This is a genomic window from Nonomuraea sp. NPDC003560 (assembly GCF_042878785.1).
Classification (GTDB): Bacteria; Actinomycetota; Actinomycetes; order Streptosporangiales; family Streptosporangiaceae; genus Nonomuraea.
Genome location: NZ_JBIAOF010000002.1, coordinates 230,687 through 288,357, shown reverse-complemented (window position 1 = coordinate 288,357; position 57,671 = coordinate 230,687). Strand labels below are relative to the sequence as shown.

Genomic DNA, 57,671 nt, shown 5'->3' with positions numbered 1-57,671 from the left:
TCTTCGATACCGACCAGCCGAGCATTGCAGCGAGTTCCTTTTGCCGCTTCCCTGCCGCTATGCGGTAATCACGAAGATGGGCACCGAATTCAACTCTCGGTGCTTTCAATTCGGGTTCCGGCTCGCTGTTTTCCATGGTAGAGAAGCCCCCTTCCCGAGAACACACGAGAAACGCACAGGCATGTGTAGTAGCACACCTGGTTCGTGCCTGGGAAGTGCTTTGCATTGGGACCATCACGCAGGCGTTTTCTGAGATGGTCTCCTCAGGCCAGCTTGAACCACGCTGACCAGCTACACGAAGCGGCGAGCAGACGTGTTAATCATTTCGCGCATTCTTCACGTAGAAGCAGCGGTGATCGGGAAGTAGCGAGGCAAATTCGGTGATCTATCCCACGACTCCCATCATCCACTTTGAGGAACTCGGATTCGCCCAGCTACCGTGCAGCGATCAGGCACCATATCTGGCACGGCAGACGGTTCGTGCGTGGCTGGGAACCGAGCGTGCCGCCTTCGAGATCGCAATGTTGGTGACCTCGGAGCTGGTCACCAACGCCGTGAAGTACGCCGACGCCACCACTGCTGACGGCTCCCCTGGGCAGATCACGCTCAAGTTGTCTCAGGACGAGTCCGTCCTGCGGCTGGTGGTGACCGATCCCGGTTCACGCTGTTCGGCACCGGCCCGCATCCCGATGCAGGGGCCGAATCTGCATTCCGAGCACGGGCGTGGGCTGGCGATCGTGGACAACCTGTCGCGCGGCCGGTGGGGAAGCCACCGACTGCCCAGTGGTGGACACCGCTGCGTGTGGTGCCACCTCGACCGGGAGCCCACCCCGGCGCAGCTAGAGGAACTCTTCCACGCCCCGATCTAGCCAGCGGCCGAGCCTCTCCCTGGAGTTCTGGCTGACATCAGAGAAGGGAACAGCTTCTGTGCGACGCCATCACCTGATCGTGCTCTTACCGCTGTTCATCACCGCCGGATTCGGCGGCTGGATCACCGCCTCCCCCGGAAGCGTGCCGCTCCCGGTCATCGTGGCGGTGCTCGTGCTGGGGCCGAGCGTCTTCGTCGTTGCCGTGCTCGGGCACCACTGGTGGACCCGCCGCAGACAGACCAACGACCGCTCCCTGTTCAGCCAGTGATCGCCTCGGCCCGCGATCCCCACCTAACGCTTTTTCCCATCTCTCGTACAGGAAGGCTTCCCATGTCCCGTGACAAAGTGCTCTCCGCGCTGGCGCTGCTCCTGACCGGTGGGTTCGTTGCCTTCGTTCTTTTGGCTCCCGCCAGCCTGGCGCGGCCGGTGTCCCAGGCGGTGCTCGGCGTCATCCTCTTCGGCGTCGTTGCAGTGATCGCGCGGAAGGTCTACCTCGCGCGGCGTTCGATCAGCCGCAACCAGCCCCCCGAATCCTGACCGTTCCAGCCCATCCTCGTGGGAGATCGTCATGCCCGAACCCATCCCCGCCGACGTGGCCGAGCAAGCCGCCACCTACCTCGCCGAGCTGCGAGTCTTGCTGGAGGAACGAGGCCTGCACGCCCGCCTTCTTACCCCTGCCGGGCTGATGCCGCGCCTACGGGTCATCAACCCTGACTGCGCCTCGCTGTGTGAGGTGGTCACCGCCGCGCCGCTCGATGGCGAGTGGAGCTTGTGGTGGTCCTGGGCCGAACAGATCACCGGTGTCGATGACATGGCCGCCGCTGTCGTACGGATCGGCCACGTGCTGACCCCGGCCGTACCGGCCGCCCGCCTGACCCCACAGGCGTAGACCGCCCCAGGGCGCGTGGCCCACCCGGGGCGCGAGCCCGGGAGGCGTCCTTCGCCGCCGCCGTACGGCGTCAGGGCACACACCCCGGCCCGACCGGCCGACGCCGGACGGGTCCCGAGCCCTGTCAGCCACAGCAGCTGAGCGGGCGGATCCCTGTGGCTGACAGCGCCCTTACCCGGCCACGTCCGAGAAGCCGGGTGAGGGCACCCCCGACTTCTCGCGAGCATGCCGGACCGGGCCCAGGCGGGCCGGTGCGCTCCCGAGATAGCGGTGACCGCGAACGCCTCACGCGCGAGCGCGGACGCGGTCGCCTCAGGGTGGCCGGCCGGAAGAGGACAACGGCCAGCCACCTCCCGAAGGCGATCACGGCGGGTGCCCCCGTCCGCCTGATCGTCGCCAGGGCGGCCCCTTACGGGGAGGAGAGCGTCGCGGCAGCGGAGGCCGTGACGCGAGGGGCCGCCCACCCCCGCAATCGTCCGGCGGCAAGCACCTCCCTTCCCAAGGATGCTGCCGCCGGACCCGGCCTTCGGGAAGGCGTCCGCCGTGGGTCACGAGCAGCGGCCGGGCGCATCATCCCCGCCCGAAGGACCCGACTTGCGATGAGAAGTGGAAGAGAGCGGAGGCCGCTCCCCCTGTGCGGCTGACCGGCCTCCGCTTACATCTCGTCCTTCCTGCCCTGATGAGGCGATACAGCTAGCTGGTTGGCCTGGTCGGCAGGGGCACTACTGACCCACCGGCCTGTCCCACCTCGGCGTTGGACCGGGTTCGGGTTGTGCTCGGCCGGGGTGGGACCGGCCGGGGCGCGGGCACCGGCGATCCTGTCAGGAACGCGGCGGTCGCCTCGGCCGCGGCTGCGGCGGCTTCGGGGTAGACGCTGGTGTAGGTGTCACGGGTGAAGGACGCGGTCTTGTGCCCCAGAGCCTCCTGCACGAGCTTGATGTCCACCCCGGCCGCCAGCATCGCGGTGGCCGCCAGATGGCGCAGGTCGTGCAACCGGATCGGCGGCAGCCCGGCCTGGTAGCAGATCTGGTAGAAGCGATCGGTCACATGCTGAGGGTGCAGAGGCCGGCCGAGCTCGTCGGTGAAGACGAACCCCGACTCGACCCAATCCTCGCCCGCGGCCAGCCGTTCTTTCGCCTGCCGCGTGTGGTGTTCCTTCAGCAAGGCCATGCTCTCGGCGTCGACGGCGATCTCGCGGTCGCTGGAGTCCGTCTTCGGTGTCCCTTGGATCGGGTCCCAGCCGAGCTGGGTGATCTGCCAGTGAATCCCGATCCGCGATGCCTAGTGCCGCATCAGGCAATGTTTGCCCCGTGTGACGCGTAAGGTATTGCTTGATCATCAGGGTCGTTTCGTGGGGGCTGGGCGTGATCCGCTATACCGATGACATCGCCGAGGTCGGTGAGGGGATGCTGCGCGGGTTCTTCGTCGGCTGGCCGCGGCCAGCCTCGCCTGCGCAGCACTTGGCGGTGCTGCACGGAAGCTTCCGTGCGGTGGTGGCCATCGACAGCACCGCTGGTCGCGTCGTCGGTTTCGTAACCATGATCAGTGATGGCGTGCTCACCGCGGCGATCCCCTGGTTGGAGGTCCTCCCCGGTTACCAGGGCCGGGGGATCGGAACCGAGCTGATGCGCCGCATCCTGGAAGGCACGGAACGGTTCTACTCGGTGGACCTGCTGTGTGACGCACCGCTGCAGCCCTACTACGCCCGCTTCGGGATGGTCCCCCTGCCCGGGGCGGCCCTGCGCCACCCCGCGGCCCTGCGCGGCGGCGCCATTGCAGCGCCGCATGCGCAGGATGCTGGTGCGCCCAATCGGGAAGCGCCAGGCTGTGCGGGTGACGGAACGAGTAGGGGTTCATGCGATCGATGACGACGAGGGCCGGCGGCTGCTGCGGATCATCCGCAGACGCGCCGGCTCGGTCGTGACTTGGCGGCGCGCGCAGATGGTACTGCTGTCCGCACAGGGCATGTCGGTAGCGAAGATCGCCGAGGTGACGTTCACCAGTCCGGACCGGGTCCGCGATGTGATCCACAACTTCAATGACGACGGTTTCGAGGCTCTTTACCCGAAGTACAAGGGCGGACGGCCCAGGACCTTCACCCTCCCCGAACGACGCGAGATCAAGAAGATCACCAAGTCCAAGCCGGCCGAGCATGGCCTGCCGTTTTCGACCTGGAGTCTGGCCAAGCTGGCCGACTTCCTGGTCGCCGAGGGGGTGATCGACGACATCAGCCACGAGGGCCTGCGCATCCTGCTCCGCGAGGAGGGCGTCTCCTTTCAACGCGTAAAGACCTGGAAGACCTCCCGTGACCCGGACTATGCCGCCAAGAAGGCCCGCGTGGAGCACCTCTACGCGATCGCCGACGGCGAGGTCATACCCGAGGACGGCGAGCCCGAAGTCGTCTTGTGCCTGGACGAGTTCGGCCCGCTCAACCTCCAGCCCCATCCTGGGCGGCAGTGGGCCGAGCGCGGCGGGAGGCACAAGGATCCGACCGTGAGCCCCGGCCCCGCCGGCGGGCGACGTACACCCGCCCGCACGGGGTCCGGCACCTGTTCGCCGCCTGCGACCTTGGCAAGGACAAGCTCTACGGGCACGTCAAGCCGAGGAAGAACCGCGCCAGGTTCCTGGAATTCTGCCGCTACCTGCGCAGCCTCTACCCGTCGGAGGTCCGTATCGCGATCGTGCTCGACAACTTCTCTCCACACCTGACCACGAAGAAGGACACTCGGGTCGGCGACTGGGCCGCGGCCCACAACGTCGAGCTCGCCTACACTCCGACCAACAGCTCCTGGCTCAACCGCATCGAGGCTCAGTTCACCGCCCTGCGCTACTTCGCCCTCGACGGCACCGACCATGCCAGCCACAAGGAGCAGGGCAGCATGATCCGCCGCTACATCATCTGGCGGAACAAGCACGCCGCCGACGAACGCCTCCGCGAAGTAGTCGACAGGGCGAACGTTGCCTGATGCGGCACTAGTAGTTGACATCCGGCTTGCGGATTCCTACGCCCTCCCCTCGCCGCAGCCCGCACATCGCATACAGCCGGTAGAGCGCGAACAGGCGGTCGTTGCGTGCGTAGGCGAGAAACTGCTGCAGCTGCTGAGGTGTCCACACCATCACCGGTGAGGGGCGGGGCGCGCCGATGTAGGCGGCGACCGGGTCAACCCGTTTGCCTCCCGTGGCCCGCTTGAGCCGCTCCAGATGGCCGGCATGGTCGGCACGCCGCTGAGTGACACGCTCTTCCGTCCAGACGACCGGCTTGGGCCGGGTCACCGCGGCGAGCTCGACAACAGCGGCGGGGTTGAAGTCCAGCAGCCGATCCTGCCGGATCGCGATTTTGAGCGCGTGCCGCAGCGTCGCCCGGATACGGTGCATCGTCGTCGGGCCGACCGGACGCCGGTATCGCACTGCCTGCACGCGGGCGGGGTCGCCGCTGGCGCGTTCGGTGGCGATGATGTCGTTGAACTCCTCGATCGCATCGAACATGCCCGCGATGTCGGACACCCGCAGCCGGTCCAGCCGGACGTCGCCCAGGTACGGTTTCAGGTAGAGCCGGATGTGGGACTCATAGGCGCGTTTGGTGGTCGGCTCGATGGCGCGCTTGCGCCCCAGGAACTCCTCCAGCCACTCCGCGACCGTGACGTGCCGGTTGAGGTCTTGGCGAGTGCGGACCTTACGCCGCACCTCTTCGGTGTCGGGCAGGCTTTTGGTGTCCTTGAGCATCGACAGCATCAGCGCGGTGATCTGCCTGCGCACCGCTGGGTCGGGGTCGAGGGCGAGCAGGCCGCGGGCGTGATCCAGCTCCGCCTCCGCCTCCTCCAGCGTGGCGAACCCGCGCCGCCGCAGGGGGGTGCGCCGCCTGCCGTCGGCGTGCGCGGGCAGCTCGAGCTGGTAGGCCCACGTGCCGTGCGTTGAGCTCCACCGTCGGCCGCCACTGGCGTGGCCGGTGCGCAACTTCGGGCAGGTCTTGCTGATGTTCTTGCCGGTCTCGGGGTCGACGCAGGCGCAGATCTTGAACGTGGTGCCCTTGGCGACCTTCGCCTCCCTCCCTGCCGTCATGGCTGTCTGAGACGCGATGTCTGAGGTTGCGCCCATCGTGGTCATCCTTCCTTTCCTGCCGGGTGGCTGCTGCTGTCCGGCCCGGTGTGATCGACTTGCTCTGCTGGCGGGTCGAGTAGCGCCCGCAGCCCGCGCACCGGCACGGCGTACCTGCCGCCGATGCGCAGCACCCGGCAGGGGAACTCGCCCGCTTTCGCGAGCCGGTATGCCTTGGTGCGGCCCATGCCGAGCAGCCGCCCGGCCGTCAGCAGGCTCACCACCTCCGGCCGCTCCATCGCCTCGGCGGGCAGGGGCTGGTTCGGGGTTGTGCTGGTCATGTGTCACCTCCATGCGCGTTGATAGACAGGGGCCGATCCGTACCGCGCGGGGATGCGCGGCCCCGTCCGGCAGGTGCGGGCTGTGGTGGGCGCTACGCCGCCGCCCCGCCCGCGTCCCGTCGCGGAGCCGGGGGCGGCCGTCCCGTGGACGACGGGGCGGTCACAGCCCCGGCATGCCGGGGTGCGGGGCGGGGTTGGTGGCGGCGGTATCGACGCCCACCTTCATGGCCCGTGTAGCGAAATCCGCAGGTCAGGGCACGAACCCCTGTTCCTGGCCCGAATCCGGGCCGGGAACAGGGACGACTGACGTGTTACTCCGGCTCGCCGCCGTCTCGCAGGCCCGAGATGTCCCCCGACGAACCCTGGAGTTCCTGCTGAAGATCCTTCGGTCTCCGTGAACCCGCGGGCTCCGCAAGCGCGCGGAAGATGAGCAGGTCTTCATGAGCTATGGCGTGGATCGGCAGGCCGCGCGCCCATGCCTTGCGTGCCTCGTGGAGCTGGAAGAACGACGCTCGGTTGAGGAGGTGGCCGTCGCCAAGCCCGCACAGCAGGCACACGATCCGGTCGGCGAGCACCAGCCCGGCTTCCTGAGCGATCTGGTGGACGTGGCCGGGCAGATCGACCAGCTCGCCCCGCACCCGATACGGCCGCACGGTGATCGCCGCCACCCCGCCGGGGCGCAGCAGTTCCTTACATCCGGCCAGGATGCGGCCGAACCCCTCCAGCAGCGCCGGAAGTTGCTGATGGGCGAGGTTGCCACGATCGGCCGAGTAGTGGTGGTTCCACTTGCGCACGCCCGGCTCGCCGGTATCGCGCGTGGAGCGGATGTGCCCGTGGGTGTGAGCGCCGTAGGGCGGGGAGGTGAGCACCAGGGCCGCCCGCCCGGCCAGGTCCGGCAGCAGCCGGGCGATGTTGCGTGAGTCCCCGGCCACCACCCGGCCGAACCCTTCGGCTCCCTGTTTCCTGGCGTGGGCGAGGTTGGCGACCGCCAGCCGCGCCCACTGCTCCTCGTACTCCACCCCCGCGACGTGCCTGCCCAGATGCGCGGCCTCGACCAGGGTGGTACCGATCCCGCACATCGGATCGACCACCAGCTCCCCCGGCCGGGTGTAGGTGCCGATCACCCGAGCGGCGATCGAGGGAAGCATCTTGCCCGGATGCCCCATCGACTCCGGCAGATACCGGCCGCGCCGCTGCACCCGCGACGGCTGCTGCCCGGTCGTCCACACCGACGTCGTCACCTCGGCCATCAACGACCACCTCCCACCGGGGCAACGCCCCTGGCAGCGACTGGCGAAGCAGTACTGCCCGCCGGAGGTGTCGTCGGTTCTGGCGGCTCGGCGAGCCCTCGTGGGCGGGTGAACAGCAGCACGTCCGAGTGGACGCGGGTGCTGGCAGGCAGTCCGGCACATGCCGGAAGTTCTTGGAGGGTGGCCAGGCCGTGACGCAGGTGGTCCGGTTCGATGTGCTCGCCGCGAGCGGGCTGGTGCAGGGCGATGATGTGCTGCAGATACGCCAGCCCCGCCTCACGCGCTCGGGCGATGATCTCCGGCAGCGGATCGACCACGCGGCCGGCGCGGTGCAGGCCGGTCACCACGGCCAGATGCCCGCCCGGCTTCACCAGCCCCGCCACGTCGGCGAGGTCCAGGACCTGCGCCTCAGCGCTGGAGTCTGGCCGACCACCCGCGGCGAGCGGCTGCGGGCAGGGCCGCTCGGCCACCACCAGGCTGCCGTTCCCCGCCAGGTCGGCCAGCATTGACGGCCCGTCGTCTGCGGGGTCGGTGACGCGCAGGTCGGTGACTTCCAGGTCGTAGCCGGGGTGGGTGCGCGCCAGCCGGGTCCAGATCACCCCCGCCCGGCCCGCGTCGGTGAAGACGGCCACCGGCAGGCAGCCCGCCGTCAGCGCGGCCGAGATGACCTGGTGATCGGTGGCGCCCAGATGGATGACGCTCTCGCCCATGCGGGCGCAGGCGGCGATCAGATGACGGGCCAGCGGACCGGAGACCGGGTGGCAGCAACCCGCCTGGCAGGTGGCGGCCGTTTCGGTGTCGGCTGCGGCCAGCCACACGGTCAGCGGCAGATGCCCTCGTGAACGGTCTTGCACGTCGCGGCTTACGCACAGTTCCCGAAAGAGATCGGTAGCTGGGGCGGAGGTGCTGGACGAAGAGGTTGTGGTCGGTTCGGTCATGTGGGTGTGGCCCGAGTACCGGGTCAGCGATCCCTGTCACTGATCCAAATACCGGCCCGAGAGCCTGTGTTAGGACAGGCCGTCAAGCAAAAGTTCGACAAGTACTTGCCGCTACCATGTGGCTCCGCCATGTGCGCGTGAACACCTCCGGTTGCTCTTCTCTGCGCGCCCGTCCTCTGGCAGGGACGGGCGCAGCCTCCGGTGAACACCAGGGCTTCGAGGACGTACCCCATCGGGAAGAGCGCATCTCCGCATCTCAATTCCGCTGCTCACCTTCCGTATTCGTCCTGTCACGCTGATACTGGTGTGCTTGCGGGTCGGATACCGAGGCGGGTCCGGCCCGTACGGGCGGGCTGGACATTGGAGGGGCCCAGTCCGTTCGGGGATGTGCTGGCCTGGCCGCCTTTCACACCGGGCCAGCACATACGCCCTACCGTCGCCGATGATCCCGCACTCGATCTGACGTTTCCGCAGGTCACAGCGTTCTTGTGCACGTGCCGTACACCCCTCGGGCAGTCTCCGTCGCCCACCTTCATCCCGGTTGGCCGCCACCTGTCGGCGGCATCCGCCTACGCTGAGAAGACACGGCCCAGCCGTGTCAGCGGGAGGTGGGGTCACATGGCAGGCCGGAAGGATGAGCTGGCCGAACGCCGCTTCACCAAGCTCGTCGACCAGCTCAAGGCGATGATGACCGCCGGCCTCAAACCCGAGTACCGCGGCTTCTACGGCCAGCTCATCCTCACCCACGACGCCGTGATCGAGCTGGGAGAGCTCGCCGACCTGCGACGGGCCGCACGAGCAGCCGGACGCCGGCTTGGCTGGCGCGTACGCACTCACGTCGCCGACAACGGGACCCTCTTCATCATCGACGATCGGGACCCGCCCCAGGAGATCCGCCAGCTGGCAGGCCGCCGTGCGGCCGAGGCCGTCTCGGCCGTCATCACCCGCGCCCAGCACGAGGCCCGCATGTTTCGCACCAGCCAGCCCATCACCCGGCCGGACGACCGCGATGAAGGCTCCTGACCAAGCCAGGTGCGGTCCCTCGGTTCGAGCCAGGTCCAACCGGTTGACGCAATCTTGACGCGAGAGTTTCGGTCTCATCCTGTTCCCGCAGGTCAGCCCGTTTCCGCATGCAGAATCACGGGATGCGCCTTCGCTCGGATCGGCGGGCACGGACCGCAGGTTTCTGACGTTTCCGCAGGTCAGCTCTGCTTCTGAGACGTGATCCGAAACTGGCGCGATCTTTGCCATGCCCGATGTCTGATCATTTCTCGTCCGGTTCTTGCCCAGGGCCTTTGGCGGGATGGCGACGTCCGAACCGAACTCGTCCCTCGGGAGCGTCGCCATGTCTCACCCTTCGACCAGCCGGTCTGCACACCTCGCCAGCTCAACCGTCAACAGCACGCCCAGCCACACCTCGGTCCGTCTCTCCACTGACACCACCTCGACCACCGCCATGTCGACCACCTCGGCCGTCACGACCACGAGTTCGCTGCCGCTGGACGTGGCCGGGCACGCGTTCGAGCTGCTCATGCGCGGCCCGCAACCGCTGGCCGTCGATGGAGCCGCGCTCGGGGAAGGGCTCCCCGCCCGGCTCATCCCGCTGGGCGAACTACGGCACCTGCTGCTGCACCCGTCCTGCACGCGCACCACCCGCGACCACGTGTGGCGGCACCTCATCACGCAGGCCCGTACGCACCGGGGCGTGTGGATGGTCGCCGCTGTCGCACTGGCCCGCCCCATGCTGGGCCGCCTCGTCACCGCTCTGACCAACAAGACCCACGCCGAACAGATCGGCCATCCGGACCGGCTCGCCCGCATGGACCAGGAAGACCTGGAAGCCGAAGTCCTGACCGCCTTCATGGAAGCCCTGGTCCGGGTGAACCTTGCCTGGTCTCACCCGCTGCTGCGGCTGTCACGGCTGACACAGTTCGCCGTGCTCCGGACCCTCGCCATCGAGCCGCCGCGTCCACTGGCCGATCCCGACCTGCTCGACCGCGCCGAGAGCGGGCAGCAGCCGCTCACCTACCCGGCCGGCCACCCCGACCTGCTGCTCGCCCAAGCGGTCGCCGAAGGGGTCATCACGCGGGATGAGGCGGAGCTGATCGGCTTGACCCGGCTGGAGGGCGTCTCGCTCAGCTCCTACTGCCGCCGCCGCGGCCTGCTGTATTGCACCGCGCTCAAGCGCCGTCAGCGCGCCGAGAACGCCCTCTACCAGGCGTTCCTCAAGCGCACCCTGTAGCGATCGGACCGGCGCCAGCGCGAGTTTGCCAGCAAACACCACGCAAAATCCACTGGCCACCATGTCCTAACTCGACGCTTCGACCTGGTCTTTGGACAGGTGAAGGCAGCGCGGAAGATCGCCGAGCCCGGCAGCGGGACCCGTACCTGGTCACCGGTCCCTGTCACCCGGCCCAGCCCACGCTCCGCACCTCGAAGGAGGACGCCCACCCGGCCCCGTCGCCGGGCCTGGCACCTCCGCGCCGCCCTCACCCCGCACCATCGGCCCGCACCATCGGCCCGCACCATCGGCCCGCACCATCGGCCCGCGCCGTCGCCCGCCCGCGACCGCGACCGCCGCTCGCTCCGCTCCACCGCTCTGGGAGGCAGCACATGATCCGCCCACGCCGCACCACTTCTCCGCACGCCCACAGCCTCAAGATCTGTCTCATCGTTCTGGTCGTTCTCGGCGGTCTCGTCATGGGCACCCTGCTCGAATACGTGATCGTCCACGCCGTCGCCTTCGCTAACGCCTACGCCGACACCACCAGCCTGAACTCGGTCAGCATGGCAGCGGCTCCGTCCTCGCTGAACGCGGTGATCGACAACCTGCGCAACGTCATCGTCGGCCTCCTCGTAGCACTCGCCACCTTGTTCCTCACCGTCGCAGGAGTGCGCTACATCCTGGCCGGCGGCGACCCCGGTGAAGTCGAGGCCGCCAAGAAGGGCCTGCGCTACGCCGCCCTCGGCTACGGCATCGCCGCCCTGGCCCCACTGCTGGTGACCATCCTCAAAGGCATCGTGGGCGCGTAATGATCTGCCGCCATGAACCGGGCGGAGCAAGAAGGCGGCCGACGGCCTGGCTGGTTCGGGCCTGCGTGAGCTTCCTGCTCGCCGCCACCGTAACCGGGCTCGCCACACCTCTGCCGGCCCGCGCCGAACCCACCCCGACGCCTTCGGCCACCACGAGCCCGAGTCCCGCTCCGTCGCCCCAGGTGACTTGGATTCCGCCCGCCACCACGCCGCCCACTGTCCCGCCCGGCGGGGTGCCGGAGTGCGGGTGGATGGATGTCGGCTGCAAACTCAACCAGGCGATGAACGGCTGGTTCACCAGCCTCGTCACCGACGCGATCAACCCCGCTTTCGTCACGGTCGGCAGCACCCTGCTGGCCGCCCCGCCGCCTCTGATGCTGGAGCGGGTCCGGGAGCTGTCCGGGCACGTCCGGCTCGTCGCCAACGCGCTGCTGGTGCTCATGGTGGTGGCCGGTGGCGTGATCGTGATGGCCCACGGCACCAGCCCCGGCAACTCCACCACGCCCGGCGAGATCATCCCACGCCTGATCGTCGCAGTGATCACGTTGAACGCCTCGCTCACGATCTGCCAGTACGCGATCGAGCTCACCAACGCCATGGTGACTGCGCTGCTCGGCGACGGCGTCGACGGCCAGCGGGCCGGGAATCTAATCGCCGCCAAGGTCGACGCTCTGATCAAGGACCCGACCGGCACCGTGCTGTTCCTCGTCCTGCTGATCGGCACCGCCGTCCTGATGGGGCTGCTCCTGACCTTCATCGGAGTCATCCGCGTCACCCTGCTGCTGTTCCTGATCATCACCGCGCCGCTCGCCTTGTTGTGTCACGCGCTGCCGCAGACCGAAGGGATCGCGCGCCTGTGGTGGCGCAGCTTCTTCGGCCTGCTCGCGATCCAGATCCTGCAAGCCATCGGGCTGATCCTGGCGTTCAAGCTGGTGCTCACCGATTCGGCCGCCGCCTATCCGCTCGCCCCCGCCACCCCCAGCACCGGTGACGCGGTCGAGGCGATGGTCCGGCCTACCGCCAACCGGGCGCTGGACGTCCTCATCTTGATCGGCGTCCTGTTCGTCCTGATCAAGATCCCCGGCTGGGTCGCCAAGACAATCTGGCAGCAGGGCCAGCCCACCATGCTCAGACGCCTCGTTAAAGCCGTGATCGTCTACAAGACCCTCGGCGCCGCCCGGTCCCTCGGCAAGACCGGCCGAGCCGCCACTGCCCGCAAAGACCATACGGCAGCAGCCCACCGGCACGGCCGACCAGGCAACGGCAAGAGCGGCCCTGGCCGAAGCCTGAAGCCCGGCAGTCCAACCGCGCCCAAGCCTCCAACCGGCCCGAAGACGGGAGCCGCCATGCCCAACCGTTCGCCGTCCTGGCAACAACTTGAACTCCCGCTCAACCTGCCAGCACCCGCCTCGCCCGCGCCCACACCCGAAGCGGCTGCCGCCTCGGCGAGGCGGGCCCGGCAAGGCACTCAGCTCGCGCTGCCGTTCCCGGTCACCCGCGTTCCGCGCCCACCCGTACCACCGGGTGTTGCGCCGTCGCGCACGCCTTCGGCATCGGCGTCGGCGGGGGCGGGGGCGGCGTCGGGGCCGTGGATTCGGCCCCGCCCGCCGTGGGTGCAGGACCGGCTTCCCGGCATGCCCACCCGGCCGCCCCGCCCCGGTCAGCTCCGCCTCCGGCTCGACCCGCCACCCCGCCGCACGCCGCGCACTCCACGACGAGGAGGGAACGGATGAAGCACGAGGCGGAGCCGCCGCCGCTGCTGGCCCGCATTCCGGCCGACATCAACCAACCCGACAAGATCGCCTACGGGCTCACCGTCCGCCAGCTCCTCATCGTCGCCCTGACCGGCGGCATCGCCGCCGCGGTCTACTACCTGTTCCACCAGCTCCTGCCCGTCGTCATCCTGGCCGCGATCCTGCTGCCGCTCATCGCCCTCGGCCTCGCCATCGCCCTCGGACGACGGGACGGGCTGAGCCTGGACCGATTCGCCCTGGCTGCCCTGCTCCATTTCCGTGCGAACAAGAGGCTCGTTGCCGCGCCGGACGGAGTCAGCAGACCGCCGAGGTGGTGCCGCCTGCGCGGTAAGCTGCCCGTCCCTTTGAGGCTGCCGGTCAAGGCGATCCGGACCGACGGCGCGCTCGAACTCGCCGACGGCGGCGTCGCCGTCCTGGTCGAGACCGGCACCCTGTCGTTTCACCTGCGTACCACAGGCGAGCAGGCCGCGCTGCTCGGCGGGTTCGGCAGGTGGCTGAACTCCCTCGAAGCACCCGTCCAGCTCCTTGCGCGGGCCAGGCCGGCGGACCTGACCGACCTCGTCCAAGCCGTCGAGGCCCAAGCCGATGCCCTGCCGCATCCGGCGCTGGCCCAGGCAGCACGCGACCACGCCGCCTACCTGGCCGAGCTGAACTCAACGCGTGAGCTGCTGGCCCGGCAGGTCCTCGTCGTCCTGCGCGACCATCCTGCCAGTGGCCGAGGTCGCCGCTCGGTACGGCGGGACGCCTCGGCCGCGGTCGTCTTGCGCCGGGCGGCAGAAGCCGAACGCGCGCTGGCCTCGCTCGGCGTGACCACCCGCGTCCTGACCGCCGATGAGGCCGCCCAAGCGCTCACCGAGTGCCTCGACCCCGGGGCCCGTCATCCCGCCGACCAGGCACTGCCAGACGAACTCATCACCTCGACCAGGAGCACGCCATGAGACTGCGCCGCCGTACCAGAGAGCAGCAGCCGAGCCCACTGACCCATCCCGCCGCTGTTGGCGTAGGTGTTCGCACCCTCACCCTGCCCAGCGCCGTAGCCGCGTCATTCGCCGTGACCGGCTACCCGCGCGAGATCGGCGCAGGCTGGCTCGAACCCCTGCTCACCTACCCCGACCACCTCGACGTGTCCCTGCACATCGAACCCATCCCGCAGCAGGTCGCCGCGATGCGGCTGCGCCGCCAGCTCGCCCGCCTGGAATCGGCCAGCCGCGCCGACGCCCAACACGGCCGCCTCCAAGACTTCGCGACAGAGGCCGCCGCCGACGATGCCACCGACCTGGCCGACAGCCTCGCCCGAGGCCACGGCCGCCTGTTCAAAGTCGGCCTGTACCTCACCATCCACGCCCCAACCGAGCCGGAGCTGGCCACCGAGGTCGAACGCGTGCGGGCGCTCGCCTCCTCGCTCCTGCTCGACGCGCAACCAGCCACGTTCCGCGCCTTGCAGGGGTGGACGACGACCCTGCCACTCGGGGTCGATTCGCTGGGCACGACCCGGACGTTCGACACGATGGCGCTGGCGGCGGCCTTCCCGTTCACCTCACCCGACCTCGCCACCGAGGCGGGTGAGACGAGCGTGCTGTACGGGCTGAGCGCCACCGGTTCCGGCGTCGTGCTGTGGGACCGCTACGCCCAGGACAACCACAACTCCGTCGTCCTGGCCCGCTCCGGCGCGGGCAAGAGCTTTTTCACCAAACTCGAAACCCTCCGCCTGCTCTACCAAGGGGTCGAGGTCGCCGTCGTCGACCCCGAAGACGAATACGCCCGCCTCGCGCGAGCCGTCGGCGGCACCTGTCTGCACCTCGGCGCCGCCGGGGTCCGTTGGAACCCCTTCGACCTGCCCGCCAGCCACGGCCCCCGCGACGACGTACTCTCGCGCCGGGCGATGTTCCTGCAGACCCTGATCGCCACCATGCTCGGAGGCCAGCTCAGCGCGCAGGCCCGCGCGGCGCTGGACTCGGCGATCATCAGCACCTATCAAGCCGCCGGGATCACCCGCGACCCCGCGACCTGGACCCGGCCCGCACCCCTGCTCACCGATCTGGTATCCGCTCTTACCGAAAGCGGTAAGTCAGCCAGTTCTACCGGGGCGGAGCTTGCAGCGCAGCTCGCTCCGTACGTCACAGGCTCCTACCGCGAGCTGTTCGACGGCCCCACCACCACCCATCCGTCCGGGCATCTGACCGTGTTCTCACTGCGGGACCTGCCCGAGGAGATGAAAGCGGTCGGCACCCTGCTCGCCCTGGATGCGATCTGGCGGCGGGTGGCCAACCCCCGCGACCGCAAGAAGCGACTGGTCGTCGTGGACGAAGCCTGGCTGCTGATGAAGGAGCCCGAGGGCGCGCGGTTCTTGTTCCGGATGGCGAAGGCCGCCCGTAAGCACTGGGCCGGGCTCGCCGTCATCACCCAGGACGCAGCCGACCTCCTCGGCAGCGAGCTGGGACAGGCGATCGTCGCCAACGCCGCCAACCAGGTGCTGCTCCGCCAGGCGCCGCAAGCCATCGGCGCGGTGGGGGACGCCTTCGACCTGACCGACGGCGAACGCCAGTTCCTGCTCACCGCCGAGCGAGGCGAGGCGCTCCTCATCGCCGGCCCCGCCAGCCGAGCCGCCTTCCACGTCATCGCCTCGCCCACCGAGACAGGGCTGGTCACCACTGACCCGCAGTTCCTGGCCGGACTCGAGGAGTCCTCATCCATCCAGCCCACACCATCACCTCAGCCCACCAGCGTCACCAAGACCACGAACGGCCACGAGCACCTGGACGACGAGGAGGGCGACCCGCTGTGAACTTCACCATCACTGATCCTGAGAGCCCGTGCCTGCTGTGCGGGATCGACGACCACGACGTCCAGACCGCGCTCGACTTCCTGGCCGAGCTTCCCGCGCGGCTGCCCGAGTTCGCCCTTGCCCACGGGCCCGGTCTGCTCGCCGTCCTGGCCCTCGTGTGGGCGACGGACTCCGCGGTGCGCTACCTGCTCGGCTGGGCTCATCACGCCGACATGGCCCCGCAGGCTCGGCTGATTGAGATCTCTTCGCCGCCGCGTAGTGACCCCGAGGGAGCGCTGGTGCTGTGGCGGCAGTTGGTCGGCTTGCTCCGGCCCGCCTGGGCGCGGGTCTTCGACGGGCAACCGCACCTGGTGTGGGAGTACCACGGCAGCGACGCCGGGGTGCGTATCCAGCTGTGGGTGCCCGGCACCGTACCGCCCGGCATCGTGGAGAAGGCCGTCCAGGCAGCCTGGCCCGGCGCGACCACCACCACCAGCCCCGCCACCTCGCCCCTACCCGAAGGCGCGCAGATGGCGAGCGGCAGGCTCGTCCTGGCTGGGCCCGAGCACTTCCCACTCACCACCGACCACGACCACGACCCCGTCCGATCCCTGCTCGAAGCGATGGGCGGCCTGCGCGAGGGCGAGCACGCGGTCGTGCAGATCCTCGCCCGCCCCACCACCGGCCGACGGCTCCGCCACGCCTACCGGGCCGCCGCCCACCTACGCGGAGGAGGCAGCCGAAACCACGTCGGCCGCTTCTTCGACGCCATCCTCCCCATGCCCGCAGACACGCGCGAGCACCCGCCGGGCGAGTTGGCCCGCGACTATCCCGAACGCGCCGAACAGGTCCGCGCGATCCTCGCCAAGGCAGGCCAGCCCCGCTACGAAGTGGCCATCCGGTATGCCGTCGCCACCAGCCGCACGCCTATCTCCGCAGCCCCCTCGACAGCCGTTGTTCAGAACGCCGAGAACACCTCTGCTCTGCTCTGCGGGTGGCTGCGAGGTCGAGCACACGCCCTGGCCGGCGTCTTCGCCCTGTTCACCGGCAGCCACCAGTACCTGCGCCGAGCACGCCTCTGGCGACCCGGCCGCGCGATCAGCTCGCGCCGCCTTGACCACGGCTACCTGCTGTCGGTCGCCGAGCTGGCCGCGCTCGCCCACCTACCGTGGGACAGCGACGCCCCCAGCATCACCCGCGCCGGAGCCCGCCCCATCGCCCCATCACCCGCCGTCCCCCGCAACGCGTCCGGTGGTACGGCACGCATCCTGGGCGACGCCGATAGCGGCCCACAACGCCCCGTCGCGCTACCAGTTGCCGATGGGCGGCACCACACCCACGTGCTCGGCGGCACCGGCGTCGGCAAATCCACCCTGCTCGCCAACCTCGTCCTCGCCGACGCCCACGCCGGACGAGGCGCCCTGGTCATCGACCCGAAAGGCGACCTGATCACCGACATCCTCAACCGGCTCCCCCAACGATCCATCGGCAAAACCGTCGTGTTCGACCCGCAAGATGACGCCCCGCCACCGTCGATCAACATCCTCGCCGGACACGACCCCGCCTTCGCCGTCGACTCCGTCGTCACCATCTTCCACAGATGCTTCTCCACAGCCTGGGGACCACGCGTGGACGACCTGCTCCGCTCCACCTGCCTCACCCTCACCTCCGTCCTGGGCCGCAAGGCGACCCTGGGCGAGGTACCACGGCTGCTAACCGACCAGGCGTTCCGCGCGCGCATCGTCGCCAAGCTGGATGACGAGCTACTGGGCGGATTCTGGGACTCCTACGAAGCCCTCACCCCAGCCGGGCAAGCCACCGTGATCGGCCCGGTGATGAACAAACTCCGCGCCGTCCTGCTCCGGCCGTTCGTGCGGCAGGCACTGGCCAGCCCCGACACCACCGTCCCCATCGGCAAGCTCCTCGACCAAGGCGGCCTGGTCCTCGCGCGACTACCGAAAGGCACCTTGGGCGATGACGCCGCCCGCATGTTCGGCTCCATCCTGCTGGCACACACCTGGCAAGCCACCACCCGCCGCTCCACCCTCGCCGAGGTCGACCGGCCCGACGCCTCACTGGTGATCGATGAGTGTCACAACTTCTTGAACCTGCCCGGCCACATCAACGACGTGCTCGCCGAAGCACGCGGCTACCGGCTCTCTCTGGTGCTCGCCCATCAGCATCTCGACCAGCTACCAGCGGACCTGCGTGAAGCGCTGTCGGCTGACGCGCGGAACAAGGTGTACTTCAACGCCTCACCCAAGGACGCGAACGACCTCAAGCACCACACCGCCCCGTTGATCAGCCCGCACGACCTCACCCACCTCGGCGCTTATCAAGCCGCCGCACGCCTCATCGTCGACGGCCAGCAAACCTCCGCGTTCACCCTGCGTACCCGGCCCCTGCCCGCACCGATCGAAGGACGGCAAGAGGCCATCAGGCAGGCATCCCGCGTGCGGTTCGCTCAGCCTGGCCGAACCCCCCGACCTCCCGTCCGCAGGGCCCGACAGATCCGCGTTGAGCTGGACCTGCGCCCCAGCATCCACGGCCAGACGACTACGCGAGACGAGCCGCTCAACTGAGTCTTCCTCGGCCAGCCGGTCGCCCCGTCCACCGCAGCTCCACCAGCATCCATCTCAACCTTGGAGAACCGTCATGCCCGTCACCCGCCGCCCGCTCGGCCTGCCCCGCTTCGACGCCGCCGCCATCGCCTACGCCGCCGCCCGCCTCACCCCACGCGACTACGAGATCCTTCAACACCTTCTCCACCACCGAGTGCTGACCACCCACCAACTGGAAAAACTGTTCTTCACCAAGCCCCAGCCCACCCGCCGCCGTCTGGGCATCCTGCGTAGCCTCGGCATGATTACCCCCTACCGGCCATGGACACCCACCGGCTCCTATCCACACCACTGGATTCTCGGCCGGGCCGGAGCCGAACTCCTCGCGCTGCGCGACCAGACCACGATCAAAGAACTGGGCTATCACCCGGACCGATCCATGAGCGTCGCGGTGTCATCGGTGCGGGGTCACCAGGTCGGCGTCAACGACTTCTTCGTCAACCTCGCCCACCTGGCCCGCCACCGCCCCGACACCCACCTGCGGGCCTGGCTGTCCGAGAGGCAGTGCGCCCAGATCTGGGGCGACCTGGCCCGGCCCGACGCCTACGGGTGCTGGGCCGAGAACGGCCGCCAGATCGACTTCTTCCTAGAGCACGACACCGGCAGCATGACCCTGGCCAAGGTCACCGGCAAGCTCGCCTCCTACAGCGACCTCGCCGACGCCACCCGCATCACCACCCCGGTGTTGTTCTGGCTGCCCAGCCGCACCCGCGAATCCAACCTCCGCAAGCTGATCACCACCACTGACCTGCCGCTTGCCACCGCCGTACACACCGACCTGGATGACGGCCCGGCCGGGCCCTGCTGGCTACCCATCACCGCCCACCCCGGCCAGAGCAGGATGCGGCTGGCCGACCTTGTCAACGGGTGGCCCCACCTTGCTCTCGGCCAAGCACCCGATCAACCTGCCACCGACGATGACGACAACGCCTCCCTCGACCGCATCTTCGGCCAGGAGGAGACGAGCAGGTGAAGGCCGCGGCGGCCGGCGCCGCTCTCCTGCTGCTCATCGTCTTGGCCTTCCTCGCAGCCGCCACCAGCATCCTCACCGGCTCCGCAACACCCGGCGGCATGGCCTGCGCGATCTCGCCAGCGATGGCGAGCAGTCAGGAGGATGAGCCGATGGCGGCTGCACCGGCAACTACCGTCGTCGCCTCCACATTGATCTTGGACGGCGAGCAGCAGGCCAACGCCGCGCTCATCGTGCAGATCGCGATGGAACGCGGCCTGCCCGCACGAGCAGCGGTCGTCGCCACCGCGACCGCCTTGCAAGAATCCAAGCTCCGCAACCTGACCTACGGGCACCTCGACTCGCTGGGTCTGTTCCAGCAACGCCCCTCCCAGGGCTGGGGAACCCGCGAGCAGATCCTTGATCCGCGCTACGCCACCAGCACCTTCTACGGCCACCTGATCAAGGTGAAGCGCTGGGAACAGCTCCCGCTCACCCGCGCCGCCCAGGCCGTCCAGCGCTCCAGCTTCCCCAGCGCCTACGCGCCATGGGAGCCCCTTGCCCAACGCGTCGTCGACGTGCTGGCCGGGACCTGCGTCCCCCTCATCCCCGGCGAGCAGGTCGCCGCCGTCATCGCCTACGCCCACGCCCAGCTCGGCAAACCCTACCTTTGGGGAGCCGAAGGCCCCCACAGCTTCGACTGCTCCGGGCTGACCATGCGCGCCTTCCAGGCCGCCGGGATCTCCATCCCACGCGTCGCCGCAGACCAATGGCGGTACGGTCCACCCGTTCCGAACGGGCAGGAGCAGCCCGGTGACCTCGCCTTCTTCCGCATGGAACCAGACGGGCCTGGACACGTCGGCCTGGTCATCGGAGGCGGCCAGATGATCCACGCGCCCAACAAGCGAACCATCGTCAAAATCGACACTTACCAGCGCGGGGACCTGATCGGGTTCACACGCCCCGCCGCCCACACACCCACCGGCCAACCCGACCCGCGCTGACCATGAGCCACCCAGCGCACCGGCCTTGGACACCACGCCACACGGCCCCGGCCCGGGGGGCTGTACGGAACGCCCTTACACGCGTTGTACGGCCCGCACAGCGCGCAAATGGCCCTCAGCGCTCCGACCAACAGGGTGAACCAGGACGCCGCCTCTAGCGCCGCCCATACCGCCTATCCCGGCGGTGAGCTGCTCGTTTTCTCACCAGGACCCGAGGTTACCGAGAGCAACTTGACCGATACTGTTCGGGAAGATCTCGGTGTGGCACCAGGTGAAGGAGACGCCCTCGTGCGCGCGATGCGGCTCGCCCCGTCCCAGCTCGTCGTCAGCCTGCCCGAGGATTTCGACAACCCGATCAAGATCCGAGCCAAGCACAAGGTTGCCGGCATGCTTCTGCTCGACCGAGACCACGCCAGCCGCCTCGACCGAGGCTGGAACGTCCCCGGCGCCTACATCCTGCTCGACCGCCCCGACGCGAAGGGGCGGTGGGGAGCCTACGTCGGCAAGGCCACCAACCCGGGCCTGCGTCACCGGATCCTCCAGCAGGTCAAAGACCGCGACCACTGGTACCGGGCCCTGCTCATCCGCTACGAGTCCAACGACGACGAAACCCTCAACAGCAGCGAAGCCGGATGGCTCGAAGGCGAGCTCTACAACTGCCTCGAAAGCTCCAGAGTGGTCGACCTGCACAACCGAAGCCGTCCCCATGACCCCACCTTGTCGGACGACGATGAGACCAGTCTCTTCGACTACCTGCTTCCCATCGAGTCGGTGCTCCACCTCATCGGCCACGCCCTCCACCGTCGAAACCCCAGCGCCGCTGACGGCGGCCCCCTTATCAAAAGGGTCACGCCCACTCCGGCGCAGGAAGCACCTGCGCCATGTGGGAGTGCACTCGGGCTTGAGCCGAACTCCTACCTGCTTCGAAATCCAACACCAGAAGCCGTGAGAGAGCGGACTGCGCTACTCAAGGCCAGGAAGCATCCCCGAATTGTGGCTGCGGACACATGACATGAGTACTGATCCGGTAGTAAAAGAGGTGTGCCCCGGCCAGCACACTTCACTTGTGCTGGGCGGGGCACACCTCCTACATCACCGGATCAGCTGCCGCCGGACTCCTCCTCTTCGTAGTCGTCGTCCTCGTCGCTGGATTCTCCGCCGAAGATCCGGCAGGCCAGCTCTTCCTCAGTCGTGAGGATCACCGCCGCCAGTTCGGGAACGCCGGTGTCCAGCGCCTTGTAGAGGCGGTGCCAGCCGTCGATGATCAGCATCCCGCTGTCCGGGACGGTGATCACGATCAGCGGCTCGGACATGTCCACCCGGGCGGCGTGCTCGGGGTCGATGGCGACCAGGTGGAGCATGCCCGACCACTCCCTGGGGTCGATCCGGCCCTCCGCTTCCCGGCCCTGGATGAACTTCTTGGCGGCGGTGACGTCCCATCGCCAGGACAGCATCTGGAAGAACTCCCCGCGCTGGCGGCCGTCCCGGCCTGGCGCAGGCTTGTCAGAAGTCGCGGACGAGGGGCCGTCGAGGGCGTGGGCGTCGGGGGTGCGGTGGTTGGTCATGCGGTCATCTCCTGTTCGGTTGAGCTGGCCGGCATCTGCTCGGTGCAGGCCGGCACGAGTGTCTTGACTTGGTTGAGGAAGCTCCTGGCGGCGTTCTGCCGGATGAGCGCCAAGCCTCGGTCGAAGTGGGCCAGGGCGAGTTCCTGCGTGGGGCCCCGCCCGGGCGTCAGGACGCTCGTAGCGGTGTCGAGATCGCCGGGGTCGTCGTCCAGGTAGGAGCGGATCCAGGATGCGAACCGGGCCACCGTCTGCTCCGTGGTCAGGCCCCGCCCATCTCGGGCGTGCCGGAGGTGCCGGTCGATGAGCATCCACCATGTCGCGAGTGTCTGGATATGCAAGAGGTTGTAGAGCTGCCCGGCGGTCAGCCGCTCCCCCCTGCTCAGTCGCCGCGCGATGTCCGCGACGCCGCTTTGCCGTAGGTTGTGGGCCTGCTCGATCACGGCTTCCACCGCCAGCGCCTCATCGGGAGCGGCGCTGGAGGCGCTGCCCGTGTCGGTGCTGGGTTTTGGGGGGTCGGGGTGTTGCGGGTTCTGCATGGGGCTGTCCCTTCTTTCGGTGGGAGTGTCAGTGCCGGGCGGCGCTGACGTGGGCGGTTGGTCGTTCACGTCGCGTCTGCCGTCGTTGACGGCACCAGCGTGGGCGCGGCTGCGCGGTCGGGGTGGCCGTGGTTGACGGGTGCGCACGGAGCCGGGATGTCTGCTCCGGCATCGGGCTCTGCGGCGAGGTGCTGTGCCAGGAGCTGGCCGCTGACGTTGAGGAAGTCGCGGGCAGCCATGCGCGAGGCGTGGGCGACGGCATGCTCGAACAGCGTCCCCGGTCGCCCGGCCGGGGCCTCGTTGGTGAGGTAGTGGCGGGCCCACGAGCGCACCCGCCGCACCGCGTGATCACAGGCCAGCCTGTGGACCGTGATCTGTACGTCCACCAGATCCCACCAAGCGCGCGAGGAGCGCGTGTACTCGGCGGCGAACAACTGCTCGCCTGATAGCCAGCGTCCGTTCTGCAGGGCGGCGACCGCCTCGGCCGCCGCCGCGTAATGCGCGTGACGGGCGGCGGTGATCTGCTGGGAGGTCAGCTCATCCAACGAGCGTTGCGTCTGCCCGGGGACGTTGGTGATGCCCGAGGCCGGGGCGGCGGCGTCCGCCCCGTCTTCTGGGGGCAGAGGGCCTGGCTGATGCAGGTCATTCATCGTGCTTCCTCTCGTCGGGTGACATGAGTAGGTGAGGGGTGAGGGTCATGAGGTGGCCCTCCGTCCAGCGGCCCGCCCCTAATGCATCGAGCGCGGTGCGCGGGCCCAACGTGGGCGGGGTACCAGCCGCACAGTCACGGCCGGTACTGGGTCGCCGCATCCCCCGGTTTCGCGGTGGCGGGCGATGTCGTGTGAGCTGTGGCGTCGTCGTCCGGGCAGGGGTCTCGCCTGGGCGGCAGGGCGAGTGCCTCGGCGAGATTCTGGGTGGCGTCCAGGAAGGCACGCGCGCCGCCTCGGCGGGACTCGGCCATCGCCAGGGCGAACAGCCCGCCGTTGGTCAGCGCGCGGGCGTTGATCAGCAGGTCCTGTGCCCGTTGCCGGACGATCAGCAGCGCGGTCCCGCCGTCGACGGTCTCCTCACGGCCGTGGATGAGGTCGGCGGCCTGCTGCCACCACGACATCCGCTGGTACGCGTAGGCGATGCGGCCCAGGTCCTTGTCGCGCAACGTCCCTTCATCGTCGAGGGAGGCGATGCGGTTGAGGGCCTCGCCGAGCTCATGCCGAGCGAGGCAGGCGTTGTGCAGGACCAGGTCTTCGAGTCGTCCCATGATGAACTCCTTTGCGATCAGGTAACGGGGTCGTTCGGGCGGGCCACCTGGCCGGGCGCGGGGCATTGTCGACCGAGGCATAGGCGGTGGGGGTCGTTCCAGCGCGCATGCCGCGTGTGGGCGTGGGTTCGGCGTGGGCGGCGTGGCTGCGCGCAGGGTTACGGCGTCCGGCCAGGGTCCCGGCACGGCCCCGTGAAGGGGCCGCGCCGGGCTGGCCGGTCAGACAGTGGCGAGCATCCGGAAGGCGCGGGCCTTGATCTTGGCGTTGTCGTGGTCATCGAGCAGGGCGCGCTCTGCGCGTACCGTCGCGACATCGCGGCTGCCGAACACGGGGCTCTTGTGGTCCAGCCGCTCGGTCACCGCGTTGTAGGCCGCCCAGCGCGTGTTACGAATCGGCTCCTGGGTGGGTGCCTCGCTGAACAGGTACTCCAGCTCCCGGATGGTCAGGTCGTGGTTCCGCTTGGCCAGCTCCTTCGCATCCGCCGGAAGCGGGTGGAGGCGGGTGGCGAACTGACGGAACTCCTTGGCATCCATCGGGACCGCGAGCAGCTTCTCGGCCTCGGCCGCGAACGCTTCCCCGTGCTTCCACGTGAGCTTGAGCGCCTCGCGCGCCTCGGCGATGCGCCCGGCTACGTTGCCGGTGTGCCGGACGGTGAACTTGGAGGCGTGATTAGCCAGCGCGGCCCGTTCGGTGTTCGCGCACACCACCCGGACCGGGGTCGCGACGGTCACGAAGGAACCCCACCCGTCATGCCGGGAGAACGCCGCCAGGTACAGATCGATCTGGTCGAACCCGCCGACCATGAGCGGCTCGGGCAGCCGCATGGTGACGAACACGCGCCGCCCGCCGTTCAGCGACCCTCCGGTGTCGAAGATCGCCCCCGACTCGTCTACCAGGGTCTGGAGGAAGTCGGTGACCTCCTCGTTTTGTAGGACCTGGTAGTCCCGCCCCACCCGGCCGAGGCGTTCGGGCAGGCCCGTGACCGGGTTGGTGCGGACGACCAGAAAGTCCTCGTCCGTGACAACCGGCTGGCCGGTGACCGGGTCGGTGACCTGACCGACCGACACCTTGCGCACGTTCCACCCGGCGAGCTGAGCGTTGGACAACAGCTCCTCGGCCGTCATCGGACCGGGCGCGGTGTAGCCGAGCCCGTGCCACCCGGGCTTGCCTGCGGCGGCGAATCCGGCCGAACCGTTGGCGAAGATCTCGATTTCGTGAGCCATGACAGTGCCTTTCTGGGGTGTGGTTCCGGTGTGCGGGCATGCGGAACAGACGCGATGCCGCGCTAGGTGGGCGTTGGTGGTGCAGCCCCGGCCCGTGCGGGCCGGTGTGCCGGTGATCTGCGGGCGAGGGTCTACCCCGTCCGACGCTGGCTGGGTGCGGGTGGGGCGGTAGGGGTGTCCCGCCCCCGCTGTCGTGCCGGGGCGGGCGGGCCGGTAAGGGCGGCCCGCCCAACCTCCGGCTCAGGCGGCGGCGTCGTCCGCTTCGGTGTCCGTGTCGTGGGCGTCAGCGGTGGGCTTGACGGTGGAGGCGAGGCCGAACCGGCGGGGCCGCTCACACGTCAGCACTGCCTCGCCGAGGCTGACCAGCCGGTCCAGGGCATTGGCCACCGCGCCGGACGAACGGTTGATGACCTTCCCGATCTCGTACGGGGTGAAGTCCTTGTCCGGGAACTCGACCAGGTGCGCGAACACCAGGTCCCGCAATGCACCCGGACGAACCGCGTCGCCCGCGCCCGCGCCGCGATCGGCACCCGGACGAGCCGTTGACACCGGACGGGCGGGGGCGGCGGTGCCGGTCAGCGCCGCCCGCGCGGCCCGGTGAGCGGCGGTGGCCTTGGTCATCGCCATTTCGAGGCACCCCAACGCCAGCACTACGTTTCCCTCGTCCTTCGCCGCGACCGCGCCGTTGAACATGTCCGCCAGCTCGATCAGTGCGGCGCGGGCGCGCGCCCACGCCGGATCGTCCGTAAACGCTTCGCACGCGTCGGTGTCGGCGTCGGAGGCTGAGGCGGGACCAGCATCCGTCCCGTCCGACTCCTGACCAGCCGCCTCATCGGCGATCAGGTCGTCCTCGCCGGTCGGCTCCTCAGCCGGGGCAGGGCCAGCCGAATCAACGGCGACCGGAGCCGTGTCCGGCGCAGACACCGCTCCAACGTCCGGTGTGTCCATGTCCAGGGAGGGGACCGCCTCGGGCGCGGCATCCGGCGTCTCAGGGGCCGGGGCGGGTGCGTCGGCGGTGCCGACCGGCTCCTCAGCGTCGGCGTTGGTCGCGGTGGCGGTGGCGTGTTCAGGGGTGATCGGGAACCACCGGTCAGCCGCACGCCCGCGCCCGGACTCACTCACGCCCGGCTCGCGTCGCGCCCGGCCGTTCGCCTCGAAGTCGTTGAGGATCTTTCCGGCCGCCATCCGGCTCAGCCCCGCCGCCGCACCGATCGCCGTGGCCGACCCGCCCCGCTCGGCGTTCAGCGCCGCCCACACCGCCACCACACGCCCGTCAGCGTCCGTCGCGGGGTCAGCGCCCAGCGCGGCGGTGTCGGGGCTGTCAGGGGCCGTGAGGGGCGCGGCGGCGGCCCTTTCGGTAACGGCGATTTCCGCATCAGCAGGGATGGTTTCGGTAGCAGCCATTCCCGGCGTGTTGATAGCCATTGCGTGATGCCCTTTCCGGTCGCATTCCCCAGCCCCATGCGGGCCGGTGTTTTTCGTTTCCACCAGGACCATCCCTCGCCAATAACGCGGACGGCAAGTCGATCCGGCAACAAATATTGTCACCCCGACGGCTGGAGAGGCTGACCTAACAAAATAAGCGCTGATCTGCGAAAACATCCCACGAGAAGGTCGTTGGATCGACTTGACATCCCGGGCCAGCCCGACTCTTCACCTAACAAGAAGACGACGGTGAACGATGCCAGATTGCCCGAATCTCCACACGAATAATCTGCCAGTTGAATGTGAATTCTGGTTGACATCAATACGGAATCGAGCGTCCATGGAATTAGGAGGAAACCGCCGGAACATCGCCTCGGAATAACGCCGGGCCACAGGAAGGGGCACACCACAGACGACGCACACCGACCTCGGAACCGGTACCGCCGCCCGCCGCACCGTCGAACCCGCGCACGCCCGTGCCCTAGCCGCCCAAGGCCCCGGATGGGCGATCACGTGGTACGACCGCCACGATCAGCCCGCCATCTTCCGACGCAGGGACGACGGCGCCGAAGGCACTGCACGGCGCATAGGACGAGGTCACCGTGATGGCCGGCCAGCGGCTGGCCGCTGGCCGGCAACTGCCACTGGAAGCAGGGTAGGTCAGAGACGCAGAGGCGGGATGAGAGAAAGGAAATTGATCGTGTAGGCATGCACGAGTACGCGCGCACACATCTTCAAAGGAGTCGCCTATAGGCGATTCGGGGCGGCCAGCGCAACAGACGGAACCCGCGCGACCTGAGCAGATGGCACGCCAGAGGGTGTCGCGATCTCAGCAGCAACACCGGACGCGACAACAGAACGCGACACCGAATGCGACACCGATCAGCACCCCACCAGCGGGACCCGCAACACCCTGCCAAAGTGACGCGGCAGCCATGCTGCCGGGCTTGCCCTTACACTCAACGGCGGGTTCGCCTCACCCCTTACGCGAGGCGAACCCACCCCAGCCCTTGCGCACAGGACGGGCGGCGGACCGGTATCAACGCCCACCTGCACCCCAGGTGTCAAGCCCCCCGACACCCGCCCGGACACGGCCGCAACCTTATGCCGCGATGCCACCAGCCAACTGCGATGGCCTGGACCGGCCGCGGCGATGACGACGCTGACCATCTTCGCCCGGCTTGGCCCGGCAGTCCGGAGGAGCCGCTTCCCGTGCTCGCGAGCCTGGCCGTGCCCGCTCACGCCGCCGTCCCCACGGCCACCATCCCTCCTTCCACCACGCCACCCGCGCACCATCAGCGCTGGCAACCGCCCACGTGCCCGTCGCCGACCGCTCCGCCGCCATCACTGCCAACGGCGGCACATCGGCCATCAACGGACCGCTCAGCCCCGCAGAGATCCCAGCGATCCCACTGGCCGCATCCGCCTCCGCGCGGGGTGCGGACGTCGAGGCCAATGGCGGCGGCACGCTCGCTCTCGCCCAGCTCACACCGGGCGCCTCGGTGAGCAACTCGGTCCATGTCGCAAGCGTCCCCGGACAAGCCCCAGACACCCCGTACTCGACCAGACTTGAGAGCTGCGATCCAGGCTCCAGAACCGGCTGGGCCGGGATCGGCGCGGACGGGATCGGCGGCAAGGCATGCCGCAGTTCCTGCGGCCCGGTGGAGCTGATCACCACGTGCTTGCCGCGCAGCGCCAGCCACCGGTAGCCCACCACCAGGAAGGCCCAGTCAGGCCATTCCCGGCGTAGCGCGGCGAATGTCTGCCGCGCCCACGGCTCCTGCCCGTACGCGGACACCTGGTCCGCCTTCCATCTCAACTCCTTTCCCGCAGTGCCACGGAAGGGTCCAGCCGGACCCCCTCCTCCTGCCGGCTAGAACCGGGTCTAGCGGGGGGTGGCGGTCCCAGAACACCACTCGGCTCCTCCACCCGGTCACCCGTCACGTCATCCGAGGATGGTCCGGTAACCCCCTCCATCAGGGAGAGCTCCGCCCACACCGCGTGCCCGGTCGCCGCATTACCCGCCACCCCCGTGCGGTCCGCCAACTCGGCCACCGCGGCCAGCCCCCGGCCGTCCTCGGCCAACTCCGGTACCGAGCCAGGCGTCTGAGAGAAGTCCGGGACCGAGCCGCCACCCAGGTCATAAACCACGATTCGCACCGACTCCGCCCCGCGCAGCACCTCGACCAGGAAGAACCCCCGCTCTCGACCCGAGAAGGAGTGCCGCAGCGCGTTGCTGACCAGCTCGGCCGTCACCCAACGAGCATCGTCAGCCCGCCCGGTGTCGGCCAGGAGCTGCCCAACCATCCGGCGGGCGGCAGCCGACTGATCCGCCCTCCCGGCGAAGGCTCGCCGCCAGGCCATCCCGCCCCACACCCGCGCGGAGCGGAACGTCGACATCACCAGGCCCGGCGCCAGATCCGGGAACTCCGCCACCGACGACGGCTGCTGACAGCCTCGCAGGGTAAGGGCGTCGACCGCCTCGCCCGAGATCGCGTACTGCGTGAGTTTGTCCATGCTGGGCTGTCCCCTCCGGTCAGGCCCCCGGCCGATCCAGGAGCGGCCAGCACGATCACCCACCTCGCCGCCCGAATCACACCCCCAACCCACACCCCACCCGCAGCGCACCCCGACCAGCGGCAACCCCAACGCCCGCACCACCGCCACCCGGCGAATGGCTCGGCGATCACCCCACGCCCAGACTGGAGCCTCTCTACCAAGCCCGCCTACCGTCCCCCAATCCGAAACCCAACGGGCTCACCGCACAACCACGCTCACACGCGAAGGGACACCAGGCCATGTCCGGCATGGGATATCAGACACTTCTCGATTGCCGACGCCGCAGCCGCTACCTACGCCGGCACGGCTTCACCACCGACCAGATCGCGGTCATCATCGGCCTGGACCACCCCGCCACCCCGCTGCGCCTCTACCGATACGCCGCCGGGCTCACCGCCGCCCAGGTGGTCGAGTGCTTCCACCGGCTCTCCGGCACCAACGGCGCAGGGCTGCGCGAGTCCCGCCTATACGACTACGAGAACTGGCCACAAGCGGGCCGGCGCCCCTCGGTCTTCACCTTGCGCCTGCTGGCCCGCATCTACGACACCCGCCCTGCACACCTGATCACGAATGACGCTCTTGCCACCTACTCACAGCGCGACCAGCACACCATCCGCCACCTCGGGCGCACCGACGGCTCACCAGGCACGCCTACCGGATGAGCCGTTCGTACATCTGCCGAGCCTGTGCACTCGGCGCCGCGTCGATCTCCGCCATCCGCTCCTTCAACAGCTCGAACGTCCGCCGGACCGCGGGCAGGCGACCCATCTCCCCCTGAATCGACATCAGCAGGCACCACAGCACCTCGCTGTACGGATCGACACGCTCCACTGCCAGCCGTAGTACGTCCACCGCTCGATCCGGGTCCTCCATCCGCGCCAGTTCGGCGAAGCGCTCGGCAGCGTTCACCGCCTGCCGCTGTGCCGCCTGCCGCAGTGGAAGCACCCAAAGATCATCACGCCCAGCGAGCAGCGGCCCCCGATACAGGGCCAGCATCTCCTGCAGGGCAGCCAGTCGGGCGGACCTCCCCTCCACTGTGCCCGTTCGGACGAAGGCGGACTCGAACCGCCACAAGTCCACATCGAAGTAGGCGGCCGCCAGTTGCCTCTGCTGTCTTACCTTCACCACGAACTTCACGCCGACCCCCAGGCCGGACGCCTGCCGCATCACCTGGTTGAGCTGCCGAACCGCCGACTCCAGCAGGCGCCCGCCACGATCATCGTCGCCAGGCCACAGCGTGTCGATGATGCCCTGCGTCGACATGCCTTCCCGCATGGCCGACAGCAACGCGAACAAATCAGAGGCCTCTGCCCGGCCGAAGGAGAGCTCCGAGTCACCGTACGACAGCCGCAGCGCCCCCAGCACTGCGGCCTTCGCCTTTCCAGGGGCCGCAACGAACTGCGATGCCATCAGCGCGGCGGAGGAAGAAGCTGCCGGCGCCTCGGTCGCTGCCATGCCCGTCTCACCTGCGTCTTTCTTGGTCTTGCCCGACCGAGGCGCATCGACATCGGCCTCTTCTTCAGCCTTCTCTTCTGTTTGCCTGATGTGACAGTCGCCTGCGACGAACCCCGTCACGGCCGCGTCGATCTCCGGCGCCGTCACATCGGCAGCAGCCACCATGTCGTGGCCTTGCCCGCTCTCAAGGGGGTGCGCAGTAGGCCCAGCCTGGGAGGCCGGAAGCGCGGTACCCGGTCGAGGGCGTCGACGGACGATCAGCGCGGCTCCCAGCAGCATGACCATCAGCCCGAACGCCAGCGCGGTTCCAAGCGGTCGCCTCACCTCAGATGTGGTGCCGGCACGGTTGGCCGATACATCTTCTGCACCGCCGCCCGCTGCAGGCAAGAGAGGCGATCGTGACACCGAGGGCGATGGGGAGGGCAGCGGCGGAGTAGCTGGCTTCATTCGCGCGTGACGCCGGTGCGAAGGCGTGCTGTTGTCCTGATCGTGCCTGCGATGAACGCGCCTGATGGTGTCGTTTCGGCTCGGAACAGGCGTCGACGGACGACCTGGCCGTGGGACCATCTCCCGCCGCTTGCGCGGCTCGTCTCTGCCCGGCTCGTCTGCTCCTTGTTGCCTGCTCGGCACAGGCGCAGGTACGGGCACAGACGTTGGCCGGGGACGCTTCTTTCTGGAGGGCGAGCTCTTCGGTATGGATTGCGCCTGTGGTCCCGGTGCAGGTGCTGGTGCCGTCAATCCTGGTAGCCGCTGGGTCTCGGCCATCCGCCTTCCGAGATCGACTGGCCGACCCTCCGCCAGATCCCCGCGGACCAACACGCACAGCTTCTCGACGTCGAACATCTGGCGTGCCTGCTCGGAGACATATTCGGTCGGACAAGCGGGATCTGCATAGGCCAAGGCCATGCTTGGTTCACTCAGCAATTCAAACGTCAATGCACCGGCGATAATAATTCGACCCAAAAGCTCGGAAGCTTCGCTCTTTCGGTCATTTGTAAGGCATTCCCGAATCACCAGATTCCTCCAGAGGGGTTTGTCTACGTCAAGGATGTACCACCACACCCTTCGCATGACGACAAGGAAACGGAATGCGCATTACAAAGACTTGAAACCGTGCCGAACCCCGTGCTCGTCGGCTCTCATTCCAGCACCCCGACGCTCAGCCCTACAGCATGACCTGCGAGCCGATGAGCACGCCGCAGGCAAGGTGATCGCACTGCTAATCCGCACCGACCTTCAGGGCACGCCATACGCTTTCGAGGTCACTTATCTGAAGCACCTCGGCAAGCGCATAATAGAAGAGGAGATAGCATGGGGCGCGCATATGCGCTACGCACAACGATGGAAGGGAACACCTCCTTAAGTTGAAGGCGCCGCCTGCGCCACCGGGCAGGACGCCTCAGCGACCGAGCAGCCGGAGTCGTCAAATGCCCTTAGTACACGAGGGCTGTACCGCGTCATCGCCGTTGGGCATGCGCTGCCAGGCGCTAGAACCCCCCACCCTCGCCATCAAGAGAGCGACGTACGCAGGTTGTTGCCCATCTCGGGTTCCATAACCTGGCCACCACGGCCTGGACGTCCTGTAGGGGCTAACCTCTCCCCGTTCTGGCCAGCCGGCGGGAACTGGGAAACCGCCGTAGCATCTGGCACTATCGACCGTTGCGGGGGTGAGCGCACGCGCGATCCCCGACTCAACCGTTCAACAGGTCGGTCCAGGCGTGCAAGCCCTTTCAGAAGAGGAAGATTGCACCCGTCTTAGCGTAAAGCTCACAGACATTGGGAAAGGTCTTCTGCCAGCTGATTGACCGATCTTGCCACATGCCATTCATCGTCGCCGTGACCGAGCCTTGCCCCCCGGGGCACCGACGGGGCGGACGGCTGGGGAGACGGTCGAAGTCTCCGTCGACGGCATCGATGGAGGCACATGCAGCCTCGCCGTACGGGTGCCCCTGCGTCGGATTCGGACATTGCACGTAAACGGCCCTCATCGTGGTGCCTCCATGGGCCGTGATGGAGAGGAAGACCGCGTTCGGCCGGGCAGCACCGTAGGCCGGGATGGTTGCGAGGACGAGACCAGCACAAAGACCGACATTGGCGGCCAGCAGAGGCAGGCGCATCGACGCTCCAAACACTCGGTGACTTAAAGTAGTTGTAAGGCTACATTAAGTGCTTGCATCGAGTCTGGTATCTACCGAGTAAGCCTCACGAGACTGAATCGCTTCTCCTTCGAGGAGGGGCTTCCGCGAAGCCGAACCATCCACCCCACACCTCCCGAATCCGTCGACCAGGGGGTGTCCTGGCGAGACACGGCCGCTCGCGGACACACACAAGAGCAGCCTCGACGATCACTGGCGAAGCGACCCGAGCCGACAGAGACGCAGCGACGCACACGAGATGGCAGCGTCACGAGTTCTCAAGGTACGGCCAAAGCCGAGCGGATGTCCACGGAGTCGCAGCTACGCTACGCCCCGTAACGATCAAGAGCATCGGAGATCAAGGACATGCCTGACATCGGCCCGCGAATGCGTGGCGTTCGCATCCGGACTCTGCTTCTAGGAGGCGGAGCTGCTGCCGTCATAACCGCCGCGATAGCGCTGAGCGGCGCCGGCACAGCCCACCCCAACGACCAGCGAGGCTCTGCACCTCAAGCCGTGGACGCTCGGCCAGCCGTCGCCGGCCAAGATGCCGCCAGGCCGGCTCCGCCAGAGCACAAGGCCAGCGTCTCATCCGCTCTCCCCGCACCGGTGTCACTCGCCCTCCCCCACAAAACTTCCGACCGAGATGAGAGGAGGAGCAGCGCCAATGAGAGGAGCACGGCCAGAAACCGTGCACACTTGCCTGAGCCGCACCGTCGCCACGAGCTTCCGCACTCAACAGCAACAGCCGGTCCCGCAGCCGACCGCCACCCATCGAAGCCGCACAGCCCGGCAAAACGCGGAGCGGACGACCCACGCCCACCCTCATGGGACCTGTCCAGCTGGGGTATCAGCTCATCTATGATCGGCACGAAATGCGACGATTTGTTCCCACCTCGCAAACGCGAGTACCGGCTACGCAATATCGCATGCCACCACGTCTTCAACTGATTCACCGAGGACATTCCGCTTGATCGCCTCAAGCAGTAACCGTTCCTCTATTCCATGAGCGCACGGTCCCAAGCAGCACGCGCCAGGCCTGAGGCGTGGGGCGGGTCGGCCAGCAACGACGGTCCGGCGGTGCGGCAGCCGAGGCGGCTGTCAGCATGCCGGGATCGCGGTGAGGCGTGCGCAACGGCACCGCCGCGGTCAGCTTGCGTCATCAGCAGGCTGTAGGGACCGACCTTGCAGACTCATCTCGGCGACCTTCGCCCCGCGGAAGAGCTGGACGGCCTGCAGCATCTCGGCCCGGAGCCAGCAGGCGCTGATCGAGCTGGTCGGCACGCCTGAGGCGTCGTGCTTGGTCGTGACGGTGTTCTGGGCTGAGTGGGCGTCGGCCAGGGGTGCCTCGGGAGCGAACAGGTGGCAGCGAACTCTCGCGAAGGCCGCTTCTAACTGTGGCAATTTGAGTCGTGCCTCGCTCGATGAGTCTGGTGACCATGGCGGACCGCGGGTGATCCGGAGACTGCTGTAGGGAGACGGCGTCGGCGGTTATCGGACAACGCTACTTTCGCTCATCGACGGGGTCAGGCGGCTGGCGAGTACGGCAGGCGGTCATGGCAGTTCGCTGGGCTGTTCTTGAGGCATGTCGTACTGCTCGTGCATGTGCTGGTCGTACTCGGCGTGCGGACCAAGCCCCATCTGAGCGCGGCGCTGGTCCAGACGCTCGGCGTCCTCAATGGGACGCGGCTGCAGTCGTCCGTCAGGTTCGTGGTACTGCGTGCCGTACAGCTGCGGGCGCCCCTCGGCGACGTAGACCCGGTCGGTCAGATACGCGACATCCGGGAGCGCGGCCTGCCCGGCTGCGGCAGCGGCCTGTAGCAGTTCCAGGCAGCGGCGTTGGAAGACGACGTCGTGGTCGGCGTGCTGCGCGAGTAGCCATGCAGCCTTGCTGGCGTCGTCGCCGACGAGGTCGCGGCCCGGCCAGCCATGTTCAGCGATGACCTCCTTTAGGAAGCGAGTGTTGTCGTGGTCGACCTGCTCCCATTCCCGCCAGGCCTGTTCGGTCATCGGCTGCCCGAGGGGAGTGGCCGTACGGACGGCTTGATCGCGTTCCATGCGCCGCAGCAGCTCGTCGCGGAGCGCAACGTTCATGCGAACCTCCTCCTGGGCAGGGCGGCCGTCAGACATCGAGCGCAACCTGCTCGGCCTCACCCATGCGGGATGCCTTTCCCTGGAGGGGTACCCGGGCGAGGTGGGTCAGTTCCTCCATCGTGGGGGAAGTCGTGCTGGGCAGGTCCTCGATCAGTGAGGGCAGCAACAGGGCTGCCCCGACCGCGTCCCAGAGGGCGCGGTGCGGGCGGCTGGCGGGGACGAGCTGGTGGACTTGGGCGTTGAGGGCGTACTTCTCCAGCAGCCGGACCAGATTCCAGCGTCGGCTCGCAGGGTGACCGTGACGGTATAGCTGGGCGGTATCGATCAAGGTTGAGGGCTGGGCTTCGGGCACGAGACGGCGCAGCAGCCGCCAGTCCACGCCGATGTTGTGCCCGACGATGATCCGCGAGTCGAGACGATCAACGATCTCAGCACGGATGTCGTCCAAGGCGGGCGCGGTGAACAGGATGTTGCCAGTGAGTTCCCCGGCGATCCACAGGCGGGGCGCGACCATGCGGCCGGGGTTGACCGTGGTGTCCCAGGCAGCGGTCATGTCAGGGAAGCCGCCGTCCAGCGGGACGATCGCGATTTCCAGGATCTGCTCGCGGTCACGATCCTGGCCGCCGGTGCCTTCCAGGTCGAGGGCTACGAGCGGCGCGGTGGTCCAAGGCTGACGCGTCACGTCTTCTCCAAAGATGTCGAGCGGGGGTACACGGTTGTGGCGAGCAGGTTCCGCAGGCGCTGCTCGGCGTGCTCCACCGCCTCGGTCAGGGCTTTGAGATGGACGTCCGGGATGCTCCCGGTACCGAGCGCCGCGGCGGCGATCACGGCGACGAGGTCCTCGTGCTGCTGGCCGGTCATGCGGGAGCCCATCACCGGGTGGGCGAGGACATCGCGGGCCACGTAGGCATCGGTCAATGCGACGTCGATGACGGCACCGGCCAGCTGGGCGCCGCTCGGCTGGCCTTGGCTGGCGGCCACGTCGAGAGCGGTCAAGGCGAGGCGGGCCCGGAACGCAGCTGTGGTCGGCTCGTGGGCGGCGACCAGGCTGTACGTCTGGTCGAGCATGTGCTCGACCTCGTCCTGCGAGGTGGCTGTGGTGCCGGGGCGGACGGCGATGCGCAGGAGCGACGCCACGACCGTCTCCCATGGCTCGGCTGGCATCGTCGAGTCGATCAGCGCAATCGCGTCGACCGGGCGTCCCTGCTCCAGCAGGGACATGATCTTGAGCTGGCGGCCGTCGAGCAGCCGGTCACCGATACCACGGTGGGATGCCATAGCGTCGGCAGCCTCACTCCAGCGGCCCTGTTGGGCCAGGGCGCGGGCCCCGTCGATGAGCAGCGCGACCCACAGCTCCGTGCACACCGCACCGTGGTCGTCGTGGGTGCGGGTCAGGGGCGACAGGTCGACGTCATGTCCATGGATCACGGTAGCGGCGCGCTGCTGGGCCGCACGGTAAAGCTGATCAAGCAGCTCGTAAGCGCCTTTGCCGTCGCCTTCGCGAATCAGTAGCCGGCCGAGGTTGATCAGCGGCATCAGCGACATGACGGCGATCTCCCGGTCGAGATTCCCAGCCTCGGCGAATACCTGGTGCTGCCTCCAGCACAGATCGGCAGCCATCTCGGGCAGGGCGGCGTCGGAGGCGATGAGCGCGGAGATGTTGAGGACCCCGCAGGCGCGGGCCACCAGGTCATGGCGGTCGGCGCCTGCGGGTTCGATGCTCAGTGAGGTGAGATCGGCGATGCGCTCCGCCAACGGCTTGCCGGGCGGTTTAGTACGGCAGACCAGCGGGATACGGGCGGCGATCGCCGGGTTCATCACGACGCTGACTCCTCCCTAAGGCCAGTCGACTACGAGGCGGCTGGCCGGCTTGTCGATGATGAAGCGCGGATCGGCGGCCTTGAGCAGGTCACGGTTGTTGCTGGTGGCCATGCGGAAGCCGGGGGCGGGGGCGTGGTTGCCGTAGTCGCGGTCCCATTCCTCGATCGCAGTGGCGACCTGCTCGGCCAGGGCTGTGGCGCGTGGGCCGTGGCCGATGACGCCGATCTGCCAGAAGCGTCCTTCGCCGTCCTCGCCTTCGCGGATGGTCAGGTAGGCCAGGGTGTCTGCGTCGAGCGCGGCCATCGAGCCCCACGCGAAGTGAGGGGTGAATCCCGGTCGGCTGCCGGGCATCCGGGACAGCCCGTTGGGCAGGACGCAGGCCAGCCACAGATACAGCCACTGCCACGGGTCGCCCTGCCGGAACTGCACCCCGGTGTAGGCCGGGTGGGCTGGGGTGTCCAGGATCGTGCGCATCGCCTCCCGGTCGACGAGTTGCTCGCTGAAGGTCTCCAGGTAGACATCGCCTTCGCCGTCGATGGGGACGCGCGTATAGATGTCATCGCCGATGCCCTTGCGTAGCGGCACGAAGGTCGCCATCTCGCAGGAGGCCGTCTTCCAGGTGTCGCCGTCCAGCTCGAAGGCGAAGGATCGGGAAATGCTGCCGCGGATTCGCATCGGGATGACCAGACGACCGTCCGGGCCGAGTTGGTCGAGCACCTGGGTGGGGATGTCGCCAGCGCCCACGGTGAACTGGATGCGATCGAAAGGGGCGTGCTGCGGCAGCCCGGCCGCGCCGTCGCCGAGCAAAGCCGTCACGTTGCCCATCCCGGCCGCTTGCAGGTGCGTCTGGGCCGTGTCGACGAGGTCTTGGTCGACATCGATCGTCCACACGCGTCCACTGGGGCCGACCAGGTGGCCGAGCAGCGCCGCGTTGTATCCGGTGGCCGCCCCGGCCTCCAGGACCTTGTGCCCGGGGCGAGCGCCGACCTGCTCCAGTTGGGTGGCCACGATGGACGGCGCGGAGATGCACGAGATCATCTCTCCGCCTGGGTCATGCTTGATCGCCACAGCGTCGTCGACGTAGGCGGCCTCGATGGGAGCGTCGGGGACGAACGTGTGGCGCTCGACCGCACGGAAAGCCTCGATGATCTCTGGCGTGCGCAGGTGGCCGGAGCCGATGTACTTGGCCACCATGGCCTCGCGCAGCTTGGTGGGATCGACAGCGGTAGTGATGGTGGTCTCCATCCTGGTGAAGGTAGGTGTTACTGGCGAGGAGGGGCTGGTGGACACGGCGGCCGGCCCGTCCTCTCCGAAGGCGACCTGCCAGCCGAGCCAGGCCGCCGCCGCTTGCTCGGCCACGGACGTGCCGGCGCGATTGAACGCGAAGATGGCGTGGTGAGCCAGGACGGCGCGCAGCCCTCGCTTCAGGTGCCCGTCCTTCGCGCACCGGGCGAGGCGGCGGCCTGCGTCCCCAAAGGCGGCCACGCGCTCGGCCCACCCCGGTTCAGGTAGAGGCCGCTGGGCGGCATCGGCGTTCATGAGGCGCCGCATCGCGTTGATCGCCGCCGCCCGGCGCGCTTCGGCGGGCGGGTCAATTGCAGGACGCAGCTCGCCGATCTTCGCCCACACGTCGCCGACCTCGAACGGGTCGAGCCCTGCCGCCCGGAACATCGCCGACAGCAGCAGAATGCATCGCTCCCTGCCGTCGGGACTGCCGGTCTCGGCCAGCGCGGCGGGGCTGTCGGCGCTGAATATCTCGTGGGCGATGGCCATGCCCTGCGGCCCGCCGAACGCCTCGGTTTCGGGTTCGTAGATGCCGCTGACCCATCCGGCCACCACCTGGTCGGCGATGAGCCGGTCGAGTACGACGTCCACAGGCCGATCCGTGCGCAGCCGCAGCCCGCCCTCCTTGCGCAGGAAGTGGAAGCGCCGCCCGACCAGGGCGGCCGACAGCGCGAGCGCCGCCTCAGGGCTCACCCCGATGCGGTCGGGGAAGCTGATCGTGGCCTGCCACCATTCCGGCTCGGCCGGCGGGGCGAGGTTGTCCTCATAGCTGTCCATGGTGTCGAGTCGCTCCTGCTCGCTCCGTGTTCGGGTCGGTGGGACGGTGAGGGTCAGTGAAGGAGTAGGGCGCAGGTCCAGCCGGTGCGGTTGCAGCCCTCCAGCGCCAATTGCGCCCCGGCACGCCCCTCAAGAAACCCGGGCTTGGTCAGGTCGCCGAGTCCGGCGGCCAGGCGTTGGTGCACTCTCCGGATACTTGTGGTGAACCGAGCCGGGGAGGCACTGTCCACGGCGATAGCGGTGGCGACAGTCAAGATCCCGGCCCAGCCGTGACACAGCGACGCATCGCTTACCCGACCGAGCCGATCCGAGTCGAGCAGCGCCGCCATCGCGACATCCTCAGCCTTCTGCCTGCGGGCCGGGTCACACAGGGCGAGCGCAGCCAGTTGCAGGGCGCGGGCGATCCCAAGGTCCCCGTAACACCAAGACGGCCGCAGAGGCGGTACCGGCAGCGGCTTGCCGTCGGTCAGCTCGTCGAGGGTGATCCAGTAGGAGTTGCCGAACTCCTCCAGCCAGGTCGCGAACATCTGGATGGCGTCGCGCTGGCCGTCGACCTGGACGCTTCGGCAACCGGCCAACGACAGCAGTGCCAGCGGCCCGGCGATGCCGTGGGCGATGCCGTTGTTGCCGTGACCGCCGGAGACCTGCGCCTCGTGCGTGGGGTTGTCCGACGACCACCACCCCGGCAGCATCCGCCCATCAACTGTGACCGGGCGCGCCAGCGACACCAGATAGGTCAAGACCTCTTCGAGCAGAGGTGAGGCGCCCGGCCGGCCCAACAGCAGTGCCCCCAACCCCGTTAGTCCCCTGATCAGGTCGAACTCCGCCAGCGACGGCAACAGCCCCTCCTGGTGCCGCTGCCGGGCAGCGGCCAGACGGGCGGCCACGACCCGGTCAACGCCCGCCTGCACATCCCGGTTGACGCGCCCGGCGCGGCTGAGGACGAACTCCAGCGCGGGAGCTCCGTGATACAAGCTCGCGTTGGAGCCGATGCTGACGCCGCCGCAGACCGCTTCCTGTAACAGGGGACGCGCGGCGGCGAGATCGGCGCGCTCGATGTGCAGCAGTGCCTGGCCGAGCGCGCCCTCGGCCAGGGCCTGCGTCGCGAGGGTGTTCATAGTGTCGACTCCACTGAGACGACGATGCTGTGTGCCCGGCCGCCGAGCCACCCGTCAGCGTCCGGTGGCGGCGCCTCGAAGAGCACCGCGATCGGATTGCCGCTCAGGTGCGCGCGTAGCAGGTCCACGTCCATCTCTCGCGCGAGGTCTAGTGGCAGGTGCTGGTCATCAAGGGCCAGGAGTATCCGCTCGGGCACCCTGGCCCGGACGCGCCACGCGTGCAGGCGCTCGGCCCACTCGTCCAGGTGTGCCGTACGGCCGGGCAGTCTTCGGGCGTGGAGCTGCCAGCGGGCGGCGACCAGGATGGTGCGCCGATAGTGCAGCGCCGGAGTGAATGGCAGCGTCCACGCGGCGCCCCAGTCGAACCACGTCACCTGGGTGGTGGCGGCGCGGCTGATCTCGGCCAGGAACCGGACCAGCGGCGGCGTGTAGTTGTTCCACAGGAAATTGATCGCCGTGGGGGCCAACAGCTCCAGGCGTTCCCCGGTCGCGGCCACCGCCAGATACAGATGACCGTCGCAAAAGCCGACCGACAGATCGCGCGGGAACAGCACATCCTCGCCGCCCTGGTATTCGCCGACGCTGACCAGCTTCGGTAGAACGCGCGGTGCCCTGGTGAGCAGGTCTGCCTCGGCCCGTGTGGGGTGGAACGACAACTGCGCCAATGTCGCGCCGGGCGCGACGGTGGGCAGGGCACCGTATCCGGCAGCCAGGCCCGGCAGCAGATGCCAGAAACGCCCGGACATGGAACCGGCCGCGCGGGAGACGGTGTGGACGCGCAACCGGAAGTCGCCCGCGTCGAGCGCGGCCACCGTCCGGGCCTGGACCTGCGCGCACACCTCGAAGTGCGGCGCCGGCGCGATGTTGCCGAACGGCTCGGCCGCGGCGGCCTCCAACTCCTCGACAAGCGCCTCGGACAAGATGACCGCCTGCTTGCCCTCGACGGCAGCGGTCCCGGCCAGATCTAGTAGCAGCCGGTCGCGGCGTGACATCGGCCTGGGCGGCTCCGACAGCAGGCCGAACCCGTCCGGCAGGCCCAACCCCCGGTCGGGGGCGGTGAGCTGTTCGACGGGGACTTCGGTCCCTTCGCCGAACCGGTCGACGAATCGCTCGGCGTATCGCCGCCAGGCCGGAGTACCAGCGGGATGGGTCGCAAGCCGGGCCAGCACGGTCGCCGCAGTCTCCACCTCAGCCGCGACGGTTTCAGGCAGGCGCACCTCGGCGTCCAACCGAAAGTCCACCGCTGTGCGCTCACAGGCGGCCAGCAGCGCGGGCGACACGAGGTTGGCCGGGTTGGTGACGGTGGCCGGCGCACGCAGCCGGGAACGCAGCAGCCGCGTGCGTAGCAGTTCAGCGACCAGTTCGGCCCGGCGGCAAGGCTCGACCTGCGGGAATTCGGCGGCAAGCTTCCCCAGCAAGGCCGCATGCGGGATCGGAGAGCCGGCCGCTTCCAGCACCAGGTCCACCGCTGCCGTCGAGGCCAGGGAGAATTCGTTCGCGCCCTCGGCCGGTACATGGAGGCGGCCGCCGCGCACGCTGGCGAGGTTGTTCACACATACCTCGACGCCGTCCATCCCCTTCTCGTCTGTCTCCCATGTCGTGATCGCCAAGTCCAGTTCTGTGGGGTCGGGCCGGTCGACGGCCTCGTGCGCATCCCCGACGCGCACGAACGGCGTGTTGCCGAACTCGACCAGGGCGACACCCGCGAACAGGCCGAACGGGGTGGAGCGGTGCGCAAAGCGGATGGCGTATCGGGCGATGGAGAGCGCGGCGCGACGCACCCGGCGGACGTTGCTCACCTGCCCATCGAAGATCGCCTGAAGCTGTCGGGCCAAGTCTGGGCTAGCGTTGGTGACCGCCTGCTGGAAGGGCTCATCCGCCCATACCTGTGCCAGCCATGACCGCCATTGCTCGACCGAGGAGCCGGGCTTCGGCCAGCCCGGATGGGCCGGAGGAGCGAGATGCACGGTGGCGCGCAGCAGCCCGACACCGGTGCGCCGATACCGTCTGATCCGCGTCCGCGTCATCCTGATCACTCCCTTTCCTTGTCACCATCCGGGCTGGGCTGGAAGACCCGGGTCCGGTCGAGAGGGGCCTGGGCCAGCGGGGTTACGAAGTGGTGCAGGCGCTCGGGCAGGAGCTGCCGCACGTGTCACCGGTACCGCACCTCAACGAGGTGTTGGCCGCCGGAGTGTTTTCCGTGAGCCTGATGTCGAGGTCGAACGGGTCGAACGGTGCGTGCGTGCCAGCGACCTCGGCCGCTCCTTCGGCGCCCTGTTCGATGGTTGAAGTGCTCATTCGCTTCTGCTCCTGTCCTGTGTTGGTGTTCCTGAGGAAGGGCGGCGGCCGACTCCAGCGGTAGCCCTGGAAGGAGTTCAGCCGGGGCCTCGCTACTCCTCCTGGTGGTCTGGCGCAACCATCCGCGCCTTGAGTGGTACCTCTGCGGGCCTCCTCACCCGAGCTGGCCTTGCTTGGCCTTGCGATGTAAGAGATCTCGAAGTTTGTGTAATGAGCTCGTATCCCTTCGCTCGGCGTTGGCTGGTGAGTTGCTGGCTGATCTGACCGAGATCTCAGCGCAGGCCCCGGTCACGAACTCCCTCTGCGTCTGAGGGCCTTGAAGGCGCCTTCGGTCTCGGCTTTGTCGGCAACGGCCTTCTCAGAGGCGGCCTCGGTCGTCGTCGCTCTCGCGTGTCGCAGCTGAACTCGACGGGGCTCTGGCCGGTCTGCGTGGGCATGGGGACGGCCAGAGCCCCGCTCCCAGCCCCTGGAAGATTCGCTGGGAAGCCAACCCCGACTGCGGTGCGGATCTGTCGAGTCGAGTCGCACCGATGCCTCAGCTCAGGTTGTCTTCTCGTGAAGCCCCTGGCGACAGGTCTCCGACCTGGAGAGTCGAATTCTTCTCCACCGCCGGGCAAGCACGGCCGACAGACGCGCTGTCTTGAGTAACCCAAATGCACCCGACGGGTCCCCCGCCAGACCCGGCCCGAGGGGAGCTCATGCGACCCCGTCCAGAGCCTTGGGCACTGCCTCCTCAACGACACCGTCGGCCCAGATCCACGGACCGAACCCCAGGCCAAACGGTGCCGGCTTCAACCCGTCGAACCGACAATCGACGGCCGCCTTCTGAAACTCGGTGTACGCACGCTTCGTGGTGCACACCAGGTGAGGGCTTTGACCTGCTGCCGGGTCGTGGATCTCGATGAGCAGGTTCTCACCGTCGAGCCTGGGGCGGAGCGTGTCGGTCCGGATGTGGTGCAGGAGATCAAGCCAGTACCTGGGGCCCATCGTCGCAATGTCCTCAGGGTCGATCAGGTCGCACATTTGGACCGTGGTTGACCGGGCTACTCGGCGAACGGCGAGGCGGTTGGTGTTCGTGGCTTCTCTGTCATGCTTTGTCATTGCGGATCTCCGGAGCGGTTGCTTGCCGACGACAATGACGGTAGCCAGCGGTGCGAATCTCTTACACCTCGGAGTAAGTCTGCAATCGCCCTGGTCTCTGGGTGGCTCCCACCTGCCTATTTCCGGTAGCCGCAAGCCATTGCCCATGCGGATGGGTAATCTGATGGCGCTTCCGGGAGGAGGGGAGTCGGATGTCGAGGCAGGGACAGGATTCGAGCCCGCAGGCACGAGGGCGCAGATTGGCACGGATCGGGAATGAGTTGTGGCTGGAGACGGGATCAGTCAAAAAGGCGGCAACGGAACTAATGCGTCGCTATCCGCTCATTTGCAGCCTTCAGGCACTCCGGTATGCCTGCGGTCTTTCCCAGGATCAGGCCGCTGTCCGGTACAACCAGATGACTGGCCACCAGACCAGCCTGGGCGGTACATCCATCAACGCATGGGAGACCTGGGCCCGTGAACGCAGCAGGTCCGGATCGGCTCCCAGCTTCACCAGCCTGCTGATCCTCGCCGCCGCCTACGGAGGCGGCCCCACCGGGGTGGCCGAGGAGGACATCTCTCCCAGCGATCTGGTCGCCGAAGCGTACGAGAGGTTGGCAGTGGAGGACCAACTCGCCCTGAAAAGGTACGCCACCACCCAGTCCACTCCCCCACCACCCGCCACAGCGCCGGCAACAGCAGGGACAGGCAGCACAACTGCCAGAACGACACCGGCCGAATCCAACGCCGTGGGCCAAGACTTCATCATCGCGGCCCCTACCGTCGAATTCGGCACTCCCGACAGGCTTGTCTACTCCCTGCCCAACCCTGCCCCCGGCCAGCTCCTCAACCTCACCTGGGCGTCCTTCGGCTACGGCATCGAGCGCCTCATCCACCAGATCAAAAACCTCGGGCGCCGTACCGATGTAGACGCCTGTTTCGGAATCAACGAGGCCGGCCTGGTCATGGCCACCTTCCTCGCCTCCGCCCAATTCGGACGCTGCCCCATCGGCTACCTCAAATGCAACAAGAGCCGCGAATTCATCAGCCTCGACACAGCATCCATCTTCCCGGAGTTGCCAGACGCTCCAGAGGTCGTGTTGTGCGACTTTGAGGTCAAGCATGCCGATGTGGTCGGATTCATCTCACGCGAGATCCGTGACCGCTATCCCGGCGCGCAGATCTATTTCGCGGTGTTCGGAGCCATGACCAAGGGGAAGCTCGAAGTCAGCGATTTCGACGATCTGACCGGCGCGGGCATCATGCGAGCGGCAAACTTCAAGGCGGTGTTCATCGCCGCGACGATGAGCCCACCAGGAATCGAACCGCCGCTGGAGCTGCGCTAACAGTACGGAGGTCCCGTCGTGACAACCTCTCCCGCCCTCCCCGGCCTCGCCCAGAGCCTCGCCGAACTGGTCGCTCAGGTGATCGGGGAGATCCGGCCACGCCTGATCCAGGCCGCGCTCTCGGGTGAACGATCAGAGGCCGCCAACCTGCGCCACTCCGACAACTTCCTGTCCGCACACGATCTGTGGATGCATGAGCGCTACCGAGAGCTCCTGACCTCAATCATCCCCTCATACATCTACGCCTCCGAAGAGGCCGACCCTCAAGTCATCGGAGCCGACCCAGAGCCGGATCTGTGCGTCCTGGTCGATCCGCTCGACACCAGCGAGCTGGCCGTCCGCGCCCTGTACGGCTACACACACGTGATGGTGTACTCCCGCAGCCTTGCCCGGCCCATCGCCGCTGTGGTGGGCGACATCTTCCACCATCTCCAGATGTATCTCGCGGCCCGCGACGAGGACGGCAACGACCAGGCGTTCGTCTACACGCAAGACGGCAAGGCACACGAGCTGAAGGTGCGGCGCTTCGCAGAACTGCGCGAGGCACTGATAACGAACTACCTGATGAAGCCTGCTGAACGACTCCAGCCGCTCGGACGCCAGACCCGCCTGCTCGACGCGCTCAATCAACCTTCGGCGGACGGCGCCGTTCGCGGCCGCGTCGGAGTCGACTTCGGGTCCATCAGCCTGTGCCACGTCGCGGCGGGCTTCACCGACGCCACCATTGAGTTCGCCAAAGGTTTCGCCGTCTGGGATTTGGCCCCCGGGCACTACATCCTCGATGCTGCGGGCGGCGTGGTTCTCGACCTGGAAGGCGATCCCAGACCCTTGGACTACCAGTTCGGAAGCATCGCCGATATCAACAAGGCCATGGACACACGACAGAAGTTCGTGGCCGCTTCCAGCCTGGCCCTCGCCCGGGAAATCGTTACCGCCATCTACGCCACCTAGCCTGGCAAAATGCGCTCCCGCTGGCGCTCGAACGCACCCTTTGCCTGGAGTCGGGCGAGGCGGGCCTAACTTCTTTCCGCACCTGCTCGGTGTCCCCAAGGTTCGGTCTCTGACTGGCGGCCCTCCAATAACCAACCCCAGGAGCCCAGATCCTCGCCATGATGTCACTCTGCCTTCTCTTGGCTGCGGTCGGTGTCGAAGGACTTGGAGGCATGGCTTTGTTCTTGTTCAAACTCACCAGCTGAGCCCATCGAGGCCTCGGCGCACGGCCCAGTGAGGCTTTTTCATCCCCCTGGCGGCAGGGCGCTGATCACAGCCTGATCGCGAGCTTGGCGATCACCTGACGACGTAAGAAACCCCTGGTAGATGGATTGATCACCACAACCAGATCCGTCACAACCAGGGGCCTCGGATGCTGTTTTATCGTGCCGCCGTCGATTTGTCGCGTTCAACGCTGAACTACGTCGCCGGAGTGATCCGCCGGCATCGTAAGGCGATCAAGTCGGCCTGGCGGCTGCTCAACCCGGGACAGCAGGCCCTGCTGGTGCTGGTTCACCTACGCAAGGGGGAGACATTCACCGAGCTGGGGGCCGGGTTCGGTGTCTCCACCGCGACCGCCTGGCGGTATGTGGAGGAGACCGTGATGCTGCTGTCGGCGCGTTCGCCCAAGATCGGCCAGGCGCTGCGCAAGGCCCGCCGCGATGGGGTGCACTACCTGGTGCTGGACGGCACGCTGATCCGCACCGACCGGGTCGCCGCCGACCGCCCGTACTTCTCCGGCAAGCACCGCGTGCATGGGATGAACATCCAGGTGATCGCCGCACCGGTCGGGGCGATCCTGTGGACCTCCGGCGCGTTGCCGGGCAAGGCGCACGATCTCAGCGCTGCCCGGATCTGGGGCATCCTGAGGGAACTGGAACGGGCCGGGATCGTTGTCTTGGCGGACAAGGGCTACCAGGGTGCCGGTGGTCCGGTCATCACGCCCTACAAGGGCAGAGATAAGCCCGCCTCTCAGAAGCGGGCCAACCGATCACACGCCCGCCTTCGCGGTCCAGGCGAACGCGCCAACGCCCAGCTCAAGACCTGGCGCATCCTGCGGAAGCTCCGCTGCTGCCCACTCAAAGCCGGGCACCTCTGCAAGGCCATCGCTCTTCTGCAGAACTACGAAGTCGCCCGAGGATGAAAAGAGGTCAGTAAGGATGGACTGCTATGGGATGGGAGTCGCTGCTTCCGACGGAGTTCCAGCGGCTACGGTCCAGTCCGAACGCGCACCAACGTGGGCAGCAACTGGAAGAACTTCTGGAGCGACTATTCCAGCAGGCACACTTTCGCGTCCACCGCAACGCTGGCATCGCCCGTCCGCGGCAGACGGACCTGGTAGCCAGCTACGGGGATCGGTGGTACCTGATCGAGGCCAAGTGGGAAAACACCCCTGCCGGCGTGGACGTCTTCGACGCAGTGCGATCTCGGCTGGAGCGGGCAGCCTCGGCCGCCGTCATCGGCGTGATCGTCAGCGTGTCAGGCTTCACCGCCACCGTCCGTGAGCAGGTTACGCAATATCGAGGCAGGGAGCCTGTCCTTCTGCTTGGCGAAGAAGAGCTGATGCAGGTGCTGCAAGCGCCGGAGACGTTGGCCCACCTTCTGTGGACCAAATGGGAGACCCTAGTCACCCACGGTCGGGTTCACCTGCCTGTGGGAAACCGGCGTCGTCGTCGACGCTGGCCGTCCACTGACTTGTTGGCTTCCGACCTCACGCTACTCAGCACGGACCTGACCCCGCTGCCATACGTCACGTCGGGAGGCGGGTACGCCGAACTCGTTTTCGTTCAAGACCTACCCGACGTGGACTGGGTGCCTGCGGACGGCAGCGGCGTCAGTTTAGACCTGCCTATTAGGGCCCTCGACGAGAACGGACTCGCCGACCTTCTGCACGCGTTCAACTCCTTGGGTTGGATGACCTCCCGACCGAGTTGGAGTATCCAGCAGGCCACCTTGAACTGGCACGGCGTAGGCGCCCGCGAATTCCTTAACGCACTCCGCGCGTGGAGAGAGCGCTGCGAAGGCCTACAACACGCCCACCATACAGAACAGGTGACGTACTTCGACGTCTGCCAAGGCGGAGGCTTCTACACCTTGGCCGCTGATATCGCCAATCATGCTTCCCGCATGGTTAGCCACTGCAACGTGTCCTTCCAACTCCCGGGAATACCTGTAGACAATCAGCCACTCCGGCACTTGTTCGAGCAGTTCGATGCCATCGCCACCGGCTACTACCGCCCCCTTACCGCCCGGGCCGTCATCCGGCGCCGTGCAGAGAACAACGTGCCGCTGAAGCCAACCGGCTACCTCGTGTCCGCGGACCCGTTTCCGGGTGATCTGCCCGAGTACGCCTCTCGTCGCGACGAGTCGCCGGAATGCCCACGTACGCCGAGCAAGTGGGTCACCGCCATCGTGGCTGAGAACCCCTTCCGGAAGGACAGCAATGTGTCCGCCCCGCGGGACTGGCCGCGTTCGCTCGAAGACAGCGAGTTGATCGTGTGCTCCCTGCGCTCTCATCATCCGCTGAGCAAGATCCCCGACGCGTACCACCTGGACTCCTGGGAGCACGCCCGAACCACCGACATTCGGGCCTTCAGACCAGTCGCCGACTGGTAGGCACCGCTCCCACCGAAGTTAGAAATCGCAAGCCCACGCGCCTGCAGACCAGACTCCGCGAGATCGATCAGCGATTGCGACCGCATCAGGACGTACGATGCGTGCGCGACTACATCGAGCAATCCCGGGAAACGCTCACCACACCATGACGCACTCCGAAACCCGCGAGCCGAGCGAGCACAGCAATTCGTCGAACCGGAGATCTACTACGCCAAGCTCGCCTCCCTGCACGTGGCCACTGGCGCCCTCATCACCGACCCCCAGGGCCGTATCCTGCTGGTCAAACCCAACTACCGGCCGCATTGGCTCATCCCCGGCGGCATGGCCGACGACGGCGAGCCACCCGAGAGCGCCTGCGCCCGCGAACTAGACGAAGAACTCGGCCTGCGCGCCTCCATCGGACGGCTGCTCGTGGCGGACTGGGCGCCCCGGCCGAGCACCGTCTGCGCCTCATCCTCTACTTGCTGTTCGACGCCGGTACCGTGCACGGCGAGCGCCTCCGACTTCAGCACGCCGTGCTTGACGACGCGGCGTTCCTGCCCGCCGATGAAGCAGCGTCCCGCCTGCTAGGCCTGGTGGCGGCACGATTCCCTGCGGCGTTGGCCGCTCGCGAACAAGGCATCACTGTGTACCGTCCGGCTTTCGATAGATGATGCGACTGTTTAAGCGCTAGAAGTTCTGCACGAGCTCGGGGCGACTTCACTGCGAGGAAGTACCTCAAGATTCTGAGCCAGCCCACCTGCCCCTTGGTGGTTGAGCCTTTGGTGGTCGGCCAGGGCAGCCTGCTGGAGGGGTGCCACAGGGATGGTGGAGGGTCGTCCTCAGCGAGGTAGCGAGTCACGGCACGTGGAACCAGGTAGCGCCCTGCCAACGTGGAATGCTCAATGACCTGCATACTCCATCCATCCCAGCCAGATGGGCACATTGACCGCTATCCTCGACGATTGTGTGGCTGTGGGCGCCGAGCGCAGCACGCTGCTGTGCATGGCGTGCGCCGGCAGCCGAATAGCCAGCGCCCTGAGTGCCGCAACTGTTCGCAAGCGCCCGCACGGCACGCTCACACCACTCGAAGGCGGAAGCGAGGAGAACAAGGTTGAACGCTGGTGTGGGCAGTGTGATCGACCTTTTAACCGCGTCGCTCGATGAGATCGAAAGATGCGTGACCTTCCACTCTGGAGTCGCGGCGTCGACTCATACCATCGTCACTGTCTCAGGGCTGGACGCGTTTGAAGTACCTGTCGCGATGGGCCGGTACCTCGTCGGCACACTGGCCGGTGCCGTGGGGTTGGACGCCCGGCTGTCGGAGGATCTGCTGGCGCGAGGCGTCGATCGCCGTGAGGAGATCCGCAGTACTGTCACATCCCTGATCGGTACGGACAACATCTTCGTCACGGAAGAGCAGAAACTGGTTCGCGACACGCGCCGTAACGCCTGGATCGGCGAAGGGGTTGGGCATGCCCTGCTGTCACTTAGCGCACGCCGGGAGACGTCGTGCGTTGATGGCCGGATCTGCACGTTGTCCGAGATGCATCAAACGGTGACCCGCCAGGGCTTGGACTCGGTAGGCACCTACGTGCAAAACGACGTGCTCGGTGTGTCGATCGGCGAAAGTAAGTCGACCGAGTCGAACGCGAGCGCCAACTTCGGCGATGCGTTGAACCTGTTCAGCGAGGTGGAGAAGGGCATCCACGGCCCGGACCTGCGCGCCCGACTTTCTGCGTTCCGCTACATCTTGGAGCCGGGGCTCAAGGAGCAGGTGAAGGATTCGCTTTGGAGCGACAACGCCTCCTACCTACCGATCGTTGTCTATCAGGATGACTACGACTTCACGACCGCCCGACCGAAGTTTCAGCGGATGAAGACACCGCTCGAGCGGCGTCGAGTCATTGTTGTGCAGTTGCCGGGCTTCCATGCCTTCTTCGACGCCGTCGCGGATGGAATGCGCAAGGCGGTCGACGAGGTGGTCGTCTAATGTTCAACCGGGGAATCAACGCCCTTTTGGCAGCACTACCCACGATCGCCGATCTGAACGTCAATGAGATCCGCAGAATCCTGACCACAGCGTGGCTCGAGACCACCAGGCCGCAACTGGGGGCAGATCAGCGCGCAACGGCCTCCGCAGAGACGCTCCATCGGCTGGCGACGGCGCTGGAAGTACACGCGATCCTCCCTCTGCAAGCGCAACCGTCCATGGTCCGGGCGTGTGCCTTCGTGGCCGCAGAGGCTCTGACCATCGCGCACGACTTGGAAGACACTGACGAGAGCGACCGGCAACCTGCAAGCAGCAACGCCTCTTGGCTGTTCGGGTCTGAACGTACCTTCGAGCGCGTCGAGGCGGCACTGCTGTACCTGATCGCCGGCTACGACGCCAATGCGGCCCTGACGGTCGCCAGCATGGGCGCAGAGGACCTCGACGACAGGAGCATCGAGAATCCGATCGCCAGTTGGGCGGTGCAGCGCATCGTGGGCCTGTGCCGGCTGACGCCCGCAGTTGAGGTCGCTGCCCCGACGCTGGATCAGCAAGGATTGCCAGCGCGCGTCCTCGTGCGGCATGAATTGTGGCGCCGGATTGGCGTGCACGTCGCCGACCATCTCGACTGGCTCATGTTCCGCAGTGGGATCGAGCCGAACGCCGGGAGCGCGCTCCGGGCTCTGGCGGAGCGGCTTGAGAACCGGGATCAGATACCCGTAAGGCCGGCTGCCCACCCCGACCTCCACCACCTGCTACTCTTGCTTGCCACAGCCTGCGACGAGACCGGCTCCCGGGCGCTGCGGACGGTGCCGCCTCCGCCAGAAGACACCGGGGACCGCTTCGAGACCTACCAGCGCGAGCGTGCCGCGAGCCGGCCACTGCTGTGGCCCGCCGCCCAGGAATACGCGCACGAATCGCTGCCCGGTCCCAAGGCCCACGCCGTGGTGGCAGTACCCACCAACTCCGGTAAGTCGTCCGTCGCTGAACTCGCGATCAGCCAGGCCCTGTGCCAGGGCTGGGTCCTCTACCTGGCACCGACCAACGCACTCGTCGGCCAAATCCGCCGACAGATGGCCGATGTCTTCGGTCGGACGACGGTACGCGAGTTCCTTGGTGGCGCCGAATACACACAGCTGATTGGCGAGTCCCTGGAACAAATTGAAGATCAGCAGATCCTCGTCATGACTCCGGAGAAGTGCTCCCTGGCTCTACGGCAGAACCCCGAGGCTTTCACGAAACTGGCCCTGTGCGTCTTCGATGAAGCACACCTTCTCGGAGACCGGGCCGGCCGTGGTGTGATCGCCGAGTTGATCCTCGCAGAGATCATGCACCGTGCCAGGAAGGCGCGCCTCCTGTTGATGTCCGCGCTCATCGCCAACCCCTCCGAACTCGGGTCCTGGCTCAGCCACGCGACTGGAATGGATGCGGCCGTGATCAACGGGCCGTGGCGTCCCACCCGTACACTCCGCGCGATTGCCGGCATTGACAACGACCGCGGTGCGGCTGCCTTCACCGCCGCCTCTCAACGGCTTCGGGCGCTCCCTCCCCATCGTAAGCGGGAGAAGTTCAAGGCCCCGATCGCTCTGCTCGCCGGTCTACAGGGCGCATGGGCCAGCGAAGCGGCTAACGACTACGCGCTGATCCAGACGGACATCGAGGTCCCCCTCGCCGTCACCCGGAAGTACAGATGGGATCCGGCTGGGTACTGCACCCCGGCCACTGCAGCGATCGTGCAACGTCTCGGCCTGCGCGGCGACAAGATCCTCGCCTTCTTGCCCCGAAGCAAACACGACAGCTTCCACGCCGCAGGGATGACACAGTTCGCCGCAGCGCCAGCCGATAGCACCGTCGACGCCTTGCTGTACCTCGCCGACCTGGAACTCGGCGTGCCGTCGGCCCTTCGCGCGCGTCTACAGCAACGCGTCGCCGTGCATACGAGCGCCCTCATCCGCGAGAAGCAGCGCGCCAGTGAGCTCGCCTTCGAGCGCGGCGTTGCCGTCGCCATGTACGCCACCGGAACCATGGCCCAAGGCCTCAACCTGCCCGCCACCGCCGTCGTCATCGGCGGCACTGAGATCGGTTACGACAACACCTCCAGCACACAGCAACGGCGCGACCAGGCCCGTGCGCAGTTGCTGAACGCTATCGGGCGGGCAGGCCGCGCCCACGTTGCCTCCCGCGCCATGGCCCTCGTCGTACCAAATAGGGCTCTGGTGCTCAGCTCCTCCACCGATGCCCGGCAGGCGGTCCGCACCGCGGAGTTCCTGCAGGACGAGGACGCGTCGTCTGAGCTGAGCAGCGCGCTGGACGGACTCATCCATAACATACTCTCCGGCGTGCTGACGCCGGACACCATGACTCCGGCAGAGCACACTGCGTTCAGCTTCCTAGCCTTCGAGAACGAGGATGAGGACGACACCACGCAGGTGATGGGTAACACCTGGGCCGTCCACCGAGCAGGCGCCCAACATCAGGTCCAGGCGATCACCAACGCAATTGCCACCACCGGCAGCACTTTCATCCAGCAGGCCGGCGCACCCGCGTGGGTGGCGTTCGCTGCTCACCAGTCCGGCATCGCGCTCTCCGAGACCGCGGCACTCTACCGGCACTTGCGAGCGCGCCTCCAGACCACCAGAGCACCCGAAGAGATCCTGGGGTGGGCCGATTTGATGCTCGATCTGCTGGAACAACTAGCTCCGGAGGAGCTCCGGCGTATCTTGCGCCCCAAACCCTATGGAGATGCGAGCAAGCTGTCGAAGATCTTCGACTCTGGTCCCGCGCGCGCGGACTCCTGGTCGGCCTATCGGTCTGCACTGTGCGCCTGGATGAGCGGCGAACCGATCACCGCGGTGGCCGAGCATATCCACCGTAAAAGCGTTGCCGGTAACGCCAAGCGCGGCGCGCAGGACCCGCTTCCTCGCGCAATCACCGTCACTAGTGACGCTTTCCGGTTCGAACTTCCACTCATCGCTGGGGCGCTCAACGCCATCATCATGCTTGGCCAGGAGCATGAGTCCGAGGGGCCCTGGGCGCTGTCGGCCGAAGCCGCCAGGACGCTGAATCTGCTCCCACTCGCTGTGCGCTCGGGCGCGAGCACGCCTGAGTCGCTCGCGTGGATCCGCGCAGGTGTCCACACCAGGGTCGCCGCTCACCAACTCAACGCGCTGCTGCCGGCTCCGCCCGGGCAGCCCGATGACGAACTTCAGCGCTGGGCACATGCCCGATTGATGGACCTCTATCAGGACGCGATTCCTGGTCTGCTCACACCTGGGCAAGGCGCCGTGATCTCCGCGTTGCGGACGGTTCGCGAAGCCCGGTAGCCCGTTGCGTGGTCTCTCGGGGCTCCGCAGAGACCGGTCGTCCTGCTTGACGGCCGGGCTGCCGGGCCCGCTGGCTGTTGGACATCACCGCCCAGATGGGCGAGGGGCGGAGTGGCGCCCATCGATCGCCTTCTACGTTCATTACGAACAGGTGATCGCGTTTCTGGCCAAGCACCTCCGCCTACAGTCTGCGTTCTCCCGAAGTTCGAGCGCCGAAAGCGATCAAGCCCCTCGTTCCGCGAATCTGCAGACTCTGTTGCGGAACCACCGTCCCAGGTGTGCAGTGACAGTATGCAGCCTCCGAGCGCGCTTGACGAGCGTGAGCTGTCGATTCTCATCCGCATTGCGTCGAACGTGAAGCCCGTGACATCACGAGAAACACGCTTGACGAGGATCGTCTATGCCCTACAGGCCCAGAAGCTGGTGATCCTCACCCGAACGAAAGGCTTCTGGAGCGCCGCCCTGACGGAATCCGGCCGACTCTACCTGGAGAGCGGGAACTACCTCCCAGCGCCGGACGCCAGCCAGTCGGATGGGGACGAACCGGCCATCGACCCTGGAGACTTTCTCAGTCAGCTCATTGACGCAGGCGGCATGTTGCGGATCAGTGACCCAGACGAGGTAACCCGCCGCCTGTGGCTGGAGGCCGCCCAAGCCGCCCGTCGGGACGCTTTGATCCCTGATGGATACCACCTCACCCTCAAAGGGCGTGACCAAGGCGGTCTGGAGATACGCCTCAAGACAGGTGGATCTCGGCAGCGGCACATGCGCTACCGCACCAAGGACCGGCGACCCATACCTGTCCCCCAGGAATTGAAAGACCCGCATCCCGTGGTAGCCACGCTACGTGACGATCTCCTAGCCTTCACGCTCGACGGCCCCGCCCGCCAGCGCGCCCTCCGGCTGTTCCAGGCGATCGCGGACGAAGCCACTCGCTGCTGCTACGCCGTCCGGAGACCCGGCGACTATAAGGGCGGACACCTTGAGGTGGTCATCGGTGACGAGGGCTGGGCCGTCGCGATCCAGAGACAGGAGCTAGCGACCTGTCTGGCAGCTCAGCCCAGCAGCACCCGGGAGAGTCCCGCTAACGTCGATGTTCCTCCGACCCAGCGGTTGCGCCTGCGGCTCTGGCAGTGGCCCGGCAGCGAAAGCTGGGACTGGTATGACGAAGACAGATCGACGCTGGAGTCCCAGCTATGGCAAGTCATCGTACACATGGAGAAGGCCACCAGGGACATCTGCCACGCAGTAGCGATGATGGACGGCGGCCGATCCCCCGAAGAACGGCAGCATCAGCGGGACGAGCTTCGCCGGGAATGGGAAGCTGCCATGGCCTACGCTCGGGAGCGCATCCTCACCCTAGACCGCCTGCAGGTGCTGGGTACCGAGATGGACGCCTGGCAGCGGGCACGGACGATACGTCAGTACGCCGACGAGCTCATCTCCGTGGTGTCCACGATCACAGACGAGGACCATCGACAGTCACTATCTGACTGGATCGACTGGATGAAGTCCTATGCGGACACAATCGACCCGATTAACAAGCCCCCGCGGTTCCCACAGGACCGAAGCGTCGATCCCGATGAGCTCATCCCCCACCTCGGTCGAGTCAGTCCCTACAATCCGCCGCCGCATTAACCCGGGCGCGACCACTTCCTGTAGCCATTCGCTGGGTACCCCAGACCTCTGACATAACACTTCGACGCCTCGGGGGACCAGCCAGGACCAGAATCAAATAACCTTATACAGTCGATACGAGGCGGGAATCACCCCAAACGGCACAGAACCATGCAGGGAAGCGATATCGACAGTCGGCGAGGAATACTCTCAGTCAGGAGCGAAGCCCACCCTTGCACCGACGCTGAACTGCCGTTCGAGCACGGTAATCAGATGGCGGAAGACGAAGATTTTAGCGTTCTCGACTCAATCGCTCATCGGAAGCAGCTAAAGCGCTGCGGAGCCTTTGTGAAGACGCGAAATGCCAGACCAAACCACAAATGATCATCATGCCGCACTCCGAGTGACTGGTTCGTCTACGTAAGGCGAGCCCCAACACGACTCCGATCTAGACTGATGCCATCATCGGCAGGTGAGGTACCAGCGCAGGGGTGGTTCTCGAAAAGGCGATCAGTGTGCTCTGGGCAGTAGCCGAAGGACGCCCCTTCCTCGCCGGGCTCGCCACAGTACTCGATTCGCCCACGGCCACTCGCAATGACCCAGCAGCATCTTCCTTGGTCGAAGAGAGCCTTCTCATCCTCTGTCCATCGCTCGGGATGGGTGTACGGCGTGATGACGCGACTGAGGTTGTCCATAGATCTACCTTGTTCGCGGCGGAGCCCCGAAGATCCGCCTGACAGTCGAACATGATACCGAATAGAGCCGTGCGGCTAGTCGGGCTGGGCAAGGCAGAACGAACCTCGCTGCCGGGCTGCGGCAGCCTGCAAGATCGCATACAAGCAGACACCGGCTTTTGGGGCCGCCGTTTTCCGTAAATAGGGGCTGGGACGTGTGAAACTGTCAGGCCCAATCACGCGATACGCAAGAGACCGGTCTGGCGCAACAATTTCACATCGAACGGGTGTACATGGCCGCGACTAATCCCCCTAAGCCGCTGCTGGATAAGGCCGCTGAAGCGGTGACGCGCTTCGGCAAATCCGCCGCCATCAAGTTGAACGGCGGTGGGCAACCCGAGGATCAACTCCGTGCGCCGCTAGAGCGGCTGTTCGAGGACATAGCCGCAGCTCTCGGTGTCGACGTGGCCATGATCGGTGAGATGTCTCTCGCCACACTCGGCGTACGGCCAGACTATGCCGTGGACGTCGCCGGTGCCCGGGTGGGCTATGTCGAGCTCAAGGCTCCTGGGCGCGGCGTGCCGACGACCTGGACCCCGAACAAACACGAGAAGGCGCAATGGGAGAAGCTGCGTCTACTGCCAAACGTCCTCTATACCGACGGCGCTCTTTGGGCCCTCTATCGCGATGGCGAGTTGATCGGGCAGGTGGCCCGATTGAACGGCGACGTCCGTACGGCAGGCAGCAAGCTCGTTCCCATCGACGGGGAGTTCGCTCGCGTCGTTTCCGATTTCCTTCTGTGGAAGCCGAATCCTCCTCGCAACATCCGCCAGCTCGTTCGCGCTGTGGCCGGACTGTGCAAGCTACTGCGCACGGAAGTGCTCGAGACCATCGACCGTGAGCTGCGGGGTGAGGAGAAGCAGAAGATCTTCACCGAGCTCACCACGGACTGGCGCAAACTGCTGTTCCCCGGCCTCACCCATGAGGAGTTCGCCGACGCGTACGCGCAGACGGTGACGTTCGCCATGTTGCTGGCGCGGGTGGACGGCATCGCCTTCGAAGGCCGCAGCCTCGGCCAGATCGCCTCACACCTCGGCAAGAACCACTCACTCATGGGCAAGGCGCTAGCCGTACTGACCCATGACGCGGTGGAGGGCCGCAGCGTCGTTGCCGAGACGCTCAAGCGGGTCATCGGAGCGGTGGACTGGGATCGGATCAGCGACGGCTCAGCGGACTCCTACCTTCACCTGTATGAGCACTTCCTTGAGGCCTACGACGCCGACCTCCGTAAGGAAAGCGGCTCGTACTACACGCCGAACGAGGTCGTCTCGTTCATGGTCCGCTTCGTCGATGACATCCTGCGTAATCGGTTCGGGCGGGAAGGCGGCTTCGCAGCAGACGACGTCGTGGCCGTGGACCCGGCGATGGGCACGGGAACCTACCTGCTCAACATCGTCAACAGTGTGGCTCGGACTGTTGAGAAGGAGGAAGGCAAAGGCGCGGTTCCCGCCCAGCTGAAGAAGCTCTTCGGTCGCCTGATCGGACTGGAACGACAGGCCGGCCCCTACGCCGTCGCCGAACTCCGGCTGAATCAGGCCCTCAAAACGGAGCATGGAGCCGAGGTCGCCGAGAAGGACCAGAAGCTCTACGTCGCCGACACCCTGGACAGCCCCTTTGACGACACACACCTTGACCTGGGCTCGATGTATGAGCCAATCGTGCGGTCTCGCCGTGAAGCCAACCGAGTCAAGCGCGAGACACGGGTCCAGGTCGTCATCGGCAATCCGCCGTACCGGGAACGCGCCAAAGGGCTGGGCGGCTGGATCGAGCAGGGTGCCGGAAACTCCGGGTTCAGCACGCCGCTGCTCGACTTCAAGGCCACCGGGCTCGGCAGATACGAGTATGTGCTGTCCAACATGTACGTCTACTTCTGGCGGTGGGCGACATGGAAGGTCTTCGACGCCCACCCGGACCAGCCCGCCGGCATCGTGGCGTTCATCACGACCTCGGGCTACACAACCGGCCCCGGCTTCGCTGGAATGCGCGAGTACCTCCGCCGG

49 protein-coding genes and 1 pseudogene (2 of these 50 running past the window's edge) are annotated in these 57,671 nt (G+C 67.2%); 27 read left to right on the top strand and 23 right to left on the bottom strand.

What is annotated here, in order from left to right; genetic code table 11:
• Positions 1 to 136: the 5' end (the start) of a helix-turn-helix domain-containing protein gene (locus ACFYUV_RS06745; protein WP_387665781.1), read on the bottom strand. The gene continues 695 nt to the left of window position 1, outside the view; the window shows 136 of its 831 coding nt (coding positions 1-136); the start codon lies at positions 134 to 136; the stop codon falls past the left edge of the window.
• Between the two features lie 244 nt (positions 137 to 380).
• On the opposite strand from ACFYUV_RS06745, the gene ACFYUV_RS06740 reads away from it, so the two are divergent.
• The 4 genes from ACFYUV_RS06740 (at position 381) to ACFYUV_RS06725 (ending at position 1,758) form a co-directional block, all read left to right on the top strand.
• The gene (locus tag ACFYUV_RS06740; RefSeq protein WP_387665778.1) at positions 381 to 869 is read left to right on the top strand and encodes an ATP-binding protein; all 489 of its coding nucleotides are present in this window, start codon (positions 381 to 383) and stop codon (positions 867 to 869) included.
• A gap of 58 nt (positions 870 to 927) precedes the next feature.
• Positions 928 to 1,137 (top strand): hypothetical protein, encoded by a 210-nt coding sequence (locus ACFYUV_RS06735; protein WP_387665776.1) that lies wholly within the window; start codon positions 928 to 930, stop codon positions 1,135 to 1,137.
• 62 nt (positions 1,138 to 1,199) lie between these two features.
• Positions 1,200 to 1,406: a hypothetical protein gene (locus ACFYUV_RS06730; protein WP_387665773.1), complete on the top strand. Its 207-nt coding sequence runs from the start codon at positions 1,200 to 1,202 to the stop codon at positions 1,404 to 1,406.
• A 31-nt stretch (positions 1,407 to 1,437) separates the two neighbouring features.
• Complete coding sequence (locus ACFYUV_RS06725) at positions 1,438 to 1,758, top strand: hypothetical protein (protein ID WP_387665771.1); 321 nt, start codon at positions 1,438 to 1,440, stop codon at positions 1,756 to 1,758.
• Between the two features lie 693 nt (positions 1,759 to 2,451).
• Here ACFYUV_RS06725 and ACFYUV_RS06720 read toward each other — a convergent pair.
• The gene (locus tag ACFYUV_RS06720) at positions 2,452 to 2,949 is read right to left on the bottom strand and encodes a tyrosine-type recombinase/integrase (protein ID WP_387667456.1); all 498 of its coding nucleotides are present in this window, start codon (positions 2,947 to 2,949) and stop codon (positions 2,452 to 2,454) included.
• A 140-nt stretch (positions 2,950 to 3,089) separates the two neighbouring features.
• Here ACFYUV_RS06720 and ACFYUV_RS06715 point away from each other — a divergent pair, with 140 nt between their 5' ends.
• The 3 genes and pseudogenes from ACFYUV_RS06715 (at position 3,090) to ACFYUV_RS06705 (ending at position 4,724) form a co-directional block, all read left to right on the top strand.
• A complete protein-coding gene (locus tag ACFYUV_RS06715) occupies positions 3,090 to 3,626 on the top strand; it encodes a GNAT family N-acetyltransferase (RefSeq protein ID WP_387665769.1) in 537 nt (178 codons plus the stop codon).
• Positions 3,544 to 4,182 (top strand): annotated as a pseudogene (locus ACFYUV_RS06710) (helix-turn-helix domain-containing protein); the annotation flags it as partial. The gene ACFYUV_RS06715 and the pseudogene ACFYUV_RS06710, both read left to right, overlap by 83 nt.
• Positions 4,164 to 4,724 carry a transposase gene (locus ACFYUV_RS06705; protein WP_387665767.1) on the top strand — a complete coding sequence of 187 codons (561 nt, stop codon included), beginning with the start codon at positions 4,164 to 4,166 and terminating at the stop codon, positions 4,722 to 4,724. The pseudogene ACFYUV_RS06710 and the gene ACFYUV_RS06705, both read left to right, overlap by 19 nt.
• A 7-nt stretch (positions 4,725 to 4,731) precedes the next feature.
• On the opposite strand, the gene ACFYUV_RS06700 is transcribed toward ACFYUV_RS06705, so the two are convergent.
• The 4 genes from ACFYUV_RS06700 to ACFYUV_RS06685 form a co-directional block, all read right to left on the bottom strand.
• Complete coding sequence (locus ACFYUV_RS06700; RefSeq protein WP_387665764.1) at positions 4,732 to 5,862, bottom strand: hypothetical protein; 1,131 nt, start codon at positions 5,860 to 5,862, stop codon at positions 4,732 to 4,734.
• Positions 5,859 to 6,134 carry a helix-turn-helix transcriptional regulator gene (locus ACFYUV_RS06695; protein ID WP_387665762.1) on the bottom strand — a complete coding sequence of 92 codons (276 nt, stop codon included), beginning with the start codon at positions 6,132 to 6,134 and terminating at the stop codon, positions 5,859 to 5,861. Before ACFYUV_RS06695 ends, ACFYUV_RS06700 begins: the two co-directional genes overlap by 4 nt.
• Positions 6,135 to 6,445: 311 nt before the next feature.
• On the bottom strand, positions 6,446 to 7,384 hold the full coding sequence (locus ACFYUV_RS06690) for a DNA methyltransferase (RefSeq protein WP_344219840.1): 939 nt from the start codon (positions 7,382 to 7,384) through the stop codon (positions 6,446 to 6,448).
• On the bottom strand, positions 7,384 to 8,322 hold the full coding sequence (locus ACFYUV_RS06685; protein WP_387665760.1) for a hypothetical protein: 939 nt from the start codon (positions 8,320 to 8,322) through the stop codon (positions 7,384 to 7,386). The genes ACFYUV_RS06690 and ACFYUV_RS06685 overlap by 1 nt, the downstream gene beginning before the upstream one ends.
• A 618-nt stretch (positions 8,323 to 8,940) precedes the next feature.
• Here ACFYUV_RS06685 and ACFYUV_RS06680 point away from each other — a divergent pair.
• From ACFYUV_RS06680 to ACFYUV_RS06635, 10 genes are all read left to right on the top strand, one after another.
• Complete coding sequence (locus tag ACFYUV_RS06680; protein ID WP_387665758.1) at positions 8,941 to 9,345, top strand: hypothetical protein; 405 nt, start codon at positions 8,941 to 8,943, stop codon at positions 9,343 to 9,345.
• Between the two features lie 433 nt (positions 9,346 to 9,778).
• Positions 9,779 to 10,564 carry a hypothetical protein gene (locus ACFYUV_RS06675; RefSeq protein ID WP_387665756.1) on the top strand — a complete coding sequence of 262 codons (786 nt, stop codon included), beginning with the start codon at positions 9,779 to 9,781 and terminating at the stop codon, positions 10,562 to 10,564.
• Positions 10,565 to 10,935: 371 nt separating this feature from the next.
• Positions 10,936 to 11,355, top strand: coding sequence for a pilin (locus ACFYUV_RS06670; protein ID WP_387665753.1), 420 nt, complete (start codon positions 10,936 to 10,938; stop codon positions 11,353 to 11,355).
• Positions 11,356 to 11,606: 251 nt separating this feature from the next.
• On the top strand, positions 11,607 to 13,088 hold the full coding sequence (locus ACFYUV_RS06665) for a hypothetical protein (RefSeq protein WP_387665751.1): 1,482 nt from the start codon (positions 11,607 to 11,609) through the stop codon (positions 13,086 to 13,088).
• The gene (locus ACFYUV_RS06660) at positions 13,085 to 14,047 is read left to right on the top strand and encodes a PrgI family protein (protein WP_387665748.1); all 963 of its coding nucleotides are present in this window, start codon (positions 13,085 to 13,087) and stop codon (positions 14,045 to 14,047) included. Before ACFYUV_RS06665 ends, ACFYUV_RS06660 begins: the two co-directional genes overlap by 4 nt.
• Complete coding sequence (locus tag ACFYUV_RS06655; RefSeq protein WP_387665746.1) at positions 14,044 to 15,894, top strand: VirB4 family type IV secretion system protein; 1,851 nt, start codon at positions 14,044 to 14,046, stop codon at positions 15,892 to 15,894. Before ACFYUV_RS06660 ends, ACFYUV_RS06655 begins: the two co-directional genes overlap by 4 nt.
• A complete protein-coding gene (locus tag ACFYUV_RS06650; RefSeq protein WP_387665744.1) occupies positions 15,891 to 18,455 on the top strand; it encodes a type IV secretory system conjugative DNA transfer family protein in 2,565 nt (854 codons plus the stop codon). Before ACFYUV_RS06655 ends, ACFYUV_RS06650 begins: the two co-directional genes overlap by 4 nt.
• Before the next feature lie 73 nt (positions 18,456 to 18,528).
• On the top strand, positions 18,529 to 19,467 hold the full coding sequence (locus tag ACFYUV_RS06645; RefSeq protein WP_387665741.1) for a replication-relaxation family protein: 939 nt from the start codon (positions 18,529 to 18,531) through the stop codon (positions 19,465 to 19,467).
• Positions 19,464 to 20,447, top strand: a complete 984-nt coding sequence (locus tag ACFYUV_RS06640; RefSeq protein ID WP_387665738.1) for a C40 family peptidase — start codon at positions 19,464 to 19,466, stop codon at positions 20,445 to 20,447. The genes ACFYUV_RS06645 and ACFYUV_RS06640 overlap by 4 nt, the downstream gene beginning before the upstream one ends.
• Before the next feature lie 288 nt (positions 20,448 to 20,735).
• Complete coding sequence (locus tag ACFYUV_RS06635) at positions 20,736 to 21,458, top strand: hypothetical protein (protein ID WP_387665736.1); 723 nt, start codon at positions 20,736 to 20,738, stop codon at positions 21,456 to 21,458.
• Between the two features lie 89 nt (positions 21,459 to 21,547).
• Here the strand turns inward: ACFYUV_RS06635 and ACFYUV_RS06630 are convergent, their stop codons facing one another.
• From ACFYUV_RS06630 to ACFYUV_RS06600, 7 genes are all read right to left on the bottom strand, one after another.
• Entirely contained in the window at positions 21,548 to 22,012 is a 465-nt protein-coding gene (locus tag ACFYUV_RS06630; RefSeq protein ID WP_387665733.1) for a hypothetical protein, read from the bottom strand.
• Positions 22,009 to 22,548: a hypothetical protein gene (locus ACFYUV_RS06625; protein ID WP_387665731.1), complete on the bottom strand. Its 540-nt coding sequence runs from the start codon at positions 22,546 to 22,548 to the stop codon at positions 22,009 to 22,011. Before ACFYUV_RS06625 ends, ACFYUV_RS06630 begins: the two co-directional genes overlap by 4 nt.
• A gap of 65 nt (positions 22,549 to 22,613) precedes the next feature.
• Positions 22,614 to 23,198, bottom strand: a complete 585-nt coding sequence (locus ACFYUV_RS06620; RefSeq protein WP_387665729.1) for a hypothetical protein — start codon at positions 23,196 to 23,198, stop codon at positions 22,614 to 22,616.
• A 134-nt stretch (positions 23,199 to 23,332) separates the two neighbouring features.
• Positions 23,333 to 23,806 carry a hypothetical protein gene (locus ACFYUV_RS06615; protein ID WP_387665727.1) on the bottom strand — a complete coding sequence of 158 codons (474 nt, stop codon included), beginning with the start codon at positions 23,804 to 23,806 and terminating at the stop codon, positions 23,333 to 23,335.
• A 219-nt stretch (positions 23,807 to 24,025) separates the two neighbouring features.
• The gene (locus ACFYUV_RS06610; protein ID WP_387665724.1) at positions 24,026 to 25,030 is read right to left on the bottom strand and encodes a DUF932 domain-containing protein; all 1,005 of its coding nucleotides are present in this window, start codon (positions 25,028 to 25,030) and stop codon (positions 24,026 to 24,028) included.
• 240 nt (positions 25,031 to 25,270) lie between these two features.
• The gene (locus ACFYUV_RS06605) at positions 25,271 to 26,455 is read right to left on the bottom strand and encodes a hypothetical protein (RefSeq protein WP_387665722.1); all 1,185 of its coding nucleotides are present in this window, start codon (positions 26,453 to 26,455) and stop codon (positions 25,271 to 25,273) included.
• A 1,815-nt stretch (positions 26,456 to 28,270) separates the two neighbouring features.
• Positions 28,271 to 28,972, bottom strand: coding sequence for an ATP-binding protein (locus ACFYUV_RS06600; RefSeq protein ID WP_387665720.1), 702 nt, complete (start codon positions 28,970 to 28,972; stop codon positions 28,271 to 28,273).
• A 290-nt stretch (positions 28,973 to 29,262) separates the two neighbouring features.
• Here ACFYUV_RS06600 and ACFYUV_RS06595 point away from each other — a divergent pair, with 290 nt between their 5' ends.
• Positions 29,263 to 29,676: a helix-turn-helix domain-containing protein gene (locus tag ACFYUV_RS06595; RefSeq protein WP_387665717.1), complete on the top strand. Its 414-nt coding sequence runs from the start codon at positions 29,263 to 29,265 to the stop codon at positions 29,674 to 29,676.
• Here ACFYUV_RS06595 and ACFYUV_RS06590 read toward each other — a convergent pair.
• The 10 genes from ACFYUV_RS06590 to ACFYUV_RS06545 all read right to left on the bottom strand — a co-directional run bounded on the left by ACFYUV_RS06590 (position 29,666) and on the right by ACFYUV_RS06545 (position 43,019).
• Positions 29,666 to 30,634 (bottom strand): BTAD domain-containing putative transcriptional regulator, encoded by a 969-nt coding sequence (locus tag ACFYUV_RS06590; RefSeq protein ID WP_387665715.1) that lies wholly within the window; start codon positions 30,632 to 30,634, stop codon positions 29,666 to 29,668. The genes ACFYUV_RS06595 and ACFYUV_RS06590 overlap by 11 nt on opposite strands.
• Positions 30,635 to 32,199: 1,565 nt before the next feature.
• Positions 32,200 to 32,586 (bottom strand): SSI family serine proteinase inhibitor, encoded by a 387-nt coding sequence (locus tag ACFYUV_RS06585; RefSeq protein WP_387665712.1) that lies wholly within the window; start codon positions 32,584 to 32,586, stop codon positions 32,200 to 32,202.
• A 1,572-nt stretch (positions 32,587 to 34,158) separates the two neighbouring features.
• The gene (locus ACFYUV_RS06580) at positions 34,159 to 34,698 is read right to left on the bottom strand and encodes a DUF6624 domain-containing protein (RefSeq protein ID WP_387665710.1); all 540 of its coding nucleotides are present in this window, start codon (positions 34,696 to 34,698) and stop codon (positions 34,159 to 34,161) included.
• A 28-nt stretch (positions 34,699 to 34,726) separates the two neighbouring features.
• On the bottom strand, positions 34,727 to 35,380 hold the full coding sequence (locus ACFYUV_RS06575) for a 3'-5' exonuclease (protein ID WP_387665708.1): 654 nt from the start codon (positions 35,378 to 35,380) through the stop codon (positions 34,727 to 34,729).
• Positions 35,377 to 36,516 carry a hypothetical protein gene (locus tag ACFYUV_RS06570; RefSeq protein ID WP_387665706.1) on the bottom strand — a complete coding sequence of 380 codons (1,140 nt, stop codon included), beginning with the start codon at positions 36,514 to 36,516 and terminating at the stop codon, positions 35,377 to 35,379. The genes ACFYUV_RS06575 and ACFYUV_RS06570 overlap by 4 nt, the downstream gene beginning before the upstream one ends.
• A gap of 18 nt (positions 36,517 to 36,534) precedes the next feature.
• Entirely contained in the window at positions 36,535 to 38,580 is a 2,046-nt protein-coding gene (gene fxlM / locus ACFYUV_RS06565) for a methyltransferase, FxLD system (protein WP_387665703.1), read from the bottom strand.
• Positions 38,581 to 38,633: 53 nt separating this feature from the next.
• A complete protein-coding gene (locus ACFYUV_RS06560; protein ID WP_387665700.1) occupies positions 38,634 to 39,698 on the bottom strand; it encodes a lanthionine synthetase C family protein in 1,065 nt (354 codons plus the stop codon).
• Positions 39,695 to 41,725 (bottom strand): lantibiotic dehydratase family protein, encoded by a 2,031-nt coding sequence (locus ACFYUV_RS06555; RefSeq protein WP_387667453.1) that lies wholly within the window; start codon positions 41,723 to 41,725, stop codon positions 39,695 to 39,697. Before ACFYUV_RS06555 ends, ACFYUV_RS06560 begins: the two co-directional genes overlap by 4 nt.
• Positions 41,726 to 41,807: 82 nt before the next feature.
• Positions 41,808 to 41,996, bottom strand: a complete 189-nt coding sequence (locus ACFYUV_RS06550) for an FxLD family lanthipeptide (RefSeq protein WP_387665698.1) — start codon at positions 41,994 to 41,996, stop codon at positions 41,808 to 41,810.
• A 696-nt stretch (positions 41,997 to 42,692) separates the two neighbouring features.
• Entirely contained in the window at positions 42,693 to 43,019 is a 327-nt protein-coding gene (locus ACFYUV_RS06545) for a hypothetical protein (protein WP_387665696.1), read from the bottom strand.
• 338 nt (positions 43,020 to 43,357) lie between these two features.
• On the opposite strand from ACFYUV_RS06545, the gene ACFYUV_RS06540 reads away from it, so the two are divergent.
• The 9 genes from ACFYUV_RS06540 to ACFYUV_RS06500 all read left to right on the top strand — a co-directional run.
• Positions 43,358 to 44,422 carry a hypothetical protein gene (locus ACFYUV_RS06540; protein WP_387665694.1) on the top strand — a complete coding sequence of 355 codons (1,065 nt, stop codon included), beginning with the start codon at positions 43,358 to 43,360 and terminating at the stop codon, positions 44,420 to 44,422.
• 18 nt (positions 44,423 to 44,440) lie between these two features.
• Entirely contained in the window at positions 44,441 to 45,373 is a 933-nt protein-coding gene (locus ACFYUV_RS06535) for an inositol monophosphatase family protein (RefSeq protein ID WP_387665692.1), read from the top strand.
• A 412-nt stretch (positions 45,374 to 45,785) separates the two neighbouring features.
• Positions 45,786 to 46,556, top strand: coding sequence for a transposase family protein (locus ACFYUV_RS06530; protein WP_387665690.1), 771 nt, complete (start codon positions 45,786 to 45,788; stop codon positions 46,554 to 46,556).
• 26 nt (positions 46,557 to 46,582) lie between these two features.
• Positions 46,583 to 48,028, top strand: coding sequence for a restriction endonuclease (locus tag ACFYUV_RS06525; protein ID WP_387665687.1), 1,446 nt, complete (start codon positions 46,583 to 46,585; stop codon positions 48,026 to 48,028).
• A gap of 231 nt (positions 48,029 to 48,259) precedes the next feature.
• Positions 48,260 to 48,598 carry an NUDIX domain-containing protein gene (locus ACFYUV_RS06520; protein WP_387665685.1) on the top strand — a complete coding sequence of 113 codons (339 nt, stop codon included), beginning with the start codon at positions 48,260 to 48,262 and terminating at the stop codon, positions 48,596 to 48,598.
• A 523-nt stretch (positions 48,599 to 49,121) separates the two neighbouring features.
• Positions 49,122 to 50,000 (top strand): hypothetical protein, encoded by an 879-nt coding sequence (locus ACFYUV_RS06515; RefSeq protein ID WP_387665683.1) that lies wholly within the window; start codon positions 49,122 to 49,124, stop codon positions 49,998 to 50,000.
• Positions 50,000 to 53,320: a DEAD/DEAH box helicase gene (locus tag ACFYUV_RS06510; RefSeq protein WP_387665680.1), complete on the top strand. Its 3,321-nt coding sequence runs from the start codon at positions 50,000 to 50,002 to the stop codon at positions 53,318 to 53,320. Before ACFYUV_RS06515 ends, ACFYUV_RS06510 begins: the two co-directional genes overlap by 1 nt.
• Positions 53,321 to 53,611: 291 nt before the next feature.
• Complete coding sequence (locus ACFYUV_RS06505) at positions 53,612 to 54,958, top strand: hypothetical protein (protein ID WP_387665677.1); 1,347 nt, start codon at positions 53,612 to 53,614, stop codon at positions 54,956 to 54,958.
• A 946-nt stretch (positions 54,959 to 55,904) separates the two neighbouring features.
• On the top strand, positions 55,905 to 57,671 hold the 5' portion of the coding sequence (locus ACFYUV_RS06500; RefSeq protein ID WP_387667450.1) for a type ISP restriction/modification enzyme. 1,539 nt of this gene lie beyond the right edge of the window; 1,767 of the gene's 3,306 nt are visible here — the first part of the coding sequence; its start codon is at positions 55,905 to 55,907; the stop codon falls past the right edge of the window.

Coding starts and splice junctions, on each gene's coding strand:
- ACFYUV_RS06685 (WP_387665760.1), bottom strand. CDS start 8,322: ATGACCGAACCGACCACAACCTCTTCGTCCAGCACCTCCGCCCCAGCT.
- ACFYUV_RS06680 (WP_387665758.1), top strand. CDS start 8,941: ATGGCAGGCCGGAAGGATGAGCTGGCCGAACGCCGCTTCACCAAGCTC.
- ACFYUV_RS06620 (WP_387665729.1), bottom strand. CDS start 23,198: ATGAATGACCTGCATCAGCCAGGCCCTCTGCCCCCAGAAGACGGGGCG.
- ACFYUV_RS06505 (WP_387665677.1), top strand. CDS start 53,612: ATGCAGCCTCCGAGCGCGCTTGACGAGCGTGAGCTGTCGATTCTCATC.
- ACFYUV_RS06670 (WP_387665753.1), top strand. CDS start 10,936: ATGATCCGCCCACGCCGCACCACTTCTCCGCACGCCCACAGCCTCAAG.
- fxlM (WP_387665703.1), bottom strand. CDS start 38,580: ATGGACAGCTATGAGGACAACCTCGCCCCGCCGGCCGAGCCGGAATGG.
- ACFYUV_RS06700 (WP_387665764.1), bottom strand. CDS start 5,862: ATGACCACGATGGGCGCAACCTCAGACATCGCGTCTCAGACAGCCATG.
- ACFYUV_RS06595 (WP_387665717.1), top strand. CDS start 29,263: ATGGGATATCAGACACTTCTCGATTGCCGACGCCGCAGCCGCTACCTA.
- ACFYUV_RS06545 (WP_387665696.1), bottom strand. CDS start 43,019: ATGTGCGACCTGATCGACCCTGAGGACATTGCGACGATGGGCCCCAGG.
- ACFYUV_RS06610 (WP_387665724.1), bottom strand. CDS start 25,030: ATGGCTCACGAAATCGAGATCTTCGCCAACGGTTCGGCCGGATTCGCC.
- ACFYUV_RS06590 (WP_387665715.1), bottom strand. CDS start 30,634: ATGGTGGCTGCTGCCGATGTGACGGCGCCGGAGATCGACGCGGCCGTG.
- ACFYUV_RS06725 (WP_387665771.1), top strand. CDS start 1,438: ATGCCCGAACCCATCCCCGCCGACGTGGCCGAGCAAGCCGCCACCTAC.
- ACFYUV_RS06525 (WP_387665687.1), top strand. CDS start 46,583: ATGGGATGGGAGTCGCTGCTTCCGACGGAGTTCCAGCGGCTACGGTCC.
- ACFYUV_RS06695 (WP_387665762.1), bottom strand. CDS start 6,134: ATGACCAGCACAACCCCGAACCAGCCCCTGCCCGCCGAGGCGATGGAG.
- ACFYUV_RS06660 (WP_387665748.1), top strand. CDS start 13,085: ATGAAGCACGAGGCGGAGCCGCCGCCGCTGCTGGCCCGCATTCCGGCC.
- ACFYUV_RS06550 (WP_387665698.1), bottom strand. CDS start 41,996: ATGAGCACTTCAACCATCGAACAGGGCGCCGAAGGAGCGGCCGAGGTC.
- ACFYUV_RS06645 (WP_387665741.1), top strand. CDS start 18,529: ATGCCCGTCACCCGCCGCCCGCTCGGCCTGCCCCGCTTCGACGCCGCC.
- ACFYUV_RS06655 (WP_387665746.1), top strand. CDS start 14,044: ATGAGACTGCGCCGCCGTACCAGAGAGCAGCAGCCGAGCCCACTGACC.
- ACFYUV_RS06555 (WP_387667453.1), bottom strand. CDS start 41,725: ATGACGCGGACGCGGATCAGACGGTATCGGCGCACCGGTGTCGGGCTG.
- ACFYUV_RS06530 (WP_387665690.1), top strand. CDS start 45,786: ATGCTGTTTTATCGTGCCGCCGTCGATTTGTCGCGTTCAACGCTGAAC.
- ACFYUV_RS06730 (WP_387665773.1), top strand. CDS start 1,200: ATGTCCCGTGACAAAGTGCTCTCCGCGCTGGCGCTGCTCCTGACCGGT.
- ACFYUV_RS06605 (WP_387665722.1), bottom strand. CDS start 26,455: ATGGCTATCAACACGCCGGGAATGGCTGCTACCGAAACCATCCCTGCT.
- ACFYUV_RS06615 (WP_387665727.1), bottom strand. CDS start 23,806: ATGGGACGACTCGAAGACCTGGTCCTGCACAACGCCTGCCTCGCTCGG.
- ACFYUV_RS06625 (WP_387665731.1), bottom strand. CDS start 22,548: ATGCAGAACCCGCAACACCCCGACCCCCCAAAACCCAGCACCGACACG.
- ACFYUV_RS06600 (WP_387665720.1), bottom strand. CDS start 28,972: ATGGACAAACTCACGCAGTACGCGATCTCGGGCGAGGCGGTCGACGCC.
- ACFYUV_RS06630 (WP_387665733.1), bottom strand. CDS start 22,012: ATGACCAACCACCGCACCCCCGACGCCCACGCCCTCGACGGCCCCTCG.
- ACFYUV_RS06580 (WP_387665710.1), bottom strand. CDS start 34,698: ATGAACGTTGCGCTCCGCGACGAGCTGCTGCGGCGCATGGAACGCGAT.
- ACFYUV_RS06665 (WP_387665751.1), top strand. CDS start 11,607: ATGGATGTCGGCTGCAAACTCAACCAGGCGATGAACGGCTGGTTCACC.
- ACFYUV_RS06510 (WP_387665680.1), top strand. CDS start 50,000: ATGTTCAACCGGGGAATCAACGCCCTTTTGGCAGCACTACCCACGATC.
- ACFYUV_RS06560 (WP_387665700.1), bottom strand. CDS start 39,698: ATGAACACCCTCGCGACGCAGGCCCTGGCCGAGGGCGCGCTCGGCCAG.
- ACFYUV_RS06570 (WP_387665706.1), bottom strand. CDS start 36,516: ATGAACCCGGCGATCGCCGCCCGTATCCCGCTGGTCTGCCGTACTAAA.
- ACFYUV_RS06585 (WP_387665712.1), bottom strand. CDS start 32,586: ATGCGCCTGCCTCTGCTGGCCGCCAATGTCGGTCTTTGTGCTGGTCTC.
- ACFYUV_RS06690 (WP_344219840.1), bottom strand. CDS start 7,384: ATGGCCGAGGTGACGACGTCGGTGTGGACGACCGGGCAGCAGCCGTCG.
- ACFYUV_RS06675 (WP_387665756.1), top strand. CDS start 9,779: ATGTCGACCACCTCGGCCGTCACGACCACGAGTTCGCTGCCGCTGGAC.